A 57,671-nucleotide genomic window follows, 5' to 3' on the forward strand; every position below is an offset into this window, starting at 1 on the left:
GCACTTTTGAGCATGTTTTTAGAAAAGTTAGAAAATCCTAACGCAAGGATTTTTGCACGTTTGGTTTTGGATAAAGACAAAAAAATTCTGGCCCTAGCGTTTTTATATGAAGATCAAGGCTATTTTTTACCTTTAGAAGAGGCGTTATTTTCGCCCTTTTCTTTAGAATTTTTGCAAAACGCTTTTTTTAAAATGTTACAGCATGCGCAAATCATTGGGCATGATTTAAAACCCTTATTGAGCTTTTTAAAAGCCAAATACCAGGTGTCTTTAGAAAACATTCGCATCCAAGACACTCAAATTTTAGCGTTTTTGAAAAATCCGGAAAAAGTGGGGTTTGATGAAGTTTTAAAGGAATATTTAAAAGAAGAATTGATCTTGCATGAAAAAATCAAAGATTTTAAGACAAAAGCAGAGAAATTAGAACTTTTAAGCGTGGAATTAAGTGCTTTAAAGCGTTTGTGCGAATACTTTGAAAAAGGGGGGCTAGAAGAGGGTTTGCTTTATTTGGCTAGAGAAGTTGAAACGCCGTTTGTGAAAGTTTTAATGGGCATGGAATTTCAAGGCTTTAAAATTGATGCGCCTTATTTCAAGCGCTTAGAGCAGGAGTTTAAGAATGAATTAAACGTTTTAGAGCGCCAAATTTTGGATCTAATCGGCGTGGATTTTAACCTTAATTCGCCTAAGCAACTCGGTGAGATCCTGTATGAAAAATTAGGGCTTCCTAAAAATAAAAGCCATTCTACCGATGAAAAAAATTTGTTAAAAATCCTAGACAAGCACCCAAGCATCCCTTTGATTTTAGAATACAGGGAATTGAATAAGCTTTTTAACACTTACACCACCCCCTTATTGCGCCTAAAAGACAAAGACGATAAAATCCATACCACTTTCATCCAAACCGGCACAGCTACCGGGCGTTTAAGCTCGCATTCGCCTAATTTGCAAAATATCCCGGTGCGATCGCCTAAAGGCTTACTCATTCGTAAGGGCTTTATTGCTAGCTCTAAAGAATATTGTTTGCTAGGGGTGGATTATTCGCAGATTGAATTGCGTTTATTGGCCCATTTCAGTCAGGATAAGGATTTAATGGAGGCGTTTTTAAAGGGGCGAGACATCCATTTAGAAACTTCTAAAGCGTTGTTTGGTGGAGATTTAGCCAAAGAAAAACGATCCATCGCTAAAAGCATTAATTTTGGGCTGGTGTATGGCATGGGGAGTAAGAAATTGAGCGAAACTTTAAATATCCCTTTAAGTGAGGCTAAAAGTTACATAGAAGCGTATTTCAAACGATTCCCCAGCATCAAAGATTATTTGAATGGCATGAAAGAAGAGATTTTAAAAACTTCTAAAGCCTTTACCTTGCTTGGGCGTTACCGGGTGTTTGATTTTAATGGCGTGAATGATTACATCAAGGGCAATTATTTGCGAGAGGGCGTGAATGCGATTTTTCAAGGGAGTGCCAGCGATTTATTGAAATTAGGCATGCTCAAAGTGAGCGAGCGTTTCAAAAATAACCCTTCAGTAAGGCTGCTTTTGCAAGTGCATGACGAATTGATTTTTGAAATTGAAGAAAAAAACGCCCCAGAGTTGCAACAAGAAATCCAACGCATTCTTAATGATGAAGTGTATCCTTTGAGAGTGCCGCTAGAAACGAGCGCGTTTATCGCTAAGCGTTGGAATGAATTAAAAGGTTAGTTTTTAATTGAGTTTAAGAAAAAATATATTATTATTTCTTTATAAGTAATACTTAGCCATTTTAAGCTAATATAATATAAAGTCATTATCAAAGAATAAAGGGAAGAGACTGAATGTTGAAAAGAATCATATTATTAGGGGCTTTGGGTGTTTTAGCGAGCGCTGAAGAGAGCGCGGCTTTTGTGGGAGTCAATTACCAGGTGAGCATGATACAAAATCAGACTAAAATGGTGAATGAAAACGGCTTGCAAAAACCTTTGATAAAATTCCCGCCTTATGCAGGAGCGGGTTTTGAAGCGGGCTATAAGCAATTTTTTGGCAAGAAAAAATGGTTTGGCATGCGTTATTATGGGTTTTTTGACTACGCGCACAACCGCTTTGGCGTGATGAAAAAGGGTATCCCGGTGGGCGAGAGCGGGTTTATTTACAATAGCTTTAGTTTTGGTGGGACGACTTTAACAGAAAGGGATTCCTATCAAGGGCAATATTATGTCAATTTATTCACTTATGGTGTGGGGTTGGATACGCTGTGGAATTTTGTGAATAAAGAAAACATGGTTTTTGGTTTTGTGGTAGGAATCCAATTGGCTGGGGATAGTTGGGCAACGAGCATCAGTAAAGAGATCGCTAGTTATGTAAAACACCACAGCGATTCCAGTTATAGCCCGGCGAATTTCCAGTTTTTATGGAAATTTGGGATCCGCACCCATATCGCCAAACACAATAGTCTGGAATTAGGGATTAAAGTGCCTACGATCACGCACCGGCTTTTTTCTATTACCAACGAAAAGGGATACACCTTACAAGCTGATGTGCGTAGAGTCTATGCGTTTCAAATCAGTTATTTGAGGGATTTTTAACCCCTTTTTAGATACAATCGCACTTGAAACTATCCATTTAAAGGTGTGAAATGCCAAATTTAGAAAATTTAGACTGGAAAAACCTGGGCTTTAGCTACATTAAAACGGATTTTCGCTTCATCGCTACTTATAAAAACGGCTCGTGGTCGCAAGGCGAATTGGTTAGCGAAAATGCGTTACAGCTCAGCGAAGGCTCACCAGTCTTGCATTATGGGCAGGCTTGTTTTGAAGGCTTGAAGGCTTACCGCTCTCAAAAGGGAAAAGCTCTTCTTTTTCGCCCTTTAGAAAACGCCAAACGCTTGCAAACTTCATGCGAAAGACTGCTCATGCCCAAAGTGAGCGAAGAGCTGTTTTTAAAGGCATGCGCTGAAGTGATTAAAGCGAATCAAAAATGGCTCGCTCCTTATAAAAGCGGGGCGAGTTTGTATTTGCGCCCTTTTGTCATAGGCGTGGGGGATAATTTGGGGGTAAAGCCGGCTAATGAATACCTTTTTATCGTGTTTTGCGCGCCGGTGGGGGCGTATTTTAAAGGGGGTATAGAAAAAGGGGGAGCTAGGTTTATCACTACGGCGTTTGATAGAGCCGCGCCTAAAGGCACCGGGGGGGTGAAAGTGGGGGGGAATTATGCCGCAAGCCTGTTAGCCCACAAAATAGCCACAGAGCAAGGCTATGATGATTGCATTTATTTAGACCCCACCACGCACACTAAAATTGAAGAAGTGGGGGCGGCGAATTTTTTTGGCATCACGCATGATAACGCCTTTATCACCCCGTATTCGCCAAGCATTCTGCCAAGCGTTACCAGAAAAAGCTTGATGGTTTTGGCTAAAGAATATTTGAATCTCAAAGTAGAAGAGAGGGAAATTTTAATGGATGAGTTGGGCGCGTTTAAAGAAGCCGGAGCGTGTGGGACAGCCGCAATCATTACGCCCATTAAAGAAATCACGCACAACAACAAGTCTTATTTTTTTGAAGCGCCGGGCCATATTACTAAACAACTCTATGATTTGCTTTTATCCATCCAACAAGGCGAACAAGAAGCCCCTAAAGATTGGATTTTTGAAGTTGGCTAAAAGGTTAAAATTTATAGCTGTATGCCGCATAAAATAGGGGCGAAGTCTCAAAGCGTTTGGAGCTAGAAAGCAATCTGGCGGTGGGTAAGATTTTAAACCCTAGTTCAATGCGGTGCCTTAAAAAAAGCGTGAGCATGACCCCTCCATTAATCGCTAATCCCCCTGAAACCACCGAATGTTTAAAAAATTTGAAATTTTGCTTGTCCGTATAAACGACTAAAGCCCCCTAGCTCCCCCAAATGCCCCCAAATAATGCTTATAACTCCCTAAAGGGAATTCCATAATCACATCCAAACCCACCGCAAGCATGGTAAAAAAAGAGTTGGTAGGATCTTTATGGCTTTGGTAATTCACTTTTCCTGACCCAAGATCCCATGCAAAAACCCCCCTAATCCCGATGTATTTTTTAAAAAAACTTTGCACGCCGGTTTTTAAATTGAGCGTTGCGATCCAATCTTTCATTTCCTTGCCTTGATAGTCCTTAATGGCCTCTACAGCGCCAAACCCTCCTAAAAAATACCACCCGCTTTTTTTACGTGTGAGCTTTTGGCGGTTAATGATGCTTCTATAGAGCTTTTCATGGGCTTCTTGGTAATTTTTTTTGGGGGTTTTATTGCGCAAAATAGGCATGGCATCAAGGGGTGGAATGACAAATCCCCCTATCAAAAAAACGCACAAAAAAATGATTTTTTTAAACATTTTAAAAACAATTAATCCTTTATTGAATAGAGTATTGTTTAACTTTTTGGTTTATCATTGTGTTAAAATAGTCGTTTTAACAAACAAAATTTTGTTAATAGATTTTACCTAATCTAAGAGAGAATGTATTTTAATGAAGACAGAGAAACAAAAATTTTTAGAGATGCGTAAAGATGGGGCTAACTCTGTGCTGATTTTAAGAGGGGATTGGGATTTTAGAACGAGCGTGTTTCGTTTAGATGAGTTGAAAAAAAATTTATTAGATCATCAAGGGCCTTTAAAAATGGATTTTTCAGGGTGCCAAAAAATAGATTTTGTTTTTGGCATGTTTTTATTTGATCTCATCAAGGAGCGTTCTTTAAACATTGAGTTGTGTAACGTGAGCGAGAATAACGCTTGCGCTTTGAAAGTGGTTAAAGACTGGCTTGAAAAAGAAGACGATTTGGAATCTAAAAAAGCGGGCAAAAAATACGAACTCATGATCACTAAATTGGGCAAGAGTCTTGTAGAGACTTACAACACCTTTTTAAACGCGTTCAATTTTTGCGGCATGATTTTATTTTACTTCATTAAAAGCGTTTTCAACCCCAAACGCTTTTGCATCACTCCTTTGCTCTATCACATCAATGAATCCGGGTTTAAGGTTTTGCCGGTGAGTATTTTAACGGTGTTTATCGTGGGGTTTGCCGTTGCTTTGCAAGGGGCTTTACAACTACAAGACTTGGGTGCGCCTTTGATGTCGGTGGAAATGACGGCCAAACTCGCTTTAAGAGAGATCGGCCCTTTCATTTTAACCCTTGTGGTGGCCGGGAGGAGCGCGAGCAGTTTTACCGCCCAAATTGGGGTGATGAAGATCACTGAAGAATTGGATGCGATGAAAACCATGGGCTTTAACCCTTTTGAATTTTTAGTGTTGCCTAGGGTGTTAGCCTTAGTGATTGTTTTGCCTTTATTGGTGTTTATCGCTGATGCGTTCGCCATTCTTGGGGGCATGTTTGCGATTAAATACCAATTGGATTTAGGCTTTCCAAGCTATATAGACAGACTGCATGACACAGTGGGTTGGAATCATTTTTTGGTAGGGATTGTCAAAGCCCCTTTTTGGGGGTTTGCGATTGCGATGGTGGGGTGCATGCGCGGGTTTGAAGTCAAGGGGGATACCGAGAGCATTGGGCGCTTGACCACCATTAGCGTTGTGAATGCGTTATTTTGGATCATTTTCTTAGACGCTATTTTTTCTATTCTCTTTTCTAAGTTGAACATATAATGAACGCTACTAACAATCAAGTCTTAATTGAAGTGAAGGATCTCCATAGCGCTTTTGGGAGCACCATTATCCATAGGGGCGTGAGTTTTAGCGTGCATAAGGGCGAGGTGATGGCGATTTTAGGAGGGTCAGGGAGCGGTAAAAGCACGCTTTTAAGGTGCATGATTTTGCTCAATCGCCCTACAAAGGGGGAAGTGTTGCTTTTTGGGGAAGATATATGGAAACTCAAAGAAAGAGAGCAGCAAAAGATTTTTAACCGCTGTGGGATTTGCTTCCAGTTTGGGGCGCTCTATAGCTCTTTAACGGTTTTAGAAAATGTAGGCGTGATGCTAGAGCAATACGGCGCTTATTCTAAAAAAATTGTTGAAGAAATTTCTAAAATGTGGATTGAAAGAGTGGGTTTGCCCCCTAGGGCTTACCACCTTTACCCCTATGAATTGAGCGGGGGGATGAAAAAGCGCGTGGGTATAGCAAGGGCTATGGCGACTAATCCGGAGATCTTGTTTTTAGATGAGCCAACAAGCGGGCTGGATCCTTATAGCGCGGGCAAATTTGACGAACTCATCATGACGCTTAAAGAGAGCTTACAGCTTACGGTGGTGATGATCACGCATGATTTAGACTCCGTGCATGATTGCGTGGATCGATTCATCATGCTCAAAGACGGGCTATTAGAATTTAATGGGGATTTAAAGGATTTTATTAAAAAGGCTCAAACTCAAGGGCTAGATGAGGGCAATTTATTCAATTCAACACGAGGAGAGAAATTTTGGAAAGGCATGTGAATTACACTTTAATCGGCGGGCTCTTCTTTTTATGCTTGGTTTGCATGGTGGGTTTTATTTTATGGCTAGGCCATTTGGGATTAGATGATGGGAAGTATTATGAATATGTGGTCTATACGGACAAAGACTTGGGAGGCATTGCGACCAACTCGCCCATAAATTACAAGGGGATTCAAGTGGGGAATGTCATTAAGGTGGGTTTTGCAAAGGATAAAGTGGGGGTGGTCCGTTTGGATTTGATGATCAAATCCAGCGTTAAGATCCGTAAAGACTCCAAAGTGGCGGTTTCTTCTAGAGGGTTTATGGGGTTAAAATTTTTAGCCTTAGAGCAAAGCCACAATGAAGAATTTTATGGTAGCGGCGATAAAGGGGAGCGGATTTTAATCTTTAAAGAAGGGCTTATGGATCGCTTGAGCGGTGATGCTAATCAAGTGGTGCAAGAAGTGATGAAAGCGATTAGGAATGTGAATAGGATTTTAGACGATGAAAACGTGGAAAAATTCAAGCACATTCTCGCCTCAGTAGATGATCTCATCGCTAACTTGGATTCAAGAAAGACTCAATTTGATTCTTTGATCAACAACGCTAACAACCTTGTTTCTAATGTCAATAATGTGGCTTTAGATGTGGATAAACGCGTCAAACAGGGGCAATACGACTTTAAAGCGATGTTCACTCCTTTAATCATGCAAGCGCAGTTGAGCTTAAGAAACATTGATAATTTTGTGGAAAAAGGCTCTGCTTTGATAGATAAATTTGACGCTAACCCCTATAAAACGATTTTTGGAGAAAGGAAATAACCATGAGAGCTACGGCGATAAAAATCTTTTCATTCTCATCAGCACTCGCCCTATTGCTTCAGGGTTGCTTGAGCATTAATTTAAAACAAATGCTGCCAGAAATCAGAACTTATGATTTGAATGCGAGTTCTTTTGAAATGACGCAATGCGCTAAACCTTTGACTGAAGTAAGGCTCATTAGCATTTTGAGCGCGGATTTATTCAACACTAAAGAGATCGTGTTTAAAGCGCAAGACGGGCAGATCACGCATGGGAAGCACCAAAAATGGATAGACTTGCCTCGCAACATGTTAAAAACCATGTTCATGCAAGAAGCGCAAAAAGCATGCTTAGGCGTGGCTTTGCCCCCTTATGGTGCGGGCGCGCCCACTTATGCGGTTCGTTTTACGATTTTGTCGTTTTCTCTTTTAGAAAAAGAAAATTCTACCTACAGGGCGGAATTCGCACTAGGCTATGATATTAGCGTGAAAGGCGATTCGCATTCTGGAGTGATCATTAAGCATGAAAATATTTCTAGCTTGGAAAATAAAACGATCAAAACGAGTAAAAATGGCAGTCAAGATTTTCAAGAAAGCGCGATACAATCCCTCCAACATGTCAGCACGCAAGCGATGCAAGAAGCGATTTCTTTGATTAAAAAAGCTATTGAAGCGCAAAGCGTAAGCCCGTTAAAAAAATAAAATAAGGAGAAACTATTTGAATTTACGATTGGCTGGAGCAAGCGTTTTAACGGCTTGTGTCTTTTCGGGGTGTTTTTTTTTAAAAATGTTTGATAAAAAGCTTTCTAGTAACGATTGGCATATCCAAAAAGTAGAAATGAACCATCAAGTGTATGACATTGAAACCATGCTCGCTGATAGCGCTTTTAGAGAGCATGAAGAAGAGCAAGATTCCTCTTTAAATACCGCTTTACCTGAAGATAAAACAGCGATTGAAGCCAAAGAGCAAGAGCAAAAAGAAAAAAGGAAACACTGGTATGAGCTTTTTAAAAAGAAGCCAAAGCCTAAAAGCTCTATGGGAGAGTTTGTGTTTGATCAAAAAGAAAATCGTATTTATGGGAAAGGCTATTGCAACCGGTATTTTGCCAGCTATGTATGGCAGGGCGATAGGCACATCGCAATTGAAGATAGCGGGATTTCAAGAAAAGTGTGTAGAGATGAGCATTTAATGGCGTTTGAATTGGAATTTATGGAGAATTTTAAGGGTAATTTTGCGGTAACTAAGGGCAAAGACACGCTCATTTTAGACAACCAAAAAATGAAAATTTATTTGAAAACGCCATGAGTTTATGTTTTGTGTTTTAAATGCAATCTAAAATCAAAAAACATTCTAAATGATAAAGGGATTAAAAAAATTTTAAGAATGGAGGTAAAACTCGTTCTTTTAAGGGGATAGGGGGTATTTTGGAACAATCCTCCCCTACAACTCTCCAACTAAATCCCTCTAAACCCCATAAAGATCGCTTTTTAAGGGATTGTCGCTTGACTAAAGTCAAGCTCTCTATTATTTATTGGTTGCAAAAGCGCTAAAAGCATTTTTTAAGTTTTCATAATCAAATCCCCCCTAAAAGGATTTTTTGAAATCAAGATTTTTTTAAATCAAAAAGAGGGTTTAGGGGTTTTGTCTGTCATCACAGGGAGTTCTGGATAGATTATTTTAGGTTTTTTACCCTTTAAGGCTTCAAAGAAGGTTTCAATCTTTTTCGCTTCTGCATCGCTGATTTCAATGCCTAACTGGATAGAGCCCATTTCTTTAATCGCATCCTTGACATCCCAAAATTGCCCGTTATGGAAATAAGGCATCGTTTCGGTGATATTCCTTAAAGTAGGCACTTTCACAAGCCCGTTTTTATCGCCCTTGAAATCGCCCACATTAGCGAATTTATAAGGTTTGACCACCCCAAAAGGCTGCATCGTCCCCCCAAGATTAATGCCATTATGACACGCCACACAGCCTTTAGAAATGAATAAATCCAGCCCCTCTTTTTCGGCTTTGCTGAGCGCTTTAGGATTGCCCCTTAAAAAATCATCATAACGGCTTGGGGTGATGAGCGTGGCTTCAAACATAGCGATACTATCAGCGATCAATTTAAAATCAATTTTGACTTTAGAGCCATAAGCTTTTCTAAAGAGTTTGACATAGCCTGGCATGGAATTGATTTTTTCTACCACCACTTTAGGATCAGCCCCCATTTCAAAAGAAGATTGGATCGGCCCTTGCGCTTGTTCGTTTAAATGCGTAACCCTACCGTCCCAAAACTGCACATCGTTAAACACGGAGTTATACACCGTTGGGGAGCTTAAAAGGTGGGGGTTTTTCTTCCATTGAGAGCCTATGGTGCTTGGGATTAGATCCACCCCGCCTAAGCCCAGATTATGGCATGTGTTGCAAGATACAAGATAGGAAGTGGAAATCCTAGGGTCAAAATAGAGCATTTTGCCTAATTCCACTTGAGCGGAGGTCATGATTTCGCTGTTTTTAGCGCCAATGCCCACATCTCTGGTTTTTTTGATCTGGTATTCTTTGAGCGCTTTGCCCATAGGCATGGGTTCTAATTGGCCTTCCTTCGCTTTTTTAATCAAATCCATATCGCTTAAAGCATAAACGCAAGAAAAAGCCAAGCAAACGCCCAATAAAATGGATTTTTTCATGATGAACTCCTAAAATAGCGTTAAAAACAAGACAAAACTTTCTTATTATAACCATCATTTTAAAATAATTCACCACTAAATGAACGGATAAAGAGTTTTTTAAAGAGCGGTAGGTATAATGGCGTTAAATCCAAATAGGGGTTATACAATGAAAGAGAATAAAGCCTTCACGCATTTGCACTTGCACACAGAATATTCGCTTTTAGACGGAGCGAACAAGATTAAAATTCTAGCCAAACGCATTAAAGAATTGGGCATGAAAAGCGTGAGCGTAACCGATCATGGGAACATGTTTGGAGCGATTGATTTTTATACGAGCATGAAAAAAGAAGGCATTAAGCCTATCATCGGCATGGAAGCGTATATCCATAACGATGACAACCTCTCTAGCAAAGAGACCAAGCAGCGTTTCCATTTGTGCCTGTTCGCTAAAAACCAAGAGGGCTATGAAAATTTGATGTTTTTAAGCTCTATGGCGTATTTAGAAGGGTTTTATTATTTCCCGCGCATCAATAAAAAGCTTCTAAGGGAGCATTCTAAGGGCATTATCGCTTCTAGTGCGTGCTTGCAAGGGGAAGTCAATTACCATTTGAATACTAATAATGAGAGAAACCGCAAGTATGGGGCTAAAGGTTATGATGAAGCCAAAAAAATCGCTTGCGAATACCAAGAGATTTTTGAAGACGATTTTTATTTAGAAATCATGCGCCATGGCATTTTAGATCAGCGATTCATTGATGAGCAGGTCATTAAAATGTCTTTAGAAACGGGGTTAAAAATCATTGCCACCAACGACACCCACTACACCATGCCTAATGACGCTAAGGCTCAAGAAGTAGCGATGTGCGTAGCGATGGGTAAAACCCTAAACGATAAGGGGCGCTTGAAGCACTCCGTGCATGAGTTTTACATCAAGTCCCCTGAAGAAATGGCAAAGCTCTTTGCAGATATTCCAGAAGCTTTAGAAAACACCCAAGAAATCGCTGATAAATGCGTTTTAGAGATTGATTTAAAAGACGATAAAAAGAACCCCCCAACCCCTCCAAGCTTCAAATTCACTAAAGCTTACGCCCAAAATGAGGGGCTGAATTTTGAAGATGACGCTTCTTATTTCGCTTATAAGGCTAGAGAGGGCTTGAAAGAGCGCCTAGTTTTAGTGCCTAAAGAAAAGCATGATCAATACAAAGAGCGCTTAGAAAAAGAAATTGAAGTCATTACGAGCATGAAATTCCCAGGGTATATGCTGATTGTGTGGGATTTTATCCGTTACGCTAAAGAAATGGGCATTCCTGTAGGGCCTGGTAGGGGGAGTGCGGCCGGGAGTTTGGTGGCTTTTGCTTTAAAAATCACGGATATTGACCCCTTGAAATACGATTTGCTCTTTGAAAGGTTTTTAAACCCTGAAAGAGTCAGCATGCCTGATATTGATACGGATTTTTGCCAACGCCGGCGTAAGGAAATCATAGAATACATGATTGAAAAATACGGCAAATACAATGTGGCTCAAGTCATCACCTTTAATAAGATGTTGGCTAAAGGCGTGATCAGAGATGTTGCAAGGGTTTTGGACATGCCTTATAAAGAAGCCGATGATTTTGCCAAACTCATACCTAATCGCTTAGGCATCACGCTTAAGGGCTATGAAAAAAATGGCGAGTTCATAGAGGGGGCGTGGGAATTAGAGCCTAAAATCAAAGAATTAGTAGAGAGTAATGAATTAGCCAAACAGGTGTGGGAGTATTCGCTCAATTTAGAGAATTTGAATCGTAACGCAGGCGTGCATGCGGCAGCCTTAGTGGTGGATAGCCAAAAAGAGTTGTGGCACAAAACCCCTTTATTTGCCTCTGAAAAAACTGGCGGTATCGTTACGCAATATTCCATGAAGTATTTAGAGCCGGTGGATTTGATCAAGTTTGACTTTTTGGGGCTTAAAACCTTGACCGTGATTGATGATGCGCTTAAAATCATTAAAACGCAGCACAAAATTAGCGTGGATTTTTTATCGTTGGATATGGACGATCCGAAAGTGTATAAAACGATCCAAAGCGGGGATACGGTGGGGATATTCCAGATTGAATCCGGAATGTTTCAAGGGCTTAACAAGCGCTTAAGGCCTTCAAGCTTTGAAGACATTATCGCCATTATCGCGCTAGGCAGACCGGGGCCTATGGAATCAGGCATGGTAGATGATTTTGTGAACAGAAAGCATGGCGTTGAGCCTATCGCTTATGCGTTTAAAGAATTAGAGCCGATTTTAAAGCCCACTTACGGCACGATCGTCTATCAGGAGCAAGTGATGCAAATCGTGCAAACTATCGGTGGTTTTAGCTTGGGTGAAGCGGATCTCATCCGTCGTGCTATGGGGAAAAAAGACGCTCAAATCATGGCGGACAATAAGGCTAAGTTTGTAGAAGGCGCTAAAAATTTAGGGCATGATGGCCAAAAGGCGGCTAATTTGTGGGATCTGATCGTTAAATTTGCCGGCTATGGTTTCAACAAATCGCATTCAGCCGCTTATGCGATGATCACTTTCCAAACGGCGTATTTAAAGACTTATTACAAGCATGAGTTCATGGCAGCGATGCTCACTAGCGAATCCAATAAGATTGAATCCGTGGCGCGCTATATTGATGAGGTTAGGGCTTTAGAAATTGAAGTGATGCCCCCACACATCAATTCTTCCATGCAAGATTTCAGCGTGGCGGAGTTTAAAAACCAAAAGGGCAAATTGGAAAAGAAAATCGTGTTCGGTTTAGGGGCGGTTAAAGGGGTTGGGGGTGAGCCGATTAAAAACATCATTGAAGAAAGGGCTAAAGGGGATTATAAGAGTTTAGAAGATTTTATTTCACGGGTGGATTTTTCTAAACTCACTAAAAAATCTTTAGAGCCATTGGTGAAATCGGGGAGCTTGGACAATTTAGGCTACACTAGAAAAACCATGCTCGCTAACTTGGATTTGATCTGCGATGCTGGGCGCGCTAAAGACAAGGCTAATGAAATGATGCAAGGGGGTAATTCTCTTTTTGGAGCCATGGAAGGCGGAACCAAAGAGGAGGTTATTTTGGACATGGTTGATTTGGGCGAACATGACGCTAAAACGCTTTTAGAATGCGAATACGAGACTTTAGGCATCCATGTTTCAGGCAATCCCTTAGACGAGTTTAAAGAAGAAATTAAGGGCTTTAAAAATTTAGTCAAAAGCATTGATATTGAAGAATTAGAAATCGGCTCGCAAGCTTATTTGCTGGGTAAAATCATGGAGGTTAAAAAGAAAATTGGCAAACGAAGCGGTAAGCCTTATGGCACAGCGGACATTTTGGATCGATACGGCAAGTTTGAACTCATGCTGTTTGAAAAGCAATTAAACGCCTTAGAAGAGTTGGATATTAATAAGCCTCTCGTGTTTAAATGCAAGATTGAAGAGCAAGAAGAGGTGGTGCGATTAAGGCTTTTTGAAATCTTGGATTTAGAGAGCGCTAGGGAGGTTAAAATCCCTAAAGCCCGTTATAAAGACCCTGAAAAGCAAAAAGAAGACGTGCGCGAAATCCCTCCCATTGAAATGCTCGCTTCTAGTTCTTGCTCTTTAGCGATCGTGTTAGAAAACGATGTGAAAAAAGAGTTTTTAAGACAAATCAAAGAGAGCGCTCTAAAACACCAGGGTAAACGCCCCTTGTATTTGATCATCAAAGATAAGGATAAGCAATTCAAAATCCAAAGCGATCTAATGGTAAATGAAAAGATTAAGGATGATTTTAAAGGGTTAGAGTGGAGGGATTTAGCTTGAGGATCAACCAATTTTTAGCCCATTACACCAAGCACTCCAGAAGAGAAGCTGAAAAATTGGTTTTAGAAGGGCGGGTGAAAATCAATCATGAGCATGCCAAACTCGCTAGCGTGGTTAAAGAAAACGACAAGGTGTTTTTGGACAAACGACTCATTAAGCCCTTAAAAAACAAAAAATTCAGCGTGCTGGTTTATCACAAGCCAAAGGGCGAACTAGTGAGTAAAAACGATCCCTTAAAACGGCGCGTGATTTATGAAAGCTTGGAGAAAAAATACGCCCATTTCGCGCCGGTGGGGCGTTTGGATTTTGCGAGCGAGGGGGTGCTATTATTGAGTGATAGTAAGGCGGTGGTGAGCGCTTTAATGCATGCGAATTTAGAAAAAGAGTATCTCATTAAAATTCAAGGCTTTATTACAAGAGAGATGGAAAACGCCATGCAAGAGGGCTTGAAATTAGAAAACGCTACTAAGGGAGCGCACCAAAAAACCCCCATTAAAAGCATGGAATTTGCCCCCTTTATTGGTTATGAAATCATCAAAAACCATGCCAAATATTCTAAACTGAGAGTTATTATCAATGAGGGGAAAAACAGAGAACTAAGGCGTTTTTTTGCGTTTTTTAACGCTGGAGTGTTGGATTTAAGGCGCGTTCGTTATGGTTTTGTGAATTTGAATGCTTTGCCGGTAGGGAAAATGCGTTTTCTAAACCGCCAAGAATACAATGAGTTGCATGCGTTTATGGCTAATAGGGCTAATACTAAAGGGGATTAGCGCTTGAAATATGCTATACTTCGGCGGTTGGGGGAAATAAAAATTAAGGATTATCATGTTAGAAGTGATTAACGGAAAGAATTACGCAGAAAAAATTGCTCATCAAGCAGTAGTGGTTAATGTGGGGGCGAATTGGTGCCCGGATTGCAGGAAGATTGAGCCGATCATGGAAAATTTAGCCAAAACCTACAAAGGCAAGGTGGAATTTTTTAAGGTTTCTTTTGATGAAAGCCAGGATTTAAAAGAGAGTTTAGGCATCCTCAAGATCCCTACTTTGATTTTTTACAAAAACGCCAAAGAAGTGGGTGAAAGGCTTGTAGAACCTAGCTCTCAAAAACCGATTGAAGACGCTCTAAAAGCGTTATTGTAAAGGGCATCATAAAGGGCGTTATCAAAGAGCCTTATTGTAAAAATAAGAGTTTAAAAATCTTTTAACTCTTTTTTTATTTAGTCTTTTTTTCTATAGTCCCTTTTTTTAGCCCCCTTTTTGATAGGGGGCTAACTTCAAATAGCTTTTATGTTATTTCTTTATCTCAAAAAATCGTTTTTTATCGTTTTTAAATCAGCATGTTTGTTAAAAAAGTTCCTTTAATTAAGCTAAAAATGAGCGAATTTGTGGTATTAATGCTTGCAGTGTGAAATTTGTAGGGCTAAAACTTGTAAAATGTGAAAAAAAAGACACATAAAATGCTAAAATCCGCAAAAACACTGTGTGTTTAGATTAGAAGTTTAAAATTAGGAACGGAAGTATCTGTTTTAAATTTTGAATAGGGAGTTTCTATCACTATGGTATTGAAAACAAAATTAAAAATTATAAGCTCGGTGATTTTGAGCGCTTTATTGTGGGTGGGTTGCTCAAGCGAAATGGCAACTTATCAAAATGTGAATGATGCCACTAAAAATACGACTGCAAGTATCAATAGCACGGATTTATTGCTAACCGCTAACGCGATGTTAGATTCCATGTTTAGCGACCCTAATTTTGAGCAACTCAAGGGCAAGCATTTGATTGAAGTTTCAGATGTGATTAACGACACCACGCAGCCCAATTTGGACATGAATCTTCTCACGACTGAAATCGCACGGCAGTTGCGGTTGCGATCTAATGGGAGGTTCAATATCACAAGGGCGAGCGGAGGGAGTGGCATTGCAGCGGATAGCAGAATGGTGAAACAGCGCGAAAAAGAACGAGAGAGCGAAGAGTATAATCAAGACACCACTGTAGAAAAAGGCACTTTAAAAGCCGCTGATTTATCTTTAAGTGGTAAAGTATCCAGTATCGCAGCCTCTATTAGTAGTTCTAGGCAGCGATTAGACTATGACTTCACCCTAAGCCTTACCAACAGGAAAACGGGTGAAGAGGTATGGAGCGATGTTAAGCCTATTGTGAAGAACGCTAGCAATAAGCGTATGTTTTAAATTTATATTTGAAAGGATGAACGATGAAAAATCAAGTTAAAAAAATTTTAGGGATGAGTGTGATAGCAGCGATGGTGATCGTAGGTTGTAGCCATGCCCCAAAATCAGGTATCAGTAAAAGCAATAAGGCATACAAAGAAGCGACTAAAGGCGCTCCTGATTGGGTAGTAGGGGATTTAGAAAAAGTGGCGAAGTATGAAAAATATTCAGGGGTCTTTTTAGGAAGGGCTGAAGATTTGATCACTAATAATGATGTGGATTATTCTACGAATCAGGCCACAGCGAAGGCTAGGGCTAATTTAGCGGCGAATTTAAAATCCACTTTACAAAAAGATTTGGAAAATGAAAAAACTAGAACGGTAGATGCTTCTGGTAAAAGGTCCATAAGCGGCACTGATACTGAAAAAATTTCTCAATTGGTGGATAAGGAATTGATCGCTTCTAAAATGCTCGCCCGCTATGTCGGTAAAGATAGGGTTTTTGTTTTGGTGGGCTTGGATAAGCAAATTGTGGATAAAGTGCACGAAGAGTTAGGCATGGTTAAAAAGTAGGGTTTTAATGAAACGCCTTGCTATCGTGCTTGTTTTGGTGTTGGGAGTGGCGTGGGGGAAGTCCTTGCCTAAGTGGGCAAAAGATTGCTCAAAAGAAGTGCAGATTGAAAAGACCCAAACCAAAGACGAAAAAATTTTAGTGTGTGGGGTGAGCGATATATTGCTTTCAGATATGGATTATAGCTTGTCCTCAGCCAGACAAAACGCCTTAGAGAAAGTGATGGAAGTTTTCAAGGGGGATAAAATAGAGATTAAGGCTAGTGAGCTAAAGGCCACTTTTATTGATACGGATAAAGTTTATGTGCTTCTAAGAATCACTAAGAAGCATGTCGCTTTAATGAACGAGTAAGGATTAATAATGAAAAAGATTATTCTTGCATGCCTTATGGCTTTTGTGGGTGCCAATTTAAGCGCAGAGCCTAAGTGGTATGGCAAGGCCTATAGCAAAACAAACACCCAAAAAGGCTATCTTTATGGGAGTGGTTCAGCCACTTCTAAAGAGGCTTCTAAACAAAAAGCGTTAGCGGATTTAGTGGCGTCTATTAGCGTGGTGGTCAATTCACAAATCCATATCCAAAAAAGTCGTGTGGACAATAAGTTAAAATCCAGTGATTCGCAAACGATTAACTTAAAAACCGATGACTTGGAATTGAATAATGTAGAAATTGTCAATCAAGAAGCGCAAAAAGGGATCTACTACACCAGAGTAAGAATCAATCAAAACTTGTTTTTGCAGGGTTTAAGGGATAAGTATAACGCTCTTTATGGGCAGTTTTCCACCTTAATGCCTAAGGTTTGTAAAGGGGTTTTTTTACAACAATCTAAGAGCATGGGGGATTTACTGGCTAAAGCGATGCCTATAGAAAGGATTTTAAAAGCGTATTCTGTCCCGGTGAGTTCTCTAGAAAATTATGAAAAAATCTACTATCAAAACGCTTTCAAACCTAAAGTGCAAATCACTTTTGATAACAACAGCGATACAGAGATTAAAGCCGCTCTCATAAGCGCTTATGCCAGAGTGCTAACCCCTAGCGATGAAGAAAAACTCTATCAAATCAAAAATGAAGTTTTCACAGACAGCGCTAATGGCACCACACGCATTAGAGTGGTTGTTAGCGCGAGCGATTGTCAAGGCACGCCTGTATTGAATAGAAGCCTTGAAGTGGATGAAAAGAATAAGAATTTTGCTATCACGCGCTTGCAATCTTTGCTTTATAAAGAATTGAAAGATTATGCCAATAAAGAAGGGCAAGGCAATACGGGGTTATAAGCAAGGTATTAATCTTGCTTTATGTTTATTCATTCAGTTTTGTAGCGTTATTATTTTGTTTAGCGTGGCGTTTTGCCCCATTAAAATAAACCCTCTAAAAATTCATGGCTTTTGTTTTTGCCAAATTAACTAAATATCATTCAATACGCTTTATCCCACAAACTCACTTAAAACCACACCCGCTAAAAACTAAAATTAACAAAAACTAAAATCTTTTTTAAGAGCCTACACGAGCGAGCAAAAAGAATGACAATCAATAAAAACGAATTTTACAACAATTTTAACAACTTGGGTGCTCTCACAATCTATTACGCTTTGCATGGATTGCATAAAGAACCTCTCTTGATACAATCTTTATTTGTTTAAAACCCTGATTTTAGCGCTCATTAAATCGTGGTTTAAAGCTTTTTTGATGTTTTCAAATTGGCGTTTTTTGTTTTTAAGGCTAATGATTTCATGATCCAAAGCGCTTAAAATGTTAGCGATAGCGATTTGTTCGTTTAGAGGGGGTAAAAAAATAGTCTTTTCTTTATAATCTTTAAAATAAATATGCGGTATTATGCTACCGCTTGTGAAATTTTTAAAATCAAAATTAGATAACAAATAAAATAAAAACTCTGTTGTTATCTTATGATTAGCAATTAACGCCCCCATAGTAGATAAAATATTGGTTTTAGGCGGCAAAATCCTTACTCTGCCTACACTGCCATCTTTAACAATAGAAATATAAGGCTTATCACTAATGAAAGCTATATCTGTATAGCCTATGAAATTATTCACATCATAAACTTTAATTTTTCCTTGTTGCGTGATTTGTTCTACACTTAAATTTGATGTTAAATAGTTGGCAATATCCCCAAGCCTTACTCTTTGCCAAGCTTGATTGAAGCCTTTCAAGCGTTTTCTTTGGCTCAATAGTTCAAAGCTTAAAGCTTTTTTAACGCCCTCTTTTTTAAGAATGAGAGCGTCTAATGCACAAAGATAACGATCCAAAGCGCTTAAAATGTTAGCGATAGCGATTTGTTCGTTTAGAGGGGGTAGGGGGATTAAAGTATTTCTAAAATTATCATTATAAAGTCTTAAGATAGTTGTATGTTCTGTATTCCATTTCACATGAGAATAAACATAAAATAAAAAATCATTTTTTACTAATGTTTCATCGTTGTCAATCCAAACAATATTTGAGTCTTGAAAATAAGCGGGTTTTCCGTCATAAATGACTGCCCTACCAATAGTTCCGGAAGCAGAAATTAAAATATCGCCTTTTTTTGGAAAAGAATATTTCGTTTTGTATTCTAAAAATAGCTTTTTTGAAATAAAGGCATCAGCGGTGTTGCCAAATGTGCCTATTTTATAGAATGGAATTTCACCATATCGTGTTGTTTGGTGCTTCATCACTCTTTTACACATGCATGGTTTGCCAATATCCCCAAGCCTCACTTTTTGCCAATTTGATGGCGTTGTTAATGCATCCATGCGTTTATCACCCCATTAACCCCAAATCTTTCAAATGCTCTAAAACTTTTGATTCGCTTTCTTTGACTTCTTTATCTAATTCTAGCAAGCTGTTAGAGTAAGTTTGAATGATTTCATTAAGAGCACTTGTAAAAGCGTTGATGCGTTTTAAAATCTTGTTTTCTAGGGCGTTTTTTAGGCTGTTGAGCCATTTGTCTTTGATGATGAGATCCTTAATTTCATTGATTTCAAGGTTTTTATACTGGTGGAACGCTTTTAATTCCAGCTCCTCATAAGCTTTATTTTTCATTTTTAGCGCCTTGTTTTTAGCCTCTAGCCATTCTAAAGCGGTTTTTAGGATTTCTTTATCTTCTAAATCGGTGGCGTTTTTTAGCTCTTTTTTCAAAACGCTTTCATTGATTTTCAATCCATCAAAAAGCCCCTCTTCGTTAGAATGCTCTTCTATAAATTCGTCTAAAAGGGCCTCTTTTTCGTTGAGGGCGTTTTCTAATGCTTCTAATTCTATAAGCTCTTTTTCAAAAAAGCGTTGTTTGATCAAGTTTTTAGGGATTAGATCGCTTTTATAGTAGGTTTTTTGAATGACAAAATCCGGCTCCTCTAAATAATTGGCCTTTTTGTTTTTGTCTTTTAGGGGGTTTAATTTTCTCAATTCTTTAGCGCTTCTAAAACCATTGAATGAAAGAAGGAACCAATCGTCTTGCAAGACTTCGTTGTAGTAATCTTTAAAGAGCTGATACACGCCGTATTTGTCTAAAATTCCCACTTTTTCAAATTCTTTTAAAACCTTTGAGCAAACGCTTTCTATGAGAGTTTTTGGGTTAAAACCAGGCTCTAAATCATTAAAAGTTGTGGATAGTTCCAATCGGTCAAAAGCGCTCAAAACAGAAGCGTGGAAGGTTTGGTATTCTAGGCTTTGGGTGATTAATTCTTTAATGTTTTCGCATTCTGTTTTTAAAGCGTAATAACCCTCTTTATCGCTCTTTTTAAACAGCGTGTGTTTAAGCTCTTTAAACACTTGAAAATAAGGGGCGTAGGCTTTTATTTCGTTTTTGGGCAAATAACTGGCCTTGTGGCTGTTGATTAAAGCGAACAAGTCTTTTTCCAATTCTTGCTTGGCGGCAATGTAGCGCGCGATATTCAAGTTATAGTCGTTAGCGCTGATTTCTTCTAGGCTCACCATTTTAGAATAATAAGGGATTTCTTTGTAAGCGTTAAAAGTGTCTATCATTTTTTGGACATCTTGCTCTCTCAAGCGGTTTTTATTGCCATCTTTTTTAAAATCCTTGCTCGCATCTATCACAAAAACGCCCTTTCTGGCACGCGCGTTTTCTTTGTCTAAAACGATCACGCATGCAGGAATGGAAGTGCCATAAAAAAGATTAGGGGCTAGGCCTATCACGCCTTTAATATAGCCTTTTAATAAAAGATTTTTTCTGATTGCGCCCTCAGCATTCCCCCTAAATAGCACCCCATGGGGTAAAATCACTGCCCCTTTGCCTGTGTTTTTTAAGGATTTGATGATGTGTAACAAAAAAGCAAAATCGCCATTTTTTTCAGGGGGCGTGCCGTCTTCAAAACGATTGAAATGATCATTAATGACTTGCTTGCTTTTAGGGTCTATGCTCAGCCCGTCAGTCCAATTTTTCAAGCTAAAAGGAGGGTTAGCCACGACATAATCAAAGGTTTTTAGCATGCCATTTTCAATAAAAAGGGGGTTAGAAAGGGTGCTAGAACCCCCTTTAGCAATATCAGCAGTAGCGCTATTGTGTAAGATCATATTCATTTTACAAAGGGCTGTGGTGGAAATGTCTTTTTCTTGGCCATAGATAGTTAAACCTTTTTCACCGGCCAAACTAGAAGCTTTTAATAATAACGAACCGCTCCCGCAAGCGGGATCATAGATGCTTTTATCTTGTCTGGTGTTTTCATCAATGCCAAGCAAAAGGGATAATAGTAGCGAAACTTCGCTAGGGGTATAAAACTGCCCTTTGGATTTACCGGATTCGCTGGCAAAATGGCGCATTAAATATTCGTAAGCATCACCCAATAAATCATCGTCTAAAGCCCCATGCGCGCCCAAACTCAAATCCGCAAAGATTTTAACCAAATTAGAAAGGGTGTCGATCATCGCTTTACCCTCTCCTAGCTTAGTGTTATCGTTAAAATCCACGCTGTCAATCACGCCTTTTAAATCGTTTCGCTCTGCGATCTTGGCGATGATTTTATTGAGCTTGTCGCCTATTTCCTTATCGCCCTCTAAAGCGAGAATGTCTTCATAAAAGCACCCTTGTGGCACTTCTATTTCGCTATCTATATTACTTCTGGCTTTATCGCTGATGTATTTTAAAAAAAGCAGGTTCAAAACATAGTTTTTATACTCGCTCGCATCCATCCCGCCCCTCAAACTATCCGCTCCAGCCCATAAAGAGCTATACAATTCGCTTTTTTTGATCGCCATTTTAACCGCCCTATTTTGTTTTTAGGATTATAATATAAAGCGATAAAAAGCGTTCTTAAGGGGTTTATGATGAAAACAGAAAAAGAAGTTCAAAAACAAGTCATAGAAACTTTTAAAGCAATGGGCTATGCGTATTTGGGGGATTTAACAAAGAGCGATAATGAAAACATCAATAAAGAAAGCCTGAAAGCATGGCTAATTAAAAATCAAAAAATTGAGCCTGAAAGGTGGCGTAAAATTGAGCATAAAATCCATGACGCTTTAAAAAACGATTTATACGAAGCGAATCAAAATTTTTACAACCTTTTGATTTATGGCGTGAACACTAAAATAAGCCAGAATGAAAACACTCAAACGACTTATCTCATTGATTGGAAAGATGTTTCTCAAAATGAATTTAGCGTGGCTGAAGAAGTGAGCGTTAAAGGGCCAAACGCAAAACGGCCGGACATCGTGCTTTACGTTAATGGGTTCGCTTTAGGGGTGCTAGAATTGAAAAAATCCAGCGTGAGCGTGGAAAGCGGTATCCGGCAAAATTTAGACAACCAGAAGAAGGAATTTATTAGAGATTTTTTCAAAACGATCCAATTGGTTATGGCGGGCAATGAAAGTCAAGGGCTAAGATATGGCGTCATAGAAACTGAAGAAAAATACTACCTTTCTTGGAAAGAAGAGGGCGTTCAAAAAAATTTGTTTGAGACGATTGAGTGTTTTTTGGATAAAAAAAGGTTTTTAGAATTTGTCCATGATTTTTTGATTTTTGATAAGGGGCAAAAGAAATGCGCCCGGTTCCACCAATATTTTGCCATTAAAAAAACGCAAGAGTTTATCCAAAGAAAAGAAGGGGGATTATCTGGCACACGCAAGGCAGCGGTAAGAGCTTGACTATGGTGTGGCTTGCCAAATGGCTAAGAAGGAATACCCAACAAGCGAGGATTTTAATCGTTACGGACAGGACGGAATTAGACGCTCAAATTCAAGGCGTGTTTAGTGGGATAGGCGAGGCTATTTATCGCACAGACAGCAAGAAGGATTTATTGAGCGTGCTGTTTGAAAATAAGGAATTTTTGGTTGGCTCGCTTGTGCATAAGTTTGATGACAACGACTTAGAAGATTTAAAAAAACAACCTGTTTTAAAAGAATGGGTTGTTTTAGTGGATGAATGCCACAGAACCCAAAGCGCTAAATTGCATAAAGCCATGAAAAGCCTGCTCCCTAATGCGATTTTTATCGCCTTTAGCGGCACGCCTTTGTTGAAACAAGATAAAAAGACAAGCCAGGAAGTGTTTGGGAATTACATCCATTGCTATAAATTTAATGAAGCCGTTAGCGATAAAGTGGTGCTAGATTTAAACTATGAAGCCAGAAGCGTGGATCAATATGTCAGTAGCCCTGAAAAGCTAGACGAATATTTTGAATTGAAAACTCAAGGCTTGAATGAGGCAGCTAAAACAGAGCTTAAAAAGAAATGGGTTAATTTGCAAAAGGTTTTTTCCACTAAAGACAGATTAGCTCGTATTGTGCAAGATATTGTATTGGATATGGCAAAACTCCCACGATTAAGGAATGGAAAAGGGAATGCCATGTTGGTGGCTGAAAGCGTGTATAACGCATGCCGGTATTTTGAACTCTTTTTAGAAACAGAATTAAAGGATAAGGTGGCTGTGATCACAAGCTATGAACCCAATATCGCCGATCTGAAAGATTGCGGGAGCGATGAGAGCGAAGAGAGTTACAAATACCGCACTTATTGCAAAATGCTGCAAAACTTTTTTGATGAAAAAGATAAGAAAAAAGCTCTTAACAAAATTAAAGAGTTTGAAGAAAAAGTTAAAGAGCGTTTTATTAATGAGCCTAATAGAATGAAGCTGTTGATCGTGGTGGATAAGCTATTGACCGGTTTTGATGCGCCAAGCCTCACTTATTTATACATGGATAAGAAAATGCAAGATCATGGGCTTTTTCAAGCGGTGTGCAGGGTGAATAGATTAGATAGCGAAGATAAGGATTTTGGCTGTATCATAGACTATAAGGATTTGTTTGATAGCTTACAAGAAGCGCACAGCGATTACACCAATAAAGCGTTTGAAAACTATGAAAGAGAAGACATTCAAGGGTTTATCTCTGACAAAGCCCAAAAGATTAAGAAAAAATTAGAAGAAACTAGAGATCAGTTAAAATCGCTTTGCGAAGGCGTGAAAGAGCCAAAAGATGAAGAGGATTATATCGCTTATTTTTGTGGGAGCGATTTAGAAAAGAGCGCTCAAAAAAGGCGGTTGTTTTACCAGCTTGTTGGCGCGTTTTTAAGAATGTTTGTGGAATTGAATAACTCAGAAAAGCCCATTCATTCTAAAGAAGAAACGCAACCAATCAAACAAGAAGCGGAATTTTACAGGCATTTACAAAAAGCGGTTGGCTTGAGTAGTGGGGATAGCGTGGATTTAAAAAGCTATAATGAAGACATGCACCGGATTTTAGACGCTTACATTAAAACCATGGATAGCGAGGTGTTATTCCAAATAGAAGATCAAGGGCTGTGCGAAGTTTTAGCCCAAATGAATATTGATGATTTTAATAAGGCGTTATCTCAAGTATTTAAAAATGAAAGCTCTATGGCAGAAAGCATCGCTAACAACACTAAAAAACGCATTATAGAAAAAGAAGCGAGCGATCCTAAGTATTACGAAAAATTATCTTCGCTTTTAAACGATTTGATTCTCCAATTTAGAGAAAAGAAATTAACCTATTTAGAATACTTGCAACAAATCCAGGCTCTAGCCAAAAAAGTTATTGATAAAGAAGATAGAAATTACCCTAAAAAGATCAACACTAACGCTTTAAAAATCCTCTATGATAATTTAGATGAAAATGAAGCCTTAGCCCTAGAAATAGACGCATGCATAAGGGATAATAAAAAGATGGTTGGGTGGGGCATAACCAAAAAGAAAAAAACCTTAAAATCGCTTTAAGAAAAATCATAGACGATGAGGGTTTGTTAGAAAACATCTTTAATTTAGCCAAACACATAGAGGAGTATCGTTAATGAACGCTTATTGTTTGACTTTAAATGATACCAACATCGCTATAGAAAAAAGGATATTAAGCATTTGCACATTAGCGTTTGCCCGCCTGATGGCTCTGTGCGTGTGTCTTGCCCCCTAGCTTTAAACGATGAGAATCTCAGGCTTTCTTTGATTAAAAGACTCCCTTGGATAAAAGAACAGCAACAAAATTTTTTAAACCAAAACAGACAAAGCCAAAGGGAAATGCTAGAGAGAGAAAGCCACTATCTTTTTGGGAAACGCTATTTGTTAAAGATTGAACACACCATAAAAAAACACTTCGTCCTCCAAAGCCCTAAATATTTAATCTTGCATGTCCATCAAAAGACAAGCTTAGAAAACCGCTTAAAAGTGTTAGAAAACTATTACAGACAAGTTTTAAGAGAAAAAATACAAACCTACATCAACCAATACGAAAAGATTTTAAACGAGAGCATACAAAGCTTTAAAATCCAAAAAATGAAACGGATATGGGGGAGTTGCAATACAACTAAACGCACCCTACTTTTTAATTTGGAATTGGCTAAAGCGCCTAGAAAGGGCATTGAATATGTGGTTGTGCATGAATTATTGCATTTAAAAGCGCGCCACCATAACGAATATTTTAGGGATTTGCTGAGTTTGTATTTGCCTGATTGGCAAAGGGCTAAGGCCAGTCTCAAAGAGGCTTATTTGGAGCGCTCTTAAATGAATGCTCCACAATATTAGTGAAACCGCTAAGCGGCTAACTTTAAGCGGCTCATCACAGCAAGATCCCCCTCCTTTTTAAAGCCTTTAGAAAGTGTAGTTCAAATACGCTGTAACCGATCTTCCAGGTGCGGGTTGCAAGCCTGCAGGGCTAGAGCCAATCCCTGTAAAATAATACTTCATGTTGAAGATGTTATTGATTTGCAAACTTCCTGTAACTCTGTGTCGCCCGTTTTCCCAGAAAATTTGGCTCACTTGGATATTCCACACCCAATACCAAGGCAAGAGCCCTTCATGTTGGGTCATACACCAAGCTTCGCATTGATAGCCGCTATTAAGAACGCTTTCATAGTTGTTCCCCCCACTATAATATTGCATCCCATAATAGCCTCCTGCTGCGCTGTTGCTAATCCCGCTATAAGCGCGGCTATAAAAATAGCTAGAAATACCAATGGTGGTTTTACGCCAATTGTAACGAGCGTCAAAAATGAACTGGAAAGGGCTTACAAAAGGGAAATGCTTGTTATAGCTAGTCCCTTTTAGCACATCCCCATTCAAGTCTGTTAAGGGGCCATGGCTAGTTACACGAGTGTCAATGTAGTTGAAAGCGGCATGGAATTGCAACCCTCTAATAGGCCTGTAATACAATTCCAGCTCCACGCCTTGAGAATAGCCATTAATGGGGCGCACATTGCCTTTCATAGGGCCACTCGTATAGACTGAATACTGCCCGGTGGCAAAATCGCGCGCCCAAATCCTAAAGTAGTCCGCATTGAAGCTAAACTTATCCTTATAGGTGTAGCGTGCTCCTGCTTCCACCGTGTCAAAGTGTTGGGTAAAATACTCCGCTCCTCCATAGCTCAAAACGTCTAATTGAGGCGGGACAAAAGAGCGTTGGTAGTTGAAGTAGGTAAGCACATTGTGATCGCCTTGCACAGGGATAAAGCCAATGTTGGTTGAGGGCATCCAATTGTTCATGTGCTTGATTTTTCTTAAATCCTTCTCAGGGATTTGCGCCCAATTAGCCGCATTTTCGTTGTTGTATTGCACAAAAGCGTAGCGCAAACCAGGCACAATAAAAAAGCGCCCATCCCAAGCTTCAATGCGATCGCTCAAATAAACTGCTGTGTAATTGTTACGCCAATTATTCCAGTTTCTATAAACGCCATGCTTGATGTGGGGTTTCCAACCGCTCATCACGTTAGCACCCTCACACAAGAATCCTGCCCCCTCACCGCTCGTTTTAGTGGCACATTCATTGGTGTTTAAGTATTGGCGTTGTAAAAAAGTGGTGGTCATGAAACGCAAGCCCATGATAAAGGTTTGCTTGACTTTCCCGGTATTGACGATCAGATTCACTTTAGGCTCAAAAGCGTTGTTAATGGAGCGCACAGGGTTTTCTACTTCTGCCCAACCATTGTAGTTGGTGGCATAATAAGGCACAGCCAAGTTATACCCTGCCGGAAGTCCCGCCGCCCTGCATGCCGCTTCGCTAAAGCAAGTAACCATGTTAGCGCTATTGTAGCTAGAGCTCACCTGAAAGTCCCTAGTCATCAACTGCCCATAGTAAGTGAAGCTAAAAGTCCCGCCCACTTTGTCTAAATCCCCAAAGCGGTTTTCATACACAGCCCCAAAGCGTTGTGAGCGCCCGCCTTTTTGGTTTAAGGGGCGCAAATTAGCGAAGCGGTTTATTTTGTAATCTTGCTCGCTGAGTGATCCCGGTTGGGCGATAGCAAAATCGTAGTATTGGTAATAGGCTTTAATCCCATTGTTTTCATTGATGTCATAGATCCCATCTAGCCAATAGTTTGAAATACTAGAGGGGCTATTATCCCTAAAGCCTTGTCCTCTAACCCAGTTAGCTTGCGCTTGGATACCCACATGCTTATTGATCATCCCTCCGCTCCTCACATAAGTGTTATAGAGGAGGTTATTGCCTAAAGACTTGATGAAAGAAGGATCGCCGGTTTTATCAGGGGGAGCGGCAAAACCGGCGTTTCTAGCCTTAGCCCAATAAGTGATCCTTTCAGCCGCTTGGTTTTCCCATTGAGTAGGAATGGGCTTAGTGATGATATTGACAATACCCCCATAAGTGTTAGGCCCGTATTGCACGCTGCCTCCACCCTTGATCACATCAATGCGATCAATGGCTTGAAAGGTAACAGGGAAAATGTCTAGCTCAATGTGAGCGTAGGGGGCCATATAAACAGGAATACCATTAACTAACATCAGCGTCGCATCGCTATGCCCTGAACCTCCCGCTCCAAAGCCACGGATTTGGATAGTGGGCATAGCCCCCACACCTGTCGCGTTCCTAATTTGCAGACCGGGGACATTCTGTAAAGCTTCTTCAATGCTTTGGTTAGCTTGTTGGGTGAGCGCTTTATTAGAGATCACCGTGCGGCTTCCTGTGTATTTTTTCACTTCTTCATCTTGCCAACTCTTAGGCGCAGTAATCCCGCTATAACCCAAATTGACCTGCCCAGAATAATCAGATTTATCCTTTTTCCCGGCAGTAGAAACCTTGCCCAAAGTGTAGTCTTTATCCTTAGCGAACAAAGACTCTTGGCAAATCAAGCTGGCAGTTAAAGCCAACAGAACCTTTTTATGCAACGCAAACTCCTTAATGTTTTAAGAGATTAAAAAATAATTTAAATTTTTCAAGTAAAATCACACCAATAACGAACGCCTATTAAGTAATAAAAACAAAAAAAACTTAATAATTTGCGAATTTTATCATAAAAATTCTTAAAATTTTATTAATCCCATGAAAATCTTTTTTTTTTTTTTTGATTTCGCTCGGTTTTAGTAGAAGATACCCATTTTTGACACACAGATAGCTTGCATGTGTTCTCAAAACACACAAGACATTCTTTGACGCTCAAAGCGGTTTAATTTTTCATCTAAACACTGCCCCTTTTTTTAACTTTTTATCGTTTTGTTTGAAAAGCGATCAGCGACTCATTATAAAAGATGGCTTCTTATCTTTAATTTTACAGCTATTGATAATGAGATCTAAGATCTCTAAAACCTGCTTTTCTTCTTCGTTGCTATGTTTTGCGCTCACCGTGGGGTTGTATTCGGTTACCTCAACGGCTCTTAATCTGTCTTTAAAGCTTTCTAAAAGCAAGCCCAATAATTGCTTGAGCTCATCAAAACTCAGCCCGTTATTTTCACGCACGCCGGTAGAAGTGAAAAGCTTGCCATCCATAATGTCTAAATCCAAACTCAAATAAATAATATCCACCGCTTTTAATGATTCTTTGGTTTTTTGAACCACTTCTTGCATGTTTTCTCTTATCGCTTCCACGCTAAATAAAGGGATTTGCAATTCCTTAATCACATCTCTTTCGCTCTGTTCGGTGCTTCTTACCCCAAAATACACCAAACATTTAGGATCAATTTCTAACGCTCCCTTTTCTAACCCCAAAGAGCAGAGCTTTTGCCATGCCTTTTCTTCGCTCTCGCTCATGCGATTAACCCCGCTACGGACACGATTTAAAACCATGCCTAAAGGCATGCCGTGGATATGCTTTGAATCGCTGTCGTAAGCCGTATGAATATCCGCATGCGCGTCTAAATACAAAATCCCTATTTTTTTGTCCTTATGAACGCTCCTAAAGGCTTGGAAAATCCCAAACATGTTCGCATGCTCTGAGCTTAAAATCAAAGGAAATTCTTTTTTCTCAAACACTTCTCGCATGCAAGGGATCAAATTTTCTTTACAAAAAAGGTAGTAATCTTCAAAATTCTTAGCGTATCTAAACTCTTTATAAAGCACGCACCGCTCTTGAATAATCGTTTGCATGCCTTTAATCACATCGCCATGCGTTGCACTTAAAGCTTCTCTCAAACGCCTAACCCCTTTATCGGTGCCTCTTTTTGACGCTCCTAATTCCGCTTCCAATCCTACTAAAATCATTTTATAACTCCTTTAAATTCCTTTTTCTTGCTGATAACCCCATTTGTCCTTACTCAAATAATACGCCCCATAGCAAAGCCCCATAAACACTAGCGTGAGATACCCTCCAATGCGTTCATTTGCATCCATATACGCCCCTATAAGACCCACCAAACACCCGCTGATGCCAATAATTTGGATCAAGGGATTAAGAGGGGCTTTATAAGGTAGATCTTTTAAGGATTTTCCCAAAGCCAGATACTCTTTCCTGAAGCGGTATTGCGCTACGCTGATACTAATCCATACAATAATCACCATAAAACTCACCACATTGATCAAACTTGCCATGATTTTTTCTGGTGCAAACGCTTCGGTGAGCATGCCAATAAGTGTAACCCCTAAAGATAAATACAAAGCATAAGTGGGCGTGCCAGAGGCGTTAAGTTTAGCAAAAAGGGGGAAAAACATCTTTTTTTGGCTTAAGCCATAAATCATCCTCCCTGAAGCGTATAGCCCAGAATTAGCGGTGGATAAAATCGCGGTGACAATGACAAAATTCATAATATTTGCCGCATAAGGGATACCCACGCCCAAAAAGGGTAAGGGGATCTTTTCTAAAGCGCTCACAAAAGGGCTTTGCGTCAAACCACTATCCGTCATGGGCAAAAACACCGATACCACAAACACCGCCCCTAAAAAGAAAAACACGATCCGCCATAAAGTCGCCTTAATCGCTTTAGGCATGACTTTTTTTGCGTCTTTAGTTTCTCCTGCCGCAACGCCGATAATCTCTGTGCCCGTGTAAGCAAAAATCACCGCTAAAATCGCCCCAAAGAACGCCCCCACGCCTTTAGGGAAAAAGCCTTTTTCTAACCCTTGAGTCTCCCCATTAAAATAGAAATTAGCAAACACGCCTTCAAAACCATACAAATAAAACGAATAAACAATGCCAATGCACCCAAGCACAATGAACACAAAAACCGCTAAAACCTTGATGGTGCTGAGCAAAAATTCGCCTGTGGCAAAAATTTTAACCGAAAAGAAATTCAATAAAAATAAAAGTGCAATGCATGCAATGACCCACACATACACAGGAATAGTTGGGAACCATCGTTGCATAAGCAAGCCTATGGCGATGTATTCCACGGCCACGGTTAAAACCCAACTCAGCCAATACATCCAAAAGACCATATACCCTGTGCTTGGGTTAATAAAACGGCTCGCATAATCCCCAAAACTCCCTGTAGTGGGATACACGCTCGCTAATTCCCCTAAAGATAAAACAATAGAATAGATAATAATCCCTCCAATCAAATACGCTAAAAGCGTGGCTAAAGGGCCCGCGCTAGCGATATTCCCCCCTGTGCCCACAAAAAGCCCGGTGCCAATCGTCCCCCCTAAAGCGATCATCATCAATTGGTTGAAGCCAATGTCCCTGCTTAAAGTCGTGTTGTCTTTCATAAACGCATCCTTTAATCGTTAAGTAAATCCTATTTTAAATCCCAACCAACAATTACAAAATAGTAAGCAAATGAATAACAAACAAAATTAATTTTATTGTGTAAAAGAGTAATACTATTTAGCTTTTTAAAAGAAAGATACCCAATCGTTTAATGGAGTGAGTATAATCATAACTGACACTACTATTTAAAGGATTAACATGACTATTGGGCTAGTCAAAGAAAGCATGGATTTAGAATCACGAGTGGCTTTGGTGCCTGATGATGTGGCACTAATCATTCAAAAGGGCGTGGGGGTTTTAGTGGAAAATCAAGCCGGTGCTAATAGCGGTTATAGTAACGAAGCGTATGAAAGCGTGGGGGCTAAAATCGTGGATACTAAAACAGCGTGGGGGCAGGATTTGGTGGTCAAATGCAAAGAGCCTTTAGAGCATGAATACCCTTTGTTGAAAGAAAAAGCCGTGCTGTTTAGTTATTTGGATCTAGCGTATCAAAAAAGCTTGTGCGAAATGTTTATAAATAAAAAAATCACTTCCATTTGCACTGAAACCATTGCCGGGCCTAAAAACGACTACCCTATTTTAGCGCCTATGAGCGTGGTGGCTGGGAGGTTGGCTGCGCATTTGATCCAGCATTATTTGCTGGCTTTAGAGCATGTTAAGGGCTTTATGGGTAAGGGGGTCATGCTTGGGGGGTTATCGGGCGCACAAAGGGCTAAAATCGTCGTAGTTGGAGGCGGTGTGGTTGGCATGGAGAGCGCGAAAGTGTTGAGCCAAATGGGGGCTAAAGTAACGATTTTAGAATTAGACTACGCTAAATTGCAAAACCACCCCTATTACCATTTGTATGATTTAGAAGTTTTAAGCGTGAATGAAGCCAATATCATTCAGGCTTTAAGTGGGGCGGTGGGGCTAGTGGGAGCGGTGCTAGTTACAGCGAGCCAAACCCCTAAAGTGATCTTAAGAAGGCATTTAAAATGCATGCAAAAACAAGGGGTAGTGATAGATGTGGCTTGCGATTTAGGGGGGTGCATAGAAACCATACACCAGACAAGCCATTCTAACCCGGTGTATGTGGAAGAGGATTTGTTGCATTATGGCGTGCCGAACATGCCAGGGATTGTTGCTAAAACAAGCTCTGTAGCTTATAGCCATGCGAGTGCGCCGTATTTGTTGTATTATTTAGAGCATGGCTTGAAGGGCTTTTTAAAAGCCAACACTAAAATCGTAGCAAACACGCTTGGAGGCTTGAGTGCTTATAACGGCTATATCACCCAAGAAGGCATCGCTAAAGCTTTCAATCTAGCGTTCAAATCGCCTTTAGAGGTTTTAAAGGAGCTTTAAAAATAAGTTGTAAAAAAGGGCATGGCGATAAACCATGCGTCTTCATGTGTGGAAATATTTCAAAAAAAAAAAAAACACTTTTTAATGTTATAATCTATCCCAAAACAATACAAGGGGTTTTTGTGGCAGAAATTGAAAGAAAAGATTCTCACTTAAGAGATATTTTAAAAGACGAACTCTACTATCAAATCCCCATCTACCAACGCCCTTACCAATGGACAGAAGAAAACTGCGAAAAGCTTTTAGACGATTTGTTTTTTAATTATGAAGACGACAGAGAAAGCGATTATTTTTGCGGCTCATTAGTCTTAATTGCAATCAGCGACGATTCTAAAGCCAAAACCTATGATGTTGTGGATGGCCAGCAACGCTTAAGCACTTTCATTCTGCTTGCAAAAGTTTTGGCCACCCTTTATTCTGAGCGTTTAACCGAAGAGAGCAAAGACTATTTGCAAGAGAGCTTGAATGGTAGGTATGGGAAAAAAGATCGGTTGAATTTTAACGCTATAGGGTTTAATTCTAAAAAAGATTTTCAATACGCCTTAACTTCTTTCAATGATGCTCCTGTAAGCAACAATAAGAATAATTACCTAAAAAATGCGATTTGTTTAAAAAACTATCTCAAGAAAAAAGAGATTGAAGACATTAACGATTTCATTGAGTGGCTGTATTTTAAGGTCGTATTCATCACCATCACTTGCCCTGATGCAGACAAAGCGTTAAGGATTTTTAGTGTTTTAAATGCTAGGGGTTTGCCCTTGCATGCGATAGATGTTTTTGAGGTGGAGTTGCTAAAAAAACTCGCTAAAGAAAAGGATCAAGAAGAGTTTGTGTCTCGGTGGAATGCCTTGCGTCAAAAATGCTTGGATAATAAGTCAAAATTTCCAAAGAGAAAAGAGAACAAGCGAGAGAAGAACGCCGCAGAAATATTGTTTAGCTGGTATTTAACCTATCTCAATCCGGTAACTTCTAAAGAAAAAATGGAAAAAAGGCTCGTTACTTGATTTGAAAATCTTAATAAAACCCCATTAGAATACCTTAAGGGCGTAGAAGATTTTTACAACGCTTATTGTGAGGTGTTAGAAATGCAAGACCGACACGCCCATTTGCTTTCTTATCTAGCTTCTGATTTTTGGCGCGTTATTCTGTGCACTAGCATATTGCACCGCTATAGCCAAAGCGAGATGGAGGCTTTAAAGGAATTGTTAGTCAAGTTTTATTACCAACATTGGGTTGTAGAGCAAAAAGAGCCTAAAAAACAAACTAATTGCAACATTATTAAAGCCCTAAAGGAAAAGAAAAACATTGATGATATTATCTCTATTGTAAAACAATATTTAGATAAAAATAAAATAACACAAAATTTTAGAGGAAAACTAAAAGATGAGCATTTGTATGAACAACACAAAAGGAATTCAAAAAATTCATGGCTCAAGCCCGTTCTCATTTTAGTGGAATATTTCATGAGCGATGATCCTAGACCTAAACGCATTGAAAAGAACGATTTTCATGTTGAACATATTTTGCCCCAAAAACCCACTCTCTCAAGCCAATGGGTTAAAGACTTTAGCGAAGAAGAAAGGGAGCGCTACACGCATTCTTTAGCCAATCTCACGCTTTTAGGGGGCGAGAAAAACTCTCAAGCTTCAAATTTGGATTTCAAAGATAAAAAGAAAATCTGCATGGGAGAAGAAATCAGGTTAAACAAAAAGAAAACTTTTAGAGTGATGACTTGCTATAAGATGACCATAGATATTGCACTCCATTACACAGAATGGACGCCCAAAAGCTTAGAAAAAAGAGGAAAAGACTTGATGAGCATCATTGAGAGCGCACTTGAGCTCTAGGGACGCGCCCCTAGAAAGTGAACACATAATTCACATACCATGAATACACGCGCCTAAACCCTATATCCAGATTTTTTGCGGTGATATAGGGGTTTTTCTTTAGCATGGGGAATTTCACGCCCGCTTCAATGCTAGAATGCTTTAAGATCCTTAAGCGAGCCCCCACATTGAATAAAAATTGGAAAGAAGTGGCTTTTTTGCTCACCAAAGCTTGCTCCACTAAAATACCCTCAAAGCTCGGCGTCGCCATAAGCCATGAATTGCCGGCTAATTGCACCCCACCAAAAGCCCCCAAACTCATGATGCCGTTATTGATGACATTGACCATCACATCCATAGCCCCCCATAAGTGAGCATGTTTGGCTCAAAGGTTTTGGGATCGGCAATATTTGTTAAACGATTGATTTCTTGTTTCCCAAGAATTTGACCCGCTATTTGCGCCGCTTCGCTGTTATAGTTGGGGTTTTTAAGCCTAATAGAATTGGCATGGGCGTAGTCAAAAAACCCATAAAGGCGCAAGCCAAAGTGTTTTTCAAAGAAAAATTGATACCCTAAAAGCGCATCAAAACCCTTGATAGTAGCGTTAGTGGCTTGTTTTTGAGAATTAATATCCGCATGCATTTGGGCTTGTCCTTGCAAATAACCCGCCCCTAAAAAAACGCCATTACCATCCATAGCTAGTAGTGCATTTGTAGAAACAACCAAAGCTAACAAAGGTTTAGAAAAAAATCTCTTCATGTATAATTCCTTAACATAATGCTTACATTCTTAAAAAGAATACCCAAAAAACAATTAAAAACGATTAAAGAATGAAACATTAATAAAAATAAAAACTCCTTATGAATTTCACATAAGATGATAAAAAGCGGCTAAAACCCTTTTTTTTAAAATTTTGTTTCAAGCTTTAAGCTACAATATACGCATGAAAGATTCACATCAAGCTATCGGCGTGTTTGTGCGGCCCACCCATTATCAAAACCCTCTTTTTGAAAAGCTAGAGCGAGCTAAAGAATGGGTTTTAAAGCTTTTAGAAGATGAAGGGTTTGAAAGCTTTATGATTGATGGCCTTGATGGAGCAGAAGATGAACGATTGATAGAAAAAGCCTATGCGTTTTTGTGTTTAGGGGGCGATGGCACGATTTTAGGGGCGTTAAGAATGACGCATTCTTACAATAAGCCATGTTTTGGGGTGAGAATTGGGAATTTAGGGTTTTTGAGCGCGGTTGAATTGAACGGTCTGAAAGATTTCTTACAAGATCTCAAGCAAAACAGGATCAAATTAGAAGAGCATCTGGCTTTAGAGGGCCGTATTGGAAAAATCTCTTTTTATGCGATCAATGAAATCGTGATCGCCAAAAAAAAAGCTTTAGGGGTTTTAGACATCAAAGCTTATGCGGGCCATACGCCCTTTAACACCTATAAAGGCGATGGGCTTATCATTGCCACGCCCTTAGGCTCAACCGCTTATAATTTGAGCGCTCATGGGCCTATTGTGCATGCCTTAAGCCAGAGCTATATTTTAACGCCCTTGTGCGATTTTTCTTTAACGCAACGCCCTTTAGTGTTAGGAGCAGAATTTTGCTTGAATTTTTGCACTCATGAGGACGCTCTTGTGGTCATTGATGGGCAAGTCACCTATGATTTGAAAGCCAACAAACCCCTATACATTCAAAAAAGCCCCACGACCACCAAGCTCTTGCAAAAAAATTCAAGGGATTATTTTAAAGTGCTTAAAGAAAAGCTATTATGGGGGGAAAGCCCTAGCAAAAAAAGATAAAAGGGTAAAAAACATGCGAGATTTCAATAACGCTCAAATCACACGCTTAAAAGTGCGTCAAAACGCTGTTTTTGAAAAGCTGGATCTAGAGTTTAAAGACGGCTTGAGCGCGATTAGTGGGGCTAGTGGGGTGGGAAAAAGCGTTCTTATTGCGAGCCTTTTAGGGGCGTTTGGGCTTAAAGAGAGCAACGCTTCAAGCATTGAAGTGGAATTGATTGCGCCTTTTTTAGACACGGAAGAATACGGCATTTTTAGAGAAGATGAGCATGAACCCTTAGTCATCAGCGTGATTAAAAAAGAAAAAACGCGCTATTTTTTAAACCAAACGAGCCTGTCTAAAAACACGCTCAAAGCGTTATTAAAAGGTCTGATCAAACGCTTATCTAACGACAGATTCAGCCAGAATGAACTCAATGATATTTTAATGCTCTCCTTATTAGATGGCTATATTAAAAACGAAAACAAGGCGTTTAGCCCCCTTTTAGACGCGCTTGAAGAAAAATTCACCCGATTAGAGAAGCTAGAAAAAGAAAGGCGGTTATTAGAGGATAAAAAGCGTTTCCAAAAGGATTTAGAAGAACGATTGAATTTTGAAAAAATGAAATTGGAGAGATTGGATTTAAAAGAAGATGAATACGAACGCCTTTTAGAGCAAAAAAAATTGCTCTCTAGTAAGGAAAAATTGAACGATAAGATCGCTTTAGCGTTAGAGGTGCTAGAAAATACCCACAAAATCACGCATGCTTTAGAGAGTGTGGGCCATAGCACTGAATTTTTAAAAAGCGCTTTATTAGAGGCGAGCGCTCTGTTAGAAAAAGAGCAGGCTAAATTAGAAGAGTGCGAGCGTTTGGATATTGAAAAGGTGTTAGAAAGGCTTGGCATGCTAAGTGGGATCATTAAGGATTACGGGAGCATTGCACATGCTAAAGAACGCTTAGGGCATGTTAAAAACGAATTGCATAACCTAAAAGAAATTGACCATCATTGCGAAACTTACCACAAAGAAATAGAGCGGTTAAAAGCCGAATGCTTGAAATTGTGCGAAGAAATAAGCGGCTTTAGAAAAGAGTATTTAGCCGGTTTTAACGCTCTTTTAAGCACTAAAGCGAAAGATTTGCTCCTAAAAAGCCCTAGTTTGATCTTAGAAGAAGCCCCCATGAGCGAAAAAGGCGCTCAAAAACTCGTTTTGAATTTACAAAATTCCCAATTAGAGACTTTAAGTTCTGGAGAATACAGCCGTTTGAGGCTGGCGTTCATGCTTTTAGAAATGGAGTTTTTAAAGGATTTTAAAGGCGTGTTGGTGTTAGATGAAATGGATTCCAATTTGAGCGGTGAAGAGAGTTTGGCGGTCTCTAAAGCCCTTGAAACCTTAAGCAGCCATTCGCAAATCTTTGCCATTTCACACCAAGTCCATATCCCAGCCGTTGCTAAAAACCATATTTTGGTGTTTAAAGAAAACCACAAAAGCCTTGCAAAAACCCTTAATAACGAAGAAAGGGTTTTAGAAATCGCGCGCATGATAGGGGGGAGCGAGAATATAGAGAGCGCGATTTCTTTCGCTAAGGAAAAATTAAAGGTGTGATGATGAAATTTTTTCTTTTAAAGAAATTCAGCGAATTTTTAAACACTCAAACGCATTTTAACCTCAAACGCTTGAACGCGTCTGGCTTTTTATTAGAGACTTTTTCTAAAGAAAAACACGCCTTTGTTGTGGATTTGAATGCGCCTTATATTGGTTTGTCCAAAAAACCCCCAGAGAGCGTTTTAAAAAACACTTTAGCGTTAGATTTTTGTTTGAATAAATTCACTAAAAACGCCAAAATTTTACAAGCAAACGTCATTGATAACGATCGGATTTTAGAAATCAAGGGCGCTAAAGATTTGGCTTATAAGAGTGAAAATTTTATTTTGCGTTTAGAAATGATCCCTAAAAAAGCCAACCTCATGATTTTAGATCAAGAAAAATGCGTGATAGAAGCCTTTCGTTTTAATGACAGGGTCGCTAAAAACGATATTTTAGGGGCATTGCCTCCTAATATTTACGAGCATCAAGAAGAGGATTTGGATTTTAAGGGATTGTTAGACATTTTAGAAAAAGATTTTTTATCCTATCAGCATAAAGAATTAGAACACAAGAAAAATCAAATCATCAAGCGATTAAATACCCAAAAAGAACGCTTGAAAGAAAAATTAGAAAAACTAGAAGATCCTAAAAACTTACAATTGGAAGCGAAAGAATTGCAAACTCAAGCCTCGTTATTGCTCACTTACCAGCATTTAATCCATAGGAATGAAAGCTGCGTGGTTTTAAAGGATTTTGAAGATAAGGAATGCGCGATTGAAATTGATAAGAGCATGCCCTTAAACGCCTTTATCAATAAAAAATTCACTCTCAGCAAGAAAAAGAAACAAAAATCGCAATTTTTGCATTTAGAAGAAGAGAATTTAAAAGAAAAAATCGCTTTTAAAGAAAATCAAATCAACTATGTTAAAGGAGCGCAAGAAGAAAGCGTTTTAGAGATGTTTATGCCCTCTAAAAATTCTAAAATCAAACGCCCGATGAGCGGGTATGAAGTGCTGTATTATAAGGATTTTAAAATCGGTTTAGGGAAAAACCAAAAAGAGAATATCAAGCTTTTACAAGACGCAAGAGCGAATGATTTGTGGATGCATGTAAGAAATATTCCTGGATCGCATTTGATCGTTTTTTGCCAAAAGAACGCGCCCAAAGATGAGGTCATTATGGAATTAGCCAAAATGTTGATTAAAATGCAAAAAGATGTGTTTAATAGTTACGAAATTGACTACACGCAACGAAAATTTATCAAAATCATCAAAGGAGCTAATGTCATTTACTCAAAATACCGAACTATTAGTCTAAAGGACACTTAAACACTTAAGGAGGTTAGCATGGGTGTTTCAGCTTTAGGCAATGTAACTTATATCAACCAAAACGCTCCTTTAAATTCTGCTATCCAACAGGGTGCAAGAAGTGATATGTTGGATTTAGCACAAAGCTTTCAAAGCAAGCTTGAATTAGCCCAAGAAACAAGGGCGTTAGAAAACATGCAAGCCATTAGCGATAAAGATCCTAAAGAAGGTTCCAAAAACCGCTATCCAAACAGCCAAAGGGCTAAGGCGTTTGGCTTGGAAGAAGAAGAAATTGAATTGTGGCATGAAGAGCATTTGTTGGATATTGTGGGGTAGGGTTAAACTAAAGGGTTAAGATAACTTAAATGGATTTTTTTAATTTGGTTTAAGTAGAACTTGATGTAGGTTTTACTTAATTATTATATTTATACTTTTTTTCTGCTATTAAAATAATTTAAACAATAAAAATATTTTTTATGTTGACTTACTATTATATTTATGATATTGTAGAACCTATATTAATGGAAGCTATAACTAACTTTAAAAGCATATAGCAAAGACTCTCTAAAGTTGACTATAAAACGCTCTTTAGGGATAAAAAAAACCGAAACTCCATTAACAATTCCAAATTAAACATACTAGACTTAAAGGATAGCAAAATGAAACAAGCGTTACAAGAAAAAAACATAAGCCCATGTTTAGTAGATGATTATCGTTACCTAAACAAAGGCATACCGAACTTTTTTGATTATAATATCAAAGACAAAAATGAAGCAAAGGAAAGACAAGATGAAAAAGAAAATCTAAAAGCCGAAATTGAAAAAGACAAGCAAGACAGCGATGAGTTAAAACATAGCGAAATTGATACAAAGGACACACAAATGAGCCAACCATTAGAAACATTGGATAAAGATAAACAAGCCATGAGTGAAGCGATCAAAAAAGATATTGAAAAAGACAAAGAAAACCTCGCACGAGTGGAGGCAGACAAAAAAGTCAAAGCCGATGAGAGTGAAAGCCGTTATGAAAAAGACGATGACAAAAAAGCCGATAAGCTTGACAAAGAAATCGCTAAAGATAAAGCCAGCCCTAACAAAGACGAGCTTTATGAAGATGACGATAGAGCTAAACGAGACAAAGAACGAGACGATGCCTTGCGTGATAAAGAAAAAGCTAAAGATGATGCATGCATGGTAAGGGCAGACGATGATACCATAGAAGACGATGAGGAGTATGGTGATGATGATACTATGAGCATGAAAAATAAAAACAATGATGAAGTCAATGTTATACAAGAATACAAAAAGATATACGATGAGTGCGAAGTAACAGACAAAATCAAAATATTAGGCAATATCCAAAAGTATCAAATGGATATGCTTAAATTTCGCCCCTAACCAAGCCCCATTAAACAGCTTTCGTTTAACTGGTCGCTTTTATGATATTGAACGAGCCCTTTGTCCTCTCAAAAAGAGAAAACGGCGGCGGAGTCTCTTGGTGTCTGGCTCTTGGGGGTCTTTTGATCAAAGTGTTAGCGCATTTGGAAAAATCAATCAAATCCATTGTGGTTTTGATGTAGCTGGGCAAGTTTAACAGGCATATTTCAAAGAGCTTATAGCTCGCTAAAGCGTCCGCATAGGCTCTGTGGCTGACTTCTATACCAAACCCTAAAAGCTCTTTTAAAAAGCTCAAAGAATAACGCATGGACAAAATAGCGCGTTTGGATAAATCCAAAGTGCAAAGCTTTAAATTCAATAAAGGGCAATGCAATTTCTCCACAAAATAACGCCCCAAAAAGTTGTAATCAAAATTAGCGTTGTGGGCCACAAACACGCTATTGCCTAAAAAAAGCCGCAATTCTTGCAAAGCTTCATGCACGCTTGGGGCGTTTAGGGTGTCTTCATAAGTGATGCCTGTAAGCTCAGCGATATAATCAGGAACGCTTTTGACTTTCACAAGGGTTTCAAAACGATTGATAATTTCCCCCCCCTTCACTTGCACGGCCCCGATTTCTAAAATCTCATGTTTTATGGGGCAAGAGCCGGTGGTCTCTAAATCAATAAAGGAAAGAACCTCATCTTTAAGGGGGGTTTTAAGGTTTTTGAGCGTGATTAAATTTTCGCTCGTTTCTATGAAATTAAGCCCGCACGCTTTTAAATATTCCAAATTGATTTCATCATAAATAAGGCGAGAGAGCGATTTTTCTAGCATGCCCAAGCTTAAATCCTGGCGCTTTAAGCGAGCGATTAGGGCTTGAATATCTTTATGCAAGAGGTTTATTGGCATTCTGTAAGCCTTCAATAGCCAGCTTACGATCTTTGGATTTAAAAATATAACTCCCTGAAACCACCACATCCACGCCCGCTTGCTGGAGTTCAAAGATATTTTTATCATTCACGCCCCCATCCACTTCTAAAAGGCAGCTAGGGTTGTAGCGTTTGATCAATTCCTTGACTTTCAGGCACTTTTCTAGCACCAGATCTAAAAACTTCTGCCCACCAAAGCCCGGATTCACGCTCATTAAAAGCACTAGCCCCACGCTTTCTAGCAAGTATTTAATACTTTCTTCATGCGTGTGGGGGTTTAGGACAATGCCTGGCGTGATACCTAGATTTTTAATGAGTTGCAACACCCTGTGGGGGTGCTTTTCATTTTCTGCATGAATGCTGATGATTTGCGGGTTTAAAGGAGCGAACAATCCCACAAAAAAGCTCGCATTTTCTACCATTAAATGCACGTCTAAAGGCACTTTGCTTATTTGGGTAACATTCTCTAAAACCACAGGCCCCATCGTTAAATTAGGCACATAATGCCCATCCATCACATCCACATGCAAAAAATCAGCGTTACTCACGCTCTCTATCTCTTTGGCTAAATGCATAAAATCAGCGCTCAAAAGGCTCGGAGCTACTTTCAAAATACTTCCCTATTTCCAATGTTTTCAAGTAAAATATTAGCATCTTTAATCAAATCATAAAAGGGTTTTTATGGATTACAAACATTTTAAAGGCAAGCATGCAAACATCGTTATAGAAATCATCAGTCTTTTAGAAAAAGGGGTTAAAAAAGCCCAAGAAATTTTAGAAAAGCCGGACGCTGGGAGTTACACTAAGTTAGAAAACAGCAGCGGGGATACGCCTATTAAAGCGGATTTAGCCCTAGACAAATTTTTAGAAGAAAATTTTTTGAGTTTAGAAAACATCAAAAGCGTTTTTAGCGAAGAAAAAGAAACGCCTGTTACTAAAGAAAACGGCTCTTATTTGATCGCTTATGACCCCTTAGACGGGAGTTCAGTCATGGAGGCGAATTTCTTAGTAGGCACGATTATAGGGGTTTATGAAAAGGATTATAAGGCGCAAAATTTAGTTGCAAGCCTTTATGTGGTTTTTGGGCATAAAATAGAATTAGTGGTGGCTTTAGACAAGGTTTATCGTTACGCTTTTTATCAAAACAAGTTCCATTTTATAGAAACCATCGTTTTAGAAAATAAGGGTAAAATCGTCGCTAGCGGAGGCAATCAAAAGGATTTTTCTTTGGGCTTAAAAAAGGCTTTAGAAGAGTTTTTTGCAGAAAATTACCGCTTACGATATTCAGGGTCTATGGTGGCTGATGTCCATCATGTGTTGGTTAAAAAAGGCGGAATGTTTTCCTACCCGCAAAAGAAATTGCGAAAGCTTTTTGAAGTCTTTCCTTTGGCCTTGATCATTGAAAAAGCTAAAGGGGAAGCGTTTTATTTTGATAAAGGGGTTAAAAAGCGTTTGCTAGAGCAAAGCGTAGAAAATTACCATGAAAAAAGCGAATGCTATTTAGCTAGCCAGCATGAAGCTCAGATTTTAGAAAAATATTTAAAGGGAGAATGATGCAAAATAGCGCTAAAAAATTAGAATATGAAGAGCGTTTTAATGACGCTCTTTTGAAATTGCAAGCATGCCAAGAAGAAAAGCAAGTAACGAGTTGCTTGAAATGCGAGAAGGTTTTAAAATGCGAGATTCGCAACAGCTATGTGGATGCGGCTTATGAGAGCATGAGTTTAGGCGAAGCGGGCGGGTTTGATTTCAACTAAAATGGGATTAAAATGGTTAGTAATACTACCTTGCAAAAGAATTTAGACGCTTTTTACACCCACCCCAAAATCGCGCGATTTTGTTTGGATTTATTAAAAGATCTCATCCATCAAAATTTGGGGCTGGACTTAAACGCGTTCCATTTTTTAGAGCCAAGTGCAGGGAGTGGGAGCTTTGTTGATGCGTTAAAAGGATTAGGGATTGCCGATTGGGACGCCCTTGATATTGCCCCTAAAGCTCAAGGCATTCAAAAAAAAGATTATTTGTTGGAATTGATTGAGTTTAACAAAAAGCGTATTATTATTGGCAACCCTCCTTTTGGGCATAGAGGGAAATTAGCCTTAAATTTTTTAAACAAATCTTTAAACGAAGCGCCTATTACAGCGTTTATTTTGCCCAATTTATTCAAACGCTATTCTGTTCAAAAACACATTGATAAGCGTGCAAAATTGGTTTTAAACGCTGATTTAGAGAAAAACGCTTTTATTTTTAATGAACGACCCTATGATGTGAAATGCGTTTTTCAAATCTATATGCATAAAAATATCGCCCTAAATCTTAAAGACGAACGCATCATTGCACCCCCTAAAATCCGCCATAGTGACTTTATTACTTACATTCATAACAACACACCACACACCCTAAAATATTTCAACAAAGAAAAATACCAATGGGATTTTGCGGTGGTAAGGCAAGGCTTTTATGATTACAACGAAAAGATCACCAATGCAAATTTACTGATTAAAAACCGACAATATTTTTTTATTAAAGCCCACTCCAAAGAAGCTTTAAGGGTTATCCATAAAATTGATTTTAACAAACTCGCTCATAAAAACACGCAAGTTTTAGGGTTTTCTACTTATGATTTTGTGGAAGAATATTGCAAATTAAAGGAAATGCATGCTTGAAAAAGTGTTTCAAGAAATTACCAATAAAAGAAAGTTTTTTGCAAGTTCTAGCACAGGGGAGCGGTTTGAAAACAAATTTAGGAATGAGTTAAAAAAACACTTTAGCGGAATCAACGGCGATTTAATAGAAGGATTAAGCCATATTGAAGAAAAGCCTAACAAGGAAATCAAAACCACTTTTAACCAACTCAAAAAGCAAGTTTTAGAGAAAAATCACCCAGAAACCCTTAAAAACCCTTTTTCAAAGCTTACAAGCCATTTTTTGTACCAACCTTTTGGCTCACAAAATTACCCTGATTTTTTGGTTTTTATTTTTGATGATGTGGTGGGGATTGAAATCAAGTTTTCTAAAAACGATAAGGGTGAAAAAAATCTTCAAACATCTCGCCCCATGTGGAATTCAAACCTGCCTAAACCCAATGCGATTTATGTGTATGGAGTCGCTAATGCAAACATCACTTTTTTTAAAGGCTCAGATATTTTGAGTTATGAAACCAGAGAGGTCTTGCTCAAGTATTTTGATACTTTAGATAAAGATGAAGAAAGTTTGAAAAACGCCTTAAAGGATTTAGAAAACCCTTTTGCCCCCTACATCAGAAAAGCTTATGAGCATAAAAAGGAATTTTCTAACCACCACCAGATTGAAAGCTTCTTTTCGCGAAACCACATTTTAAGAGAGCAGAATGTCTTGAAATTTTTGAAAACGCTTGCTCATTAGCATATTTGCACCCATTTATTTCTTGTAAAATACAAGTTTATTTTTAGTGTAAAGAAATTGATGATCAGTCTCATAGAAAAAGCCCCTTACATGCTCTCCCCCCTTTTTTAATTCAATGCACTTCGCTCCAAACTTTTCTTTTCCACGCGTAAGCCAAGAACGACAGCACCGCAAAGAAAATCATGATTTTGATCCCTAAGGTATTCCTTTCATGCTTTTTCCTATCGCCCGCTTTTTCCAAATAAGAAATGACTTGTTTTTGAGCTTTTTCATTCAATCCCACTCTAGGCATAGCCGTGCCAGGCAAAAGCTTTTGCGGATCGTTGATGAAAACGTTCAAGCCATGTTCGCCCTTAGCCCTAATCATCATGGACAAATCAGGCGCATGAGAGCCTAAATAATTGGCCAAATCTTTAGGATCGCTAAAGGCCTTGTCTTTAGCGTAATCCAGGCTATGGCACCTTTGACAACTTTGCGCAAACACTTCCTTATCGCTCAAATTTTTAGGCAAAATAGAAGTGAGATACGCCACAATATCGCTCAAATCTTGATCGCTAAATTGAGAAAACGCCGGCATAGGATAGGGCCTTTCATCGTTGAATTTGTGGCTCAATTTCGCCGTTTTCACCGGATCTTTGATGAAGTGGGCTAAGAAATTCGCGTTCAAAACCCCCGCCACATGGCTTAAATCCGGTGGCACAACCCCAAAAGAGTTGCTCGCGCTAAGGCTGTCCATAGGGGCTGGAATGTTTTGGGATTTAATGCCATGGCAAGCGGTGCAATTTTCGGCTACAAGCTGTTTGCCCTTATTAGCGTCGCCATTTTTTAAATCAATCGGCTCTAAATCCTTGAAAGTAAAATCCGCCGGAGCGACTTTAGGGTGCATCACCGAATGCGCATAAGGCTCAACCCCATAATAAATCACGCCTATCACCACAATAAGGATGATTAGAATTTTAAATTCTTTCATCTAACACCCCCTTGTTTCTTGCTCTCAGCGATAGTGATAATGGGCAACACCACAAAGAAAAGGGCTAGGAAAGTGATTGAACCAAATAAGCCGATGTATTTACCGATCCCAAGCGGAGGCAATTTACCATAGATCGTTAAAACAATCATGTCAATGATTAAAAGCCAAAACCACACCATAAACGCTGGCCGTTTGTGCGCGGGAGCGACGACTGGGCTTCTGTCCAAAAAGGGCAGTAAGAAGAAAATCACTTGCGCCACGCCAAAGGCCATTAGCCCTAAATCAGCGCTAAAGAAAAAGCCTCTTAAGACTTCATAGCTCCATAAGAAATACCATTCAGGGTAAATGTGAGGCGGCGTTTTAAGGCTGTTAGCCCTTTCAAAGTTAATGGGATCCATCGCAAAATCATAGTGGTAACACACCAAGTAAAAGAAAAAGACCATGAACGCGCAAACCACAAAAATATCTTTAGACAAGAACACCGGCCAAAAAGGAATGACTTTGGATTCTTTTTTCTTGCCTTCAATGAATTTTTTCTCTTCTAATTCAAAGTCAATTTCTTCGCCTTCTTGGTTATTGACGTGCGGGATGCGCAAAGAGTAAAAATGCACCCCAACAAGTAGAATGATCGCAATGGGCAGCAAAAACACATGGAGCATGAAAAAGCGCGTTAAAGTGGAATCCGCCACGACATAATTGCCCCTAATCCACTCCACCACATCAGCCCCAATGAAAGGAATGCCTCCAAACAGATTAGTGATAACCGCTGCGGCCCAATAGCTCATCTGCCCCCAAGGCAACATATACCCGCTAAAGGCTTCCGCGCTAAAGACCACAAACAAAATCATCCCGCTAATCCAAATCATCTCACGGCCCTTTTTGTAAGAGCCATAATAGATGCCGACAAACATGTGGATATAAATGATGACAAAAATCATGCTCGCTGCCGTGGCATGCATGTGGCGCCAAAGCCAGCCATAAGCCACTTCTTGCATGATCGTGAAATTCACGCTATCAAACGCCATTTTCGCATCAGGCTTGTAATACATGAGCAAGAAAATCCCTGAGACTACAAGCACGCCAAAAAGGGTTAATAAAATCACCCCCATCGCCCATAAGAAATTGATGTTTTTAGGGATCCAATATTCTGTCATTAGCACTTTAACAAGCTTGTTAGTGCCAAGACGCATGTCCAGCCATTCGCCTAAATTCTTCGCTTTTTTTATCTCTGCCATGGAACTCTCCTTACGCTTTAGCCATCATTTTCTTGTATTCAGCCCCGGCTTCACCAAAAGTGATTTTAGTGCCTTCAATTTTAAAAGGCGGAATATCAAAAGGGCGTGGAGGGGGTGTGCCGGCAATATTCACGCCATCAGCCGTGAAACGACCCCCATGGCATGGGCATAAAAAGCCTTTTTCTTCATCTTGATAAGTGGGGATACACCCTAAATGCGTGCAAATTTGAATGGCTGTGGTAAAAACGCTCTCGCCAATTTTAAAATCGCGCTTTTCATTAAAGCCCTCTTTTTTAGAACGCTTGAGGATATAGACCGGTTTCCCACGCCATTCCACGGTGGAAAACTGCCCTTCTTGCATATTCGCCACATCTATGGTCGTAAAACCGGCTGAAACAACGCTTGGGAGCGGATCCCAAGTCTTTTTCATCGCTACCAGACTCGCTATCGCCCCTATAGCTGTAACGCTAGCAAGGCTCATTCCTAAAAAATCACGCCTTTGAATATCTGCCATGATTAAAAAACTCCTTAATGATAATTACCTTTTAACGACTAAAGGCATAGCAAATCCCTATTTTACACAAACTCTCTTAATAATCTTTTTAAAATAACAAAATTGAGGCTAAAATCAAACGCTTTTAACGCCGTTTTAAAGAAATTTGAGCGCGCAAATGTTTCAAAAGGGTTTCTAAAATATCGTTATCGTCTTTGCTTGGGGCTTTCAGGCTTTCTTTATGTTCATCGCTATAAGTAAGGGTGATGTTTTGATTGAAATTAGAAAGTTTAAGGATGCCAAGCTGGTTGGCTAAGATTTTAAGCGTAATGATTTGCAAAAATTGAGCGCTCAAATCGTCTATTTTGCCAAACCTGTCTTCTATTTCTTCATGGATTTGCCCCACCTCATCTGTATTTTCACACAAACTCAAACGGCGGTATAAATCCAGTCTCAAACTATCGCTTGCAATGAGTTCAGGGTTTAAAAAAGCGCTCACGCCAAGTTGGATTTCTACGCTTTTTTCAAGCCTTTTCTTCCCCCCACTCAATTCATAAATCGCGTCTTCAAGCATGCGCGTATAGAGTGCATAACCGATATTTTTAATATGCCCGCTCTGATCTTGCCCAAGCAAATTCCCGCCCCCCCTGATTTCTAAATCATGATAGGCGATACTCTCCCCACTGCCCAAATACGAATTTTTTTCTAGAGCGAGCAAGCGTTTTAAAGCCTGTTCATTCAAACTTTTTTGATCTTCTATGAGGAAATAACAAAAGCCTTCTTTTTTGCCTCTCCCCACACGCCCTCTTAATTGGTGCAAATCAGCCAGGCCGAAATTTTGTGCGTTATCAATAATGATTGTGTTAGCGTTAGGCAAATGAATCCCTGATTCCACAATAGAAGTGCATAATAAAACCTGATAGTTCCCCTTAGCAAACTCTAGCATGATTTCTTCGCTCTTATTAGCGTTAATCTGGGAATGCAAAATAGCGATTTTGAGTTTAGGGATTAAATTTTCTAGCTTGGTTTTGACTTTTGAAATGCTAGCGATGTGGTTATGGATGTAAAAAATTTGCCCGTTACGGCGTAATTCTCTATGAATAATCTCTTTTAAGAGTTCGTCATTCTTTTCTTTCAAAAAAGTGCGGCTGGGCTTTCTGTCTGTGGGCGGGGTTTTTAAAGAGCTAATGCCCTTAATTTGAGAGAGCGCCATGTTTAAAGTGCGTGGGATAGGCGTAGCGGACATGCTTAAAAAATGCACGCTTTTACTCAATTCTTTTAAAGCTTCTTTTTGTTTCACGCCAAATTTATGCTCTTCATCCACCACCACCAAGCCCAAGTTTTTAAATTTCGCGCCTAAAATCGCATGCGTGCCTACAAGAACATCAACTAGCCCTAATTCCACCGCCTTTAAAAGCTTGTTTTTTTCGCTCGCATACCGATCCAAACGAGCCACTTTAACGCCAAAATTTTCAAAACGCACCCTTAAAGTCTCAAAATGCTGGTGCGCTAATAAAGTAGTAGGCACAACTAGTGCGCTTTGAAAGCCGTTCAAAAACGCGCAAAAAATCGCATGCATCGCCACTTCTGTTTTCCCAAAACCCACATCCCCACTCAAAAGTCTATCCATCACCCTGTGAGAGCTTAAATCCTTTGAAATTTCAGCGATAGCCTTTTCTTGATCGCTGGTGTATTCAAACCCCGCATGCGATTTAAAGACTTCCAACTCCGCTAAATGCGTGTCCATCTTTTTACCCAAAATTAAATTGCGTTCAGCCGCTAGTTCAATGATCTTGCCTGCAATCTCTAAAAGCTTAGTCCTGACTTTAGCTTTCAGTTTGAGAAAACTCCCTTTCCCTAACCGGTCTTTAATTGGCACGCTATCGCTTTGCGCCACATAACGAGCGATTAGATGCAAATTTTCTACCGGCAATAGCAGTTTGTCTTCGCCCAAATAAGCGATTTCTAAAAAATCCCTCTTGCTCCCTAAAACGCTGTGCTGGACTAATTGAGAAAACACGCCCACCCCATAATCATCATGCACCACCCATTCGCCCGGATTCAATTCGTTCAAAGCGAGCTTGGATTTTTGGCGTTTTTTCTTCCTTTCAAAGGAATTGAGCGAGATAAAAATCCCATCAGGGGTTTTAAAGTTTAACACAAAGGGGGCGATGACGCATTCAATATTGCTTTTTTCAAGCGCGCTTATCGCGTTGTCTAAAATCGTTTTATTAGGGGCTAGGAGCGTGATTTTATGGTGCGAATGCAAAGCGATAAAGCCTTCTAGGGCATGCGCATGGATTTCCAAATCTTCATAGCCTTGCGCGTTTTCTAAAACCTTTAAAAATTTGAAACGCTCATAATTTAATTCGTTTAAGCTCGCTAATTCTTGAATTTCTTCTAAAGCTCTAGGGCTTATAACGCTTTTATAGGCATGCAACAAATCGTTTGCTTTTTCCCCTAAAAACCACAAACCAAAACTGGTCAAATCTTTAGAAAAGCTATTTAAGGGGCTTTGTTCCACTTTTGTTTTTAGATCCTTATAAGATGATTCGTCCAAACTAAAAAGCGTGGGAGGGATTTCAATTTCTAACAAATCTTCTTTAAGGCTCATTTGAGTGGTGGGATCCAATTCCTTAATGCTCTCACACTCCGTGTCAAAAAAACTCAAGCGATACGCTTTAGAATTGGGCGCATAAATATCCACAATATCCCCCTAAAGCTCGCTTCGCCTTCCACTTCCACTAAGTCTAAAATTTCATAACCATAATAAAAGAGCTTGTCTTTCAAATCCTTAAGGTTATATTTTTCTAAAAGAGTGATTTTAAAGCTCTCTAAAAGTTCTTTTTTGGGTAAAGGGTGTAATAAAGCGCTAATAGGGGCAATGATGATAGTTTCTTGCTTGTTTTCTAAGGCCTGATAAAACTCCCTTAAACCCCCTAAAAGCTGTAAAAATTCTTCAAAAAACGAACGCAAATCGTCGTTTTTTTTAGCCCTAAACTCCGGGAAAAGAACGGCTTTGGTATTTGGCTTAAAATAGTTTATGACTTCTTTAGCGAGCTTGGATTCTTTAAAATCCTTACAAGCGAGTATTTGATAATCAAAGCCTTCATTTAAGGCTTTATAAAGGCTAGATTGGATCATTCCCTATTTATTTTCAATTTTCTTTTCTTGCTCATTGATCAACAACGCGCCCCCTTGAAGGTTTTTAGGGCGAGTCTCCCCAATCAAAATCCCTTTCCTTTCCACCACAAGCTCTTGGCTAGAGATCTTACCATCAAGGCGTCCTAAAGGCATGATTTCTACCACTTCCGCTTCCACCGTGCCAGTAAATTTGCCATTGACTACTAATTTATTAGCGAAAATCTCACCCACTACCGAGCCGGTTTGCCCGATCACCACCGTGCTTTTAGAATGCACCACCCCTTCTAATTCGCCATCTATGTGCAAATGGTAATCTAAATGAAGCTCTCCCTTTATTTTTGTGCCTTGAGCGATGATAGTCGCTGGTCCTGTTTTTGCATTAGCCGATTTATTATTGTTATCAAAGATTGCCATCTGATGCTCCTTTCTTTATTGAAAACTTCTTCAAAATCTTTCATGTTCCATTTGGTGAAACTCATGGGGTTTATGGGCTGATTTAAAAACCGCACTTCATAATGCAAATGCGGCCCTGTGCTCATCCCTGTATTACCACTATACCCAATCAACTGCCCTTTTTTGACAAATTCGCCCGTTTTTACGACGATTTTATTCAAATGGGCGTAGTAGGTTTTAAAACCAAAAGGGTGGAAAACTTTAATCAAATTCCCATACCCCCCATTCCACCCCTTGCTCGCTAACCCTACTACCCCGCTCGCACTTGCATACACAGGGGTGTTAATAGCGGTGCTTAAATCAAGCCCGGTATGGTTGTGCAGCACATGCAAAATAGGGTGGATTCTTTTATTAAAGGCGGCTGAAACGCGCCGATAGGATTCTAGCGGGTAGTCATTAGGGATAAGGCGCATGATAAAGCTTTTTTGAAGCCCGGTAATCCCAGCGACATCCAAGCGGCTGGAAAAATTACCCTCTTCTTTTTCTTCTTCAGGCCTATTCACTCCCACCACTTCTTCTAAATCGTTGATGCGCTCCCCTGAGAGTTGCAAATCGTCTAAAAATTCATCCATTTGCAAGGAAAGCTTTTCATTCGTCTCTTTTTTTTTCTCAAATTCCTTAGTGATTAAAGCATGCTGCTTGTCAATGTTTTTAATCTCTTGATTTAAAACCAGTAGCGAAATGCCTAAAAACAATAAAGATCCCATAACGCTCAAAAGCACATATAGGCCAATTTGACGGAATAAGATATGAACATTAATGTAACGGCTCCCTTTAGAGTCCGTAACCATCACAATCAAACGTCTGTCTAAAAACACCAAAATCCTTACTGGCTTATTAGCACGTCTTTATCCACATGCTCTTGGAGCTGGACAATGTCTTCTAAAACCCAAAACAAATTCTTCCATTCAATAAATTTATTTTCTTCTAAAGCGCTTTGGAAATGATCCAAATCCCATGCCAGAAATTTTTGCGCGTCTAAAATTTTACCCAAAAAGCGCACTTCATAATGCAATTTTTCGCCGCCGCTATTACCGCTCTTCCCGCTATAACCAACCAACTGCCCTTTTTGGATAAAGCTTTTGGGCTGCACATTGACATGATCTAAATGCGTGTAAATGGAGCTAAAACCAAACGCATGCTCAATGCGTACCAAGTTCCCATACCCCACATTAGAACGAGTCTTCACAAAATCCACAATCCCATCAGCGCTCGCATAAACAGGCGTGTTTAATGGCACGATAAAATCAATCCCAGATTCAACGCCCTTAATCTTTTTAATGGGGTGGTTCCTTTCTTTAGTGGGTTTGATAGCGCTATAAGTTTTCAAGGGCATGCCATTAGGAATGAGCATGAGCGCTAAATGTTTTTGATTTAAGCTCAAATTTTCTAAATCCACTTCATCATAGAGATGCCCTCCCCCATTAGCCCCCTTTTTGATTTCAATCAAGGATTCCAACCCACGAATCTTTTGCCCCACAATAAAAAGCTCTTCTCGCTTGTTTTTAATCTCTTTTGTCAAAGTGTAATTTTTTTGATACAAATCCCTAAAATCCCTTAAAACCGCATTCCTCTCGCTTGTCATCGTATCCATTTTAGCGATTAAAAATTTTAAAAACCCCACGCCAAGCCCCACGATCAATAAAAAAATGACAACAGAAATGATGAGGTTGCGTTTTAAATTTTTAGAAAATTTGAGCTGTTTAGAGCCTGATTCATCAATGATGGTGATCACAAGCTGGTTTTGTGGCATCAATCCCTCTTCTTTGGATAGCGTTCATAAAAAGCGTTGGCTACCAGAAATGAGCCATACACCAAATAATTTTCATTTTCTTTCACATCTTCAAACAAAGCGTGTTCTAACCCTAAAGTTTCTAAAATCCCTTTAAGTTTTTCTAATTGGATAATTCTTTCATTATGCAATTCTAAAATCAAAACCTTTTTAACCACAGGCTTTAAAATTTCTAGCACCAAAAAAGCGTCTTTATCTTGATAGCAATTATAAATCAAAACGATTGGAGCGTTAAAGATGCGTTTGATTTCTTCTTTTAAGGCTTTAGCACTATGGGGGTTATGCCCCACATCTATTAAAATATTAGGGCTTAAAAGCTCGCAACGGCCGATTAAATCCAGGGGCTTTAGGTTTTTTAAAACTTCTTCTTTATTGCATGGCAATAGCGTTTCAAACGCCTTTAGAGCCACTTCTAAATTCATCGCTAAAAAATGGGCTAAATGGTGGCGTTCAATATAATCCCTGACTCCTTTTGAAATTTCATTTTGAACCACAATCAATTGCGCATGTTTTTCTTTGGCGATCTTTTGAGCGATATTTAAAACCAGTTCTTGTTGGGGAGCGATGATGCTAAGAGAGCCCATCGCTTTTAATTTAGTGGTCGCAATGCTTTCTAAACTATCCCCTAAAAATTCCTTATGATCATAATCAATGGGGGTGAAAACGCTTAGGGTTTTTTCTAAAGCGTTCGTGCTGTCAAACTCCCCCCCAAGCCCCGCTTCTAAAACCAAATAATCGCAATCTTTAGCGAGCATGACGGCTAGTAAGGTAGCGTATTCAAAATACGAGCAAGCGTTACTGAAAGCGTGCGATTGCAATTGCTGGTGGGCGTTTTCTAAAACGCTTTCTTTAACAACAGAGCCATTCAAAAAAAAGCGCTCCCTAAATTCAAAAACATGAGGGGAGGTGAAATGCAACACCTTAAAATTTTGATCGGCCAATAAAAGGGTTAAAAACCGCCCCGTGCTGCCCTTGCCATTCGTCCCTACCACATGAATGACTTTCGCTTGAATCTCAAAAAAAGCGTTTTTAAAATCCTTGTAAATTTGAACGAAGCGGCTAGGATCAAACTTATGGTATTCCTTAGGCTTTGTTTCTAAAAACGCCTTCAACCCATGACTATTTTTCATTATTGAATTTCCCTTCATAAGCGATTTGAGCCACAAATTTAGTCAAAGTTTGCTCCACAGCCTGATTGATAGCGTAATAGCGGTTCTGGTAGGTGTTAAGGGGGTCTTGCAAATTCACGGCGTAATTATAATACCCGCTATTTTGAAAAGTCTTTCTAACGCCTCTTTTATTATCATAGGTGTAATTCACAGACACGGTTGCGCGATAGAAAGTCGTAAAGCCTTCTTTATTTTGCGTGATACTCGTATCGGTTACATTCGTGATTTCTATAATAATGATAGAATCCGCATCTTTTTCACTCGCTAGGCGGTTTTGGAAGCGTTGCACGACTAAACGATTCATCAAGTCCTTAAATTCTACAGAGTTTTCAGGGTTAGGCAAATTCACGATGAGTTTCACGTATATGCTATCGCCTAAAGCGTTTTGAGCGTAAGCCGCAATGGGCTTATACCCACAACCCTTGAACCAAAACAACACAATAAAAAAAAGTAAAGCCCTCATGCGATAACAAAATTAACAAGCTTATTAGGCACATAAATTTCTTTTTTAACGCTCGCGTTTTCTAAATATTTCTCTAATTCTTTTTTAGCCAAAATAATAATTTCTTCCTTACTGGCGTTAATATTGACTTTCAATTCCGCGCGCCTTTTGCCATTAATGGTAAGCCCTAAAGTCATAAAGTCTTCTATCAAAGCGCTTTCATCTACTTCTATAGGCTTGAAATTCTCTCTTTTAAAAAGCCTCTCGCTCAACTCCCATGCGGTGTGCGGGATAATAGGCTCTAAAATTTGCAACAACACAAAATAACCTTCGCATAAAATCCGCTCATCACTTTGCGCGTTCAAAGCGTTTAAGGCCTCCATGCAACTTGCGATCAAAGTGTTAAACGCATAAGCGCTTTCAGCCTTATTGAAAATTTCATGCGATTTTTTTAACGCTTCATAGACTTTTTTACGAGCTAGTTTTTGCGCTTCATTCAGGCCCACTCCTTTAAATTCAGGCTTAGAAGTAGTGGGGCTAATGGCGTTCGCTTTATCGTATAAGCGCTTGATAAACCGGTGCGCCCCTTCTAAAGCGCTGTCATTCCATTCCAATTCTTTAGCCGGTGGGGCAGCAAAAAGGATAAAGAGCCTTGCCGCATCGGCCCCGTATTTTTTGAGTATTTCTTTAGGGCTAACGACATTGCCTTTAGACTTGCTCATCTTAGCGCCATCTTTTAAAACCATGCCTTGAGTGATAAGCTGTTTGAAAGGCTCATTTAAATTAAGATAGCCCAAATCCCTTAAAGCCTTAGTGAAAAAGCGCGCGTATAACAAGTGCAAAATCGCATGTTCAATACCGCCAATATAAGTGTCCACTGGCATGAAATACTTCAAGTAATTTTGATCAAACGCTTGATTTTCACGCTGATTTTTGGGCGTGGTATAACGCAAGAAATACCAGCTGGATTGGATGAAAGTGTCCATGGTGTCTGTTTCTCTTAAAGAGTTTTTATGGCATTTAGGGCATTGGGCGAATTTCCAACTCGCATGCTTTTCTAACGGATTGCCCTCCCCATCAATCACAATGTCTTCAGGCAAAGTTACCGGCAGTTGGGTTTCAGGCACAATCCCGCAATGTTTGCAATGAATCATGGGAATGGGCGCTCCCCAATACCTTTGACGGCTCACTCCCCAATCTTGCAAGCGGTAGTTGATGACCCTTTTACCGAGGTTTTCTTTTTCAAAATAAGCGATGATTTTTTCTCTGGCCACTGAGCTAGAAAGATCGCTCCACTCCCCGCTATTTTTTAAAACCTCTTCTTTGGTGTGGGGCAAACTTTGAGAACTTTGAGTGATCACTTTAATAGGGATATGATAAAGATTAGCGAATTCAAAATCCCTTTCATCGCAGGCTGGCACGCCCATTAACGCCCCAGAGCCATAATTGGCTAGGGCGAAATTAGCCACCCAAACAGGGATTTTTTGCTTCGTTAAAGGGTGGATAGCATAAATTCCTAAAAACACCCCTTTTTTCTCCAAAGCCCTTTCTCTTTGAGTCGTGTTTAAAATCGCTTTAATAACCTTTGAATCTTCTTGGCTCACTTGCTTAATGGCATGCTCTACTAAAGGGTGTTCTGGGGCGATCGCAATGTAAGTTACGCCATAAATGGTATCCGCTCTTGTGGTAAAAACTTCAATTTCTTGAATGCCGTTGCAAGCTTTCAAACACTCATCAGCGATCTTAAAACCAAATTGCAACCCACTAGATTTCCCTATCCAGTTTTTTTGCATGGTTAGGACTTGAGAAGGCCAATGATTTTCTAAAGTTTCTAAGTCTTTTAACAATTCTTCAGCGTAGTTTGTGATCTTCAAATAATATTGGTAGAGTTCTTTTTGAATGACTTCTGTGTCGCAACGCCAACACCGCCCATCAATGACTTGCTCATTAGCTAAAACGGTTTTGTCGTTAGGGCACCAATTGAGCATGGCTTTCTTACGGTAGATCAGCCCTTTTTCCCACAAGTCAATGAAAAATTGCTGTTCAAATTTCGTGTAATCCGGATCTGAAGTGGCGAATTCCCTGTTTTTAGAAAAAGAAAACCCTAAGGCTTCAAACTCTTTTTGCATGGCTTCAATGTTTTCATAAGTCCAAGTTTTAGGGTGGATACCATGCTTAATGGCCGCATTTTCCGCAGGCATCCCAAAAGAATCAAACCCCATAGGGTGTAACACGTTGTAATGGTGCAAACGATAATAACGCGCCAACGCATCGCCAATGGTGTAATTGCGCACATGCCCCATGTGGATTTCCCCACTAGGATAGGGCAACATGCTTAGAATGTATTTTTTAGGGAGGTTAAAATCGTCTTTAGGCTCAAAACTCTTATTTTTCCACCAAAATTCTTGCCATTTTTTTTCTATATTGATAAAATCCATCATTGCCTCTTAGTCTGTTTCGCTCGTTACAACGCTTTCAATCAACAAAAAGATGAGGCTAAAAGCGTTGCTAATCAAAGCCCCGATCATGAGCATGTAAGCTGTAACCAAATTGTTTAAAATCTGTAAAAACACAAATGCCGGTATGAGGTGCAACACGGTAGCTAAAGAGCTAGCCAACAGCTCTGAAGCGAAACGCTTGATCACCCCAATTTTGAGCGTAACGGAAATAAGGTTTAAAGCTAACGCTACAAACAACACCACCGTGTTAGGCTCATACAAAAACCCTGCAATGGTGGTTAAAGAAATAAGGCTGAACAGCACATGAATGACCCGACCCCAATCCATAGAAACTCCTTAAACTTGACCGCCCTCATACAAACGGCGCATTTTTTCCTTCTCTTGAGCTTTTTTGATTTTTCTAGCCTCATTCTCATAATATTTACCCATATCAAAGCCTAACAATAACGCTACTTTAGGGGCGATGAAAATAGAGCTATAAGTCCCTACAATCGTGCCTATTAGCATGGGCAATGAAAAGCCAATAATGATCTTACTCCCAAACACGCACAAAATCAACACCACAAAAAACACGGTTAAAGAAGTTAAAAGCGTGCGCGTGAGCGTGCTAGAAATGGCTTCATCAATGGCTTGAATGGCGCTTTTGGTTTTTTGAGAGAGCATCTCTTCTCTGATCCTATCAAAAATAATGATCGTATCATTAATGGAATACCCAATCAAGGTGAGCAAGGCCGCAATCACTTCCAAATTCATATCAATCTTAAAAACAATCACTGAGCTTGCTACTAAAATCACATCATGCACAAGCACAACAACGCTCGCTAAAGCGAAACGCCATTCATAGCGGAAACTCACATAAACCATGATCGCTATTAAGGCTAAAATCAGCGACAAAATGCCCTTTTCTTTCAATTCGCTCCCCACTCTAGGGCCCACAGTGTCAAATTTACGGATTTCAAAATCGCCGCTAGGTTTTAAAATATTGGCCACGATAGCGTTCAAGTCTTCATTTTCGGCTGTTTCTACAAAAGGGAATTTGATTAAAATTTCTTCTTTAGAGCCAAATTCGCTCACTTGCACGCCTTTAAAGCGAGCTTCTTTTTCAAACAGATCGCGCACTTCTTTAATGGGGGCGTTTTGAGCGTAACGCACCTGCACCAAACTCCCCCCCGCAAAATCAATCCCTAAAGAAAACCCTTTGAAAAACAAAAGCCCCAACGCCAGAAGCACTAATATTGCTGAAACGATCACCCCATAATTGGAATAACGCATGAAGCTTAAGATTCTAGTTCGCTTGAATAATTCCATAAAACCT

The 57,671-nt window shown here is 39.4% G+C and carries 43 protein-coding genes and 7 pseudogenes (1 of these 50 running past the window's edge); 27 read left to right on the plus strand and 23 right to left on the minus strand.

Going from position 1 to position 57,671, the window contains the following annotated elements; translation table 11 throughout:
- The 3 genes from polA to ilvE all read left to right on the plus strand — a co-directional run.
- Positions 1–1,698: the 3' portion of a DNA polymerase I gene (polA, locus tag D2C72_06760; GenBank protein ID QEF43944.1), read on the plus strand. It extends 954 nt beyond the left edge of the window; only the last 1,698 of its 2,652 coding nucleotides appear in the window; its start codon lies off the left edge, out of view; the stop codon is at positions 1,696–1,698.
- A gap of 113 nt (positions 1,699–1,811) precedes the next feature.
- Positions 1,812–2,558 carry an outer membrane protein gene (locus D2C72_06765; protein ID QEF43945.1) on the plus strand — a complete coding sequence of 249 codons (747 nt, stop codon included), beginning with the start codon at positions 1,812–1,814 and terminating at the stop codon, positions 2,556–2,558.
- Between the two features lie 50 nt (positions 2,559–2,608).
- Complete coding sequence (gene ilvE / locus D2C72_06770; GenBank protein ID QEF43946.1) at positions 2,609–3,631, plus strand: branched-chain-amino-acid transaminase; 1,023 nt, start codon at positions 2,609–2,611, stop codon at positions 3,629–3,631.
- Positions 3,632–3,635: 4 nt separating this feature from the next.
- On the opposite strand, the pseudogene D2C72_06775 reads toward ilvE, so the two are convergent.
- Positions 3,636–4,330: pseudogene (locus tag D2C72_06775) on the minus strand (outer membrane protein).
- A gap of 133 nt (positions 4,331–4,463) precedes the next feature.
- On the opposite strand from D2C72_06775, the gene D2C72_06780 reads away from it, so the two are divergent.
- From D2C72_06780 to D2C72_06800, 5 genes are all read left to right on the plus strand, one after another.
- Complete coding sequence (locus tag D2C72_06780; protein QEF43947.1) at positions 4,464–5,597, plus strand: ABC transporter permease; 1,134 nt, start codon at positions 4,464–4,466, stop codon at positions 5,595–5,597.
- Positions 5,597–6,382, plus strand: coding sequence for an ABC transporter ATP-binding protein (locus tag D2C72_06785; protein QEF43948.1), 786 nt, complete (start codon positions 5,597–5,599; stop codon positions 6,380–6,382). Before D2C72_06780 ends, D2C72_06785 begins: the two co-directional genes overlap by 1 nt.
- On the plus strand, positions 6,367–7,182 hold the full coding sequence (locus D2C72_06790; GenBank protein QEF43949.1) for an MCE family protein: 816 nt from the start codon (positions 6,367–6,369) through the stop codon (positions 7,180–7,182). Before D2C72_06785 ends, D2C72_06790 begins: the two co-directional genes overlap by 16 nt.
- A 2-nt stretch (positions 7,183–7,184) precedes the next feature.
- Positions 7,185–7,862 carry a hypothetical protein gene (locus tag D2C72_06795; GenBank protein ID QEF43950.1) on the plus strand — a complete coding sequence of 226 codons (678 nt, stop codon included), beginning with the start codon at positions 7,185–7,187 and terminating at the stop codon, positions 7,860–7,862.
- Between the two features lie 85 nt (positions 7,863–7,947).
- Positions 7,948–8,466, plus strand: a complete 519-nt coding sequence (locus D2C72_06800) for an META domain-containing protein (protein QEF44200.1) — start codon at positions 7,948–7,950, stop codon at positions 8,464–8,466.
- Between the two features lie 314 nt (positions 8,467–8,780).
- Here the strand turns inward: D2C72_06800 and D2C72_06805 are convergent, their stop codons facing one another.
- Positions 8,781–9,833 (minus strand): cytochrome-c peroxidase, encoded by a 1,053-nt coding sequence (locus tag D2C72_06805; protein QEF43951.1) that lies wholly within the window; start codon positions 9,831–9,833, stop codon positions 8,781–8,783.
- 148 nt (positions 9,834–9,981) lie between these two features.
- Between D2C72_06805 and D2C72_06810 the strand changes: the two genes are divergently transcribed.
- The 7 genes from D2C72_06810 (at position 9,982) to D2C72_06840 (ending at position 17,627) form a co-directional block, all read left to right on the plus strand.
- Positions 9,982–13,617, plus strand: coding sequence for a DNA polymerase III subunit alpha (locus D2C72_06810; protein QEF43952.1), 3,636 nt, complete (start codon positions 9,982–9,984; stop codon positions 13,615–13,617).
- Positions 13,599–14,387 (plus strand): rRNA pseudouridine synthase, encoded by a 789-nt coding sequence (locus D2C72_06815; GenBank protein QEF43953.1) that lies wholly within the window; start codon positions 13,599–13,601, stop codon positions 14,385–14,387. Before D2C72_06810 ends, D2C72_06815 begins: the two co-directional genes overlap by 19 nt.
- A 55-nt stretch (positions 14,388–14,442) precedes the next feature.
- Positions 14,443–14,757, plus strand: a complete 315-nt coding sequence (locus tag D2C72_06820; protein ID QEF43954.1) for a thioredoxin — start codon at positions 14,443–14,445, stop codon at positions 14,755–14,757.
- Positions 14,758–15,173: 416 nt separating this feature from the next.
- Positions 15,174–15,806, plus strand: a complete 633-nt coding sequence (gene lpoB / locus D2C72_06825) for a penicillin-binding protein activator LpoB (GenBank protein ID QEF43955.1) — start codon at positions 15,174–15,176, stop codon at positions 15,804–15,806.
- A gap of 23 nt (positions 15,807–15,829) precedes the next feature.
- Positions 15,830–16,357 (plus strand): hypothetical protein, encoded by a 528-nt coding sequence (locus tag D2C72_06830; protein QEF43956.1) that lies wholly within the window; start codon positions 15,830–15,832, stop codon positions 16,355–16,357.
- 7 nt (positions 16,358–16,364) lie between these two features.
- Complete coding sequence (locus D2C72_06835; protein ID QEF43957.1) at positions 16,365–16,706, plus strand: hypothetical protein; 342 nt, start codon at positions 16,365–16,367, stop codon at positions 16,704–16,706.
- A gap of 9 nt (positions 16,707–16,715) precedes the next feature.
- A complete protein-coding gene (locus D2C72_06840) occupies positions 16,716–17,627 on the plus strand; it encodes a hypothetical protein (protein ID QEF43958.1) in 912 nt (303 codons plus the stop codon).
- A 354-nt stretch (positions 17,628–17,981) separates the two neighbouring features.
- On the opposite strand, the gene D2C72_06845 is transcribed toward D2C72_06840, so the two are convergent.
- Together D2C72_06845 and D2C72_06850 are read right to left on the minus strand one after the other, a co-directional pair.
- Positions 17,982–19,103 (minus strand): restriction endonuclease subunit S, encoded by a 1,122-nt coding sequence (locus D2C72_06845; protein ID QEF43959.1) that lies wholly within the window; start codon positions 19,101–19,103, stop codon positions 17,982–17,984.
- Between the two features lie 7 nt (positions 19,104–19,110).
- Positions 19,111–21,561 (minus strand): type I restriction-modification system subunit M, encoded by a 2,451-nt coding sequence (locus D2C72_06850; protein QEF43960.1) that lies wholly within the window; start codon positions 21,559–21,561, stop codon positions 19,111–19,113.
- Positions 21,562–21,627: 66 nt separating this feature from the next.
- Between D2C72_06850 and D2C72_06855 the strand changes: the two are divergent.
- Positions 21,628–24,604 (plus strand): annotated as a pseudogene (locus tag D2C72_06855) (type I restriction endonuclease subunit R).
- Positions 24,604–25,310 (plus strand): annotated as a pseudogene (locus D2C72_06860) (M48 family peptidase). Before D2C72_06855 ends, D2C72_06860 begins: the two co-directional pseudogenes overlap by 1 nt.
- An 87-nt stretch (positions 25,311–25,397) precedes the next feature.
- On the opposite strand, the gene D2C72_06865 reads toward D2C72_06860, so the two are convergent.
- The 3 genes from D2C72_06865 to D2C72_06875 all read right to left on the minus strand — a co-directional run bounded on the left by D2C72_06865 (position 25,398) and on the right by D2C72_06875 (position 30,672).
- Positions 25,398–27,923 (minus strand): ligand-gated channel, encoded by a 2,526-nt coding sequence (locus tag D2C72_06865; protein QEF43961.1) that lies wholly within the window; start codon positions 27,921–27,923, stop codon positions 25,398–25,400.
- A gap of 340 nt (positions 27,924–28,263) precedes the next feature.
- The gene (rocF, locus tag D2C72_06870; protein ID QEF43962.1) at positions 28,264–29,232 is read right to left on the minus strand and encodes an arginase; all 969 of its coding nucleotides are present in this window, start codon (positions 29,230–29,232) and stop codon (positions 28,264–28,266) included.
- Between the two features lie 12 nt (positions 29,233–29,244).
- Complete coding sequence (locus D2C72_06875; GenBank protein QEF43963.1) at positions 29,245–30,672, minus strand: amino acid permease; 1,428 nt, start codon at positions 30,670–30,672, stop codon at positions 29,245–29,247.
- 199 nt (positions 30,673–30,871) lie between these two features.
- On the opposite strand from D2C72_06875, the gene D2C72_06880 reads away from it, so the two are divergent.
- Positions 30,872–32,014 carry an alanine dehydrogenase gene (locus D2C72_06880; protein QEF43964.1) on the plus strand — a complete coding sequence of 381 codons (1,143 nt, stop codon included), beginning with the start codon at positions 30,872–30,874 and terminating at the stop codon, positions 32,012–32,014.
- Positions 32,015–32,136: 122 nt separating this feature from the next.
- Positions 32,137–33,861: pseudogene (locus D2C72_06885) on the plus strand (DUF262 domain-containing protein).
- A 10-nt stretch (positions 33,862–33,871) separates the two neighbouring features.
- Here the strand turns inward: D2C72_06885 and D2C72_06890 are convergent.
- Positions 33,872–34,599, minus strand: a pseudogene (locus D2C72_06890) (outer membrane protein).
- A gap of 184 nt (positions 34,600–34,783) precedes the next feature.
- On the opposite strand from D2C72_06890, the gene D2C72_06895 reads away from it, so the two are divergent.
- From D2C72_06895 to D2C72_06915, 5 genes are all read left to right on the plus strand, one after another.
- The gene (locus tag D2C72_06895) at positions 34,784–35,638 is read left to right on the plus strand and encodes an NAD(+)/NADH kinase (protein ID QEF44201.1); all 855 of its coding nucleotides are present in this window, start codon (positions 34,784–34,786) and stop codon (positions 35,636–35,638) included.
- A 13-nt stretch (positions 35,639–35,651) separates the two neighbouring features.
- Positions 35,652–37,220: a DNA repair protein RecN gene (locus tag D2C72_06900; GenBank protein ID QEF43965.1), complete on the plus strand. Its 1,569-nt coding sequence runs from the start codon at positions 35,652–35,654 to the stop codon at positions 37,218–37,220.
- A 2-nt stretch (positions 37,221–37,222) separates the two neighbouring features.
- Positions 37,223–38,530 carry a fibronectin-binding domain-containing protein gene (locus D2C72_06905; GenBank protein QEF43966.1) on the plus strand — a complete coding sequence of 436 codons (1,308 nt, stop codon included), beginning with the start codon at positions 37,223–37,225 and terminating at the stop codon, positions 38,528–38,530.
- An 18-nt stretch (positions 38,531–38,548) separates the two neighbouring features.
- The gene (locus D2C72_06910) at positions 38,549–38,845 is read left to right on the plus strand and encodes a hypothetical protein (protein ID QEF43967.1); all 297 of its coding nucleotides are present in this window, start codon (positions 38,549–38,551) and stop codon (positions 38,843–38,845) included.
- A 545-nt stretch (positions 38,846–39,390) separates the two neighbouring features.
- The gene (locus D2C72_06915; GenBank protein ID QEF44202.1) at positions 39,391–39,906 is read left to right on the plus strand and encodes a prohead core protein; all 516 of its coding nucleotides are present in this window, start codon (positions 39,391–39,393) and stop codon (positions 39,904–39,906) included.
- 25 nt (positions 39,907–39,931) lie between these two features.
- Here the strand turns inward: D2C72_06915 and D2C72_06920 are convergent, their stop codons facing one another.
- Entirely contained in the window at positions 39,932–40,795 is an 864-nt protein-coding gene (locus D2C72_06920; GenBank protein QEF43968.1) for a 3'-5' exonuclease, read from the minus strand.
- The gene (gene rpe / locus D2C72_06925) at positions 40,773–41,426 is read right to left on the minus strand and encodes a ribulose-phosphate 3-epimerase (GenBank protein ID QEF43969.1); all 654 of its coding nucleotides are present in this window, start codon (positions 41,424–41,426) and stop codon (positions 40,773–40,775) included. Before rpe ends, D2C72_06920 begins: the two co-directional genes overlap by 23 nt.
- Before the next feature lie 70 nt (positions 41,427–41,496).
- Here rpe and D2C72_06930 point away from each other — a divergent pair, with 70 nt between their 5' ends.
- Both D2C72_06930 and D2C72_06935 read left to right on the plus strand, forming a co-directional pair.
- Entirely contained in the window at positions 41,497–42,369 is an 873-nt protein-coding gene (locus D2C72_06930) for a class 1 fructose-bisphosphatase (GenBank protein QEF43970.1), read from the plus strand.
- Complete coding sequence (locus D2C72_06935) at positions 42,366–42,572, plus strand: hypothetical protein (GenBank protein QEF43971.1); 207 nt, start codon at positions 42,366–42,368, stop codon at positions 42,570–42,572. Before D2C72_06930 ends, D2C72_06935 begins: the two co-directional genes overlap by 4 nt.
- A gap of 25 nt (positions 42,573–42,597) precedes the next feature.
- Here the strand turns inward: D2C72_06935 and D2C72_06940 are convergent.
- Positions 42,598–42,669: pseudogene (locus D2C72_06940) on the minus strand (restriction endonuclease subunit S).
- 804 nt (positions 42,670–43,473) lie between these two features.
- On the opposite strand from D2C72_06940, the gene D2C72_06945 reads away from it, so the two are divergent.
- Positions 43,474–44,199 (plus strand): type II restriction endonuclease, encoded by a 726-nt coding sequence (locus D2C72_06945; protein ID QEF43972.1) that lies wholly within the window; start codon positions 43,474–43,476, stop codon positions 44,197–44,199.
- Positions 44,200–44,311: 112 nt separating this feature from the next.
- Here the strand turns inward: D2C72_06945 and D2C72_06950 are convergent, their stop codons facing one another.
- From D2C72_06950 to secF, 12 genes and pseudogenes are all read right to left on the minus strand, one after another.
- Positions 44,312–45,169 carry a cytochrome c1 gene (locus tag D2C72_06950; protein QEF43973.1) on the minus strand — a complete coding sequence of 286 codons (858 nt, stop codon included), beginning with the start codon at positions 45,167–45,169 and terminating at the stop codon, positions 44,312–44,314.
- Complete coding sequence (locus D2C72_06955) at positions 45,166–46,404, minus strand: cytochrome bc complex cytochrome b subunit (protein QEF43974.1); 1,239 nt, start codon at positions 46,402–46,404, stop codon at positions 45,166–45,168. Before D2C72_06955 ends, D2C72_06950 begins: the two co-directional genes overlap by 4 nt.
- A 10-nt stretch (positions 46,405–46,414) precedes the next feature.
- Entirely contained in the window at positions 46,415–46,918 is a 504-nt protein-coding gene (gene petA / locus D2C72_06960) for a ubiquinol-cytochrome c reductase iron-sulfur subunit (protein ID QEF43975.1), read from the minus strand.
- Between the two features lie 124 nt (positions 46,919–47,042).
- Positions 47,043–50,041: pseudogene (mfd, locus tag D2C72_06965) on the minus strand (transcription-repair coupling factor).
- 3 nt (positions 50,042–50,044) lie between these two features.
- Complete coding sequence (locus tag D2C72_06970) at positions 50,045–50,455, minus strand: polymer-forming cytoskeletal family protein (protein ID QEF43976.1); 411 nt, start codon at positions 50,453–50,455, stop codon at positions 50,045–50,047.
- Positions 50,374–51,312 carry a M23 family peptidase gene (locus tag D2C72_06975; protein ID QEF43977.1) on the minus strand — a complete coding sequence of 313 codons (939 nt, stop codon included), beginning with the start codon at positions 51,310–51,312 and terminating at the stop codon, positions 50,374–50,376. Before D2C72_06975 ends, D2C72_06970 begins: the two co-directional genes overlap by 82 nt.
- Positions 51,313–51,320: 8 nt before the next feature.
- Positions 51,321–52,247 (minus strand): M23 family peptidase, encoded by a 927-nt coding sequence (locus D2C72_06980; GenBank protein QEF43978.1) that lies wholly within the window; start codon positions 52,245–52,247, stop codon positions 51,321–51,323.
- Positions 52,247–53,434: a bifunctional folylpolyglutamate synthase/dihydrofolate synthase gene (locus D2C72_06985; protein ID QEF43979.1), complete on the minus strand. Its 1,188-nt coding sequence runs from the start codon at positions 53,432–53,434 to the stop codon at positions 52,247–52,249. The genes D2C72_06980 and D2C72_06985 overlap by 1 nt, the downstream gene beginning before the upstream one ends.
- Positions 53,406–53,918 (minus strand): hypothetical protein, encoded by a 513-nt coding sequence (locus tag D2C72_06990; protein ID QEF43980.1) that lies wholly within the window; start codon positions 53,916–53,918, stop codon positions 53,406–53,408. The genes D2C72_06985 and D2C72_06990 overlap by 29 nt, the downstream gene beginning before the upstream one ends.
- Positions 53,915–56,335, minus strand: coding sequence for a leucine--tRNA ligase (gene leuS, locus D2C72_06995; protein ID QEF43981.1), 2,421 nt, complete (start codon positions 56,333–56,335; stop codon positions 53,915–53,917). The genes D2C72_06990 and leuS overlap by 4 nt, the downstream gene beginning before the upstream one ends.
- A gap of 9 nt (positions 56,336–56,344) precedes the next feature.
- The gene (locus D2C72_07000) at positions 56,345–56,683 is read right to left on the minus strand and encodes a hypothetical protein (protein ID QEF43982.1); all 339 of its coding nucleotides are present in this window, start codon (positions 56,681–56,683) and stop codon (positions 56,345–56,347) included.
- 9 nt (positions 56,684–56,692) lie between these two features.
- The gene (secF, locus tag D2C72_07005; GenBank protein QEF43983.1) at positions 56,693–57,664 is read right to left on the minus strand and encodes a protein translocase subunit SecF; all 972 of its coding nucleotides are present in this window, start codon (positions 57,662–57,664) and stop codon (positions 56,693–56,695) included.
- Positions 57,665–57,671 lie beyond the last annotated feature (7 nt).

Origin of the sequence: Helicobacter pylori (assembly GCA_008032955.1) — a bacterium.
GTDB classification, from domain to species: domain Bacteria; phylum Campylobacterota; class Campylobacteria; order Campylobacterales; family Helicobacteraceae; genus Helicobacter; species Helicobacter pylori_DC.

Bases quoted from the DNA above. Each gene is read 5' to 3' on its own strand.
- D2C72_06765 (QEF43945.1), top strand. From the start codon at position 1,812: ATGTTGAAAAGAATCATATTATTAGGGGCTTTGGGTGTTTTAGCGAGC.
- ilvE (QEF43946.1), top strand. From the start codon at position 2,609: ATGCCAAATTTAGAAAATTTAGACTGGAAAAACCTGGGCTTTAGCTAC.
- D2C72_06780 (QEF43947.1), top strand. From the start codon at position 4,464: ATGAAGACAGAGAAACAAAAATTTTTAGAGATGCGTAAAGATGGGGCT.
- D2C72_06785 (QEF43948.1), top strand. From the start codon at position 5,597: ATGAACGCTACTAACAATCAAGTCTTAATTGAAGTGAAGGATCTCCAT.
- D2C72_06795 (QEF43950.1), top strand. From the start codon at position 7,185: ATGAGAGCTACGGCGATAAAAATCTTTTCATTCTCATCAGCACTCGCC.
- D2C72_06800 (QEF44200.1), top strand. From the start codon at position 7,948: ATGTTTGATAAAAAGCTTTCTAGTAACGATTGGCATATCCAAAAAGTA.
- D2C72_06805 (QEF43951.1), bottom strand. From the start codon at position 9,833: ATGAAAAAATCCATTTTATTGGGCGTTTGCTTGGCTTTTTCTTGCGTT.
- D2C72_06810 (QEF43952.1), top strand. From the start codon at position 9,982: ATGAAAGAGAATAAAGCCTTCACGCATTTGCACTTGCACACAGAATAT.
- D2C72_06820 (QEF43954.1), top strand. From the start codon at position 14,443: ATGTTAGAAGTGATTAACGGAAAGAATTACGCAGAAAAAATTGCTCAT.
- lpoB (QEF43955.1), top strand. From the start codon at position 15,174: ATGGTATTGAAAACAAAATTAAAAATTATAAGCTCGGTGATTTTGAGC.
- D2C72_06830 (QEF43956.1), top strand. From the start codon at position 15,830: ATGAAAAATCAAGTTAAAAAAATTTTAGGGATGAGTGTGATAGCAGCG.
- D2C72_06835 (QEF43957.1), top strand. From the start codon at position 16,365: ATGAAACGCCTTGCTATCGTGCTTGTTTTGGTGTTGGGAGTGGCGTGG.
- D2C72_06840 (QEF43958.1), top strand. From the start codon at position 16,716: ATGAAAAAGATTATTCTTGCATGCCTTATGGCTTTTGTGGGTGCCAAT.
- D2C72_06845 (QEF43959.1), bottom strand. From the start codon at position 19,103: ATGGATGCATTAACAACGCCATCAAATTGGCAAAAAGTGAGGCTTGGG.
- D2C72_06850 (QEF43960.1), bottom strand. From the start codon at position 21,561: ATGGCGATCAAAAAAAGCGAATTGTATAGCTCTTTATGGGCTGGAGCG.
- rocF (QEF43962.1), bottom strand. From the start codon at position 29,232: ATGATTTTAGTAGGATTGGAAGCGGAATTAGGAGCGTCAAAAAGAGGC.
- D2C72_06875 (QEF43963.1), bottom strand. From the start codon at position 30,672: ATGAAAGACAACACGACTTTAAGCAGGGACATTGGCTTCAACCAATTG.
- D2C72_06880 (QEF43964.1), top strand. From the start codon at position 30,872: ATGACTATTGGGCTAGTCAAAGAAAGCATGGATTTAGAATCACGAGTG.
- D2C72_06895 (QEF44201.1), top strand. From the start codon at position 34,784: ATGAAAGATTCACATCAAGCTATCGGCGTGTTTGTGCGGCCCACCCAT.
- D2C72_06900 (QEF43965.1), top strand. From the start codon at position 35,652: ATGCGAGATTTCAATAACGCTCAAATCACACGCTTAAAAGTGCGTCAA.
- D2C72_06905 (QEF43966.1), top strand. From the start codon at position 37,223: ATGAAATTTTTTCTTTTAAAGAAATTCAGCGAATTTTTAAACACTCAA.
- D2C72_06910 (QEF43967.1), top strand. From the start codon at position 38,549: ATGGGTGTTTCAGCTTTAGGCAATGTAACTTATATCAACCAAAACGCT.
- D2C72_06915 (QEF44202.1), top strand. From the start codon at position 39,391: ATGAGCCAACCATTAGAAACATTGGATAAAGATAAACAAGCCATGAGT.
- D2C72_06920 (QEF43968.1), bottom strand. From the start codon at position 40,795: ATGCCAATAAACCTCTTGCATAAAGATATTCAAGCCCTAATCGCTCGC.
- D2C72_06930 (QEF43970.1), top strand. From the start codon at position 41,497: ATGGATTACAAACATTTTAAAGGCAAGCATGCAAACATCGTTATAGAA.
- D2C72_06935 (QEF43971.1), top strand. From the start codon at position 42,366: ATGATGCAAAATAGCGCTAAAAAATTAGAATATGAAGAGCGTTTTAAT.
- D2C72_06945 (QEF43972.1), top strand. From the start codon at position 43,474: ATGCTTGAAAAAGTGTTTCAAGAAATTACCAATAAAAGAAAGTTTTTT.
- D2C72_06950 (QEF43973.1), bottom strand. From the start codon at position 45,169: ATGAAAGAATTTAAAATTCTAATCATCCTTATTGTGGTGATAGGCGTG.
- D2C72_06955 (QEF43974.1), bottom strand. From the start codon at position 46,404: ATGGCAGAGATAAAAAAAGCGAAGAATTTAGGCGAATGGCTGGACATG.
- petA (QEF43975.1), bottom strand. From the start codon at position 46,918: ATGGCAGATATTCAAAGGCGTGATTTTTTAGGAATGAGCCTTGCTAGC.
- D2C72_06970 (QEF43976.1), bottom strand. From the start codon at position 50,455: ATGGCAATCTTTGATAACAATAATAAATCGGCTAATGCAAAAACAGGA.
- D2C72_06980 (QEF43978.1), bottom strand. From the start codon at position 52,247: ATGCCACAAAACCAGCTTGTGATCACCATCATTGATGAATCAGGCTCT.
- D2C72_06985 (QEF43979.1), bottom strand. From the start codon at position 53,434: ATGAAGGGAAATTCAATAATGAAAAATAGTCATGGGTTGAAGGCGTTT.
- D2C72_06990 (QEF43980.1), bottom strand. From the start codon at position 53,918: ATGAGGGCTTTACTTTTTTTTATTGTGTTGTTTTGGTTCAAGGGTTGT.
- leuS (QEF43981.1), bottom strand. From the start codon at position 56,335: ATGGATTTTATCAATATAGAAAAAAAATGGCAAGAATTTTGGTGGAAA.
- D2C72_07000 (QEF43982.1), bottom strand. From the start codon at position 56,683: ATGGATTGGGGTCGGGTCATTCATGTGCTGTTCAGCCTTATTTCTTTA.
- secF (QEF43983.1), bottom strand. From the start codon at position 57,664: ATGGAATTATTCAAGCGAACTAGAATCTTAAGCTTCATGCGTTATTCC.